General features: G+C 61.3%; 38 protein-coding genes, 13 pseudogenes and 1 riboswitch (2 of these 52 only partly in view). Of the genes and pseudogenes, 23 read left to right on the forward strand and 28 right to left on the reverse strand.

What is annotated here, in order from left to right:
- The 5 genes and pseudogenes from P6U16_RS19220 to P6U16_RS19240 form a co-directional block, all read right to left on the reverse strand.
- A pseudogene (locus P6U16_RS19220) lies at nt 1–602 on the reverse strand (ABC transporter permease) (it extends 213 nt beyond the left edge of the window).
- Nucleotides 592–1542: an ABC transporter permease gene (locus tag P6U16_RS19225; protein WP_277701821.1), complete on the reverse strand. Its 951-nt coding sequence runs from the start codon at nt 1540–1542 to the stop codon at nt 592–594. Before P6U16_RS19225 ends, P6U16_RS19220 begins: the two are co-directional and overlap by 11 nt.
- Nucleotides 1539–2537, reverse strand: coding sequence for an ABC transporter ATP-binding protein (locus tag P6U16_RS19230; RefSeq protein WP_277701822.1), 999 nt, complete (start codon nt 2535–2537; stop codon nt 1539–1541). Before P6U16_RS19230 ends, P6U16_RS19225 begins: the two co-directional genes overlap by 4 nt.
- Before the next feature lie 186 nt (nt 2538–2723).
- A complete protein-coding gene (locus P6U16_RS19235) occupies nt 2724–3884 on the reverse strand; it encodes an ABC transporter substrate-binding protein (RefSeq protein WP_277701823.1) in 1161 nt (386 codons plus the stop codon).
- A gap of 128 nt (nt 3885–4012) precedes the next feature.
- A pseudogene (locus P6U16_RS19240) lies at nt 4013–4920 on the reverse strand (LysR family transcriptional regulator).
- Nucleotides 4921–5080: 160 nt separating this feature from the next.
- Here P6U16_RS19240 and P6U16_RS19245 point away from each other — a divergent pair.
- Complete coding sequence (locus tag P6U16_RS19245; RefSeq protein WP_277701824.1) at nt 5081–6004, forward strand: alpha/beta hydrolase; 924 nt, start codon at nt 5081–5083, stop codon at nt 6002–6004.
- Here P6U16_RS19245 and msrA read toward each other — a convergent pair.
- Nucleotides 6001–6723 carry a peptide-methionine (S)-S-oxide reductase MsrA gene (msrA, locus tag P6U16_RS19250; protein WP_277703909.1) on the reverse strand — a complete coding sequence of 241 codons (723 nt, stop codon included), beginning with the start codon at nt 6721–6723 and terminating at the stop codon, nt 6001–6003. The two genes, P6U16_RS19245 and msrA, sit on opposite strands and share 4 nt — an antisense overlap.
- Nucleotides 6724–6954: 231 nt before the next feature.
- On the opposite strand from msrA, the gene P6U16_RS19255 reads away from it, so the two are divergent.
- Nucleotides 6955–7359, forward strand: a complete 405-nt coding sequence (locus tag P6U16_RS19255) for an ACT domain-containing protein (RefSeq protein WP_277703910.1) — start codon at nt 6955–6957, stop codon at nt 7357–7359.
- Between the two features lie 40 nt (nt 7360–7399).
- On the opposite strand, the pseudogene P6U16_RS19260 reads toward P6U16_RS19255, so the two are convergent.
- Nucleotides 7400–9396, reverse strand: a pseudogene (locus tag P6U16_RS19260) (CocE/NonD family hydrolase).
- A 75-nt stretch (nt 9397–9471) separates the two neighbouring features.
- Between P6U16_RS19260 and P6U16_RS19265 the strand changes: the two are divergent.
- Nucleotides 9472–9810: a hypothetical protein gene (locus P6U16_RS19265; RefSeq protein ID WP_277701825.1), complete on the forward strand. Its 339-nt coding sequence runs from the start codon at nt 9472–9474 to the stop codon at nt 9808–9810.
- Nucleotides 9811–9828: 18 nt separating this feature from the next.
- Here the strand turns inward: P6U16_RS19265 and P6U16_RS19270 are convergent, their stop codons facing one another.
- The 9 genes and pseudogenes from P6U16_RS19270 to P6U16_RS19310 form a co-directional block, all read right to left on the reverse strand.
- The gene (locus tag P6U16_RS19270) at nt 9829–11475 is read right to left on the reverse strand and encodes an ABC transporter ATP-binding protein (RefSeq protein ID WP_277701826.1); all 1647 of its coding nucleotides are present in this window, start codon (nt 11473–11475) and stop codon (nt 9829–9831) included.
- Complete coding sequence (locus P6U16_RS19275; RefSeq protein ID WP_277701827.1) at nt 11468–12295, reverse strand: ABC transporter permease; 828 nt, start codon at nt 12293–12295, stop codon at nt 11468–11470. The genes P6U16_RS19270 and P6U16_RS19275 overlap by 8 nt, the downstream gene beginning before the upstream one ends.
- Nucleotides 12292–13403, reverse strand: a pseudogene (locus P6U16_RS19280) (ABC transporter permease). The gene P6U16_RS19275 and the pseudogene P6U16_RS19280 overlap by 4 nt, the downstream one beginning before the upstream one ends.
- A pseudogene (locus tag P6U16_RS19285) lies at nt 13403–14991 on the reverse strand (ABC transporter substrate-binding protein). The pseudogenes P6U16_RS19280 and P6U16_RS19285 overlap by 1 nt, the downstream one beginning before the upstream one ends.
- Nucleotides 14992–15285: 294 nt before the next feature.
- Complete coding sequence (locus P6U16_RS19290) at nt 15286–16068, reverse strand: carnitinyl-CoA dehydratase (RefSeq protein WP_277701828.1); 783 nt, start codon at nt 16066–16068, stop codon at nt 15286–15288.
- Between the two features lie 5 nt (nt 16069–16073).
- On the reverse strand, nt 16074–18128 hold the full coding sequence (locus P6U16_RS19295; protein ID WP_277701829.1) for an acetate--CoA ligase family protein: 2055 nt from the start codon (nt 18126–18128) through the stop codon (nt 16074–16076).
- A gap of 1 nt (nt 18129) precedes the next feature.
- Nucleotides 18130–19290 carry an acyl-CoA dehydrogenase family protein gene (locus P6U16_RS19300; protein ID WP_277701830.1) on the reverse strand — a complete coding sequence of 387 codons (1161 nt, stop codon included), beginning with the start codon at nt 19288–19290 and terminating at the stop codon, nt 18130–18132.
- A 191-nt stretch (nt 19291–19481) separates the two neighbouring features.
- Nucleotides 19482–20972 carry a carnitine 3-dehydrogenase gene (locus P6U16_RS19305; protein WP_277701831.1) on the reverse strand — a complete coding sequence of 497 codons (1491 nt, stop codon included), beginning with the start codon at nt 20970–20972 and terminating at the stop codon, nt 19482–19484.
- A 185-nt stretch (nt 20973–21157) separates the two neighbouring features.
- The gene (locus tag P6U16_RS19310; RefSeq protein ID WP_277701832.1) at nt 21158–22060 is read right to left on the reverse strand and encodes a 3-keto-5-aminohexanoate cleavage protein; all 903 of its coding nucleotides are present in this window, start codon (nt 22058–22060) and stop codon (nt 21158–21160) included.
- Nucleotides 22061–22168: 108 nt separating this feature from the next.
- Between P6U16_RS19310 and P6U16_RS19315 the strand changes: the two genes are divergently transcribed.
- A complete protein-coding gene (locus P6U16_RS19315) occupies nt 22169–23140 on the forward strand; it encodes a GlxA family transcriptional regulator (RefSeq protein WP_277701833.1) in 972 nt (323 codons plus the stop codon).
- 106 nt (nt 23141–23246) lie between these two features.
- Here the strand turns inward: P6U16_RS19315 and P6U16_RS19320 are convergent, their stop codons facing one another.
- Nucleotides 23247–24425 (reverse strand): LysR family transcriptional regulator, encoded by a 1179-nt coding sequence (locus tag P6U16_RS19320; protein WP_277701834.1) that lies wholly within the window; start codon nt 24423–24425, stop codon nt 23247–23249.
- A 136-nt stretch (nt 24426–24561) separates the two neighbouring features.
- On the opposite strand from P6U16_RS19320, the gene P6U16_RS19325 reads away from it, so the two are divergent.
- The 7 genes and pseudogenes from P6U16_RS19325 to P6U16_RS19355 all read left to right on the forward strand — a co-directional run bounded on the left by P6U16_RS19325 (nt 24562) and on the right by P6U16_RS19355 (nt 33038).
- On the forward strand, nt 24562–26100 hold the full coding sequence (locus P6U16_RS19325; RefSeq protein ID WP_277701835.1) for an aromatic amino acid lyase: 1539 nt from the start codon (nt 24562–24564) through the stop codon (nt 26098–26100).
- A 33-nt stretch (nt 26101–26133) separates the two neighbouring features.
- Nucleotides 26134–27516: an amidohydrolase family protein gene (locus P6U16_RS19330; RefSeq protein ID WP_277701836.1), complete on the forward strand. Its 1383-nt coding sequence runs from the start codon at nt 26134–26136 to the stop codon at nt 27514–27516.
- Nucleotides 27513–28792, forward strand: a pseudogene (locus P6U16_RS19335) (Zn-dependent hydrolase). Before P6U16_RS19330 ends, P6U16_RS19335 begins: the two are co-directional and overlap by 4 nt.
- Nucleotides 28792–29887 (forward strand): annotated as a pseudogene (locus P6U16_RS19340) (DUF917 domain-containing protein). Before P6U16_RS19335 ends, P6U16_RS19340 begins: the two co-directional pseudogenes overlap by 1 nt.
- Before the next feature lie 11 nt (nt 29888–29898).
- Nucleotides 29899–30228, forward strand: a complete 330-nt coding sequence (locus P6U16_RS19345; protein WP_277701837.1) for a TfoX/Sxy family protein — start codon at nt 29899–29901, stop codon at nt 30226–30228.
- A gap of 59 nt (nt 30229–30287) precedes the next feature.
- The gene (locus P6U16_RS19350) at nt 30288–31949 is read left to right on the forward strand and encodes a urocanate hydratase (RefSeq protein ID WP_277701838.1); all 1662 of its coding nucleotides are present in this window, start codon (nt 30288–30290) and stop codon (nt 31947–31949) included.
- Nucleotides 31950–32045: 96 nt separating this feature from the next.
- Entirely contained in the window at nt 32046–33038 is a 993-nt protein-coding gene (locus P6U16_RS19355; RefSeq protein ID WP_277701839.1) for a threo-3-hydroxy-L-aspartate ammonia-lyase, read from the forward strand.
- A 167-nt stretch (nt 33039–33205) separates the two neighbouring features.
- On the opposite strand, the gene P6U16_RS19360 is transcribed toward P6U16_RS19355, so the two are convergent.
- From P6U16_RS19360 to P6U16_RS19385, 6 genes and pseudogenes are all read right to left on the reverse strand, one after another.
- Nucleotides 33206–33679 carry a 6,7-dimethyl-8-ribityllumazine synthase gene (locus P6U16_RS19360; protein ID WP_277703911.1) on the reverse strand — a complete coding sequence of 158 codons (474 nt, stop codon included), beginning with the start codon at nt 33677–33679 and terminating at the stop codon, nt 33206–33208.
- A gap of 91 nt (nt 33680–33770) precedes the next feature.
- A riboswitch (FMN riboswitch) is annotated at nt 33771–33923 on the reverse strand.
- Nucleotides 33924–34040: 117 nt separating this feature from the next.
- Nucleotides 34041–35101: pseudogene (locus P6U16_RS19365) on the reverse strand (ABC transporter ATP-binding protein).
- Nucleotides 35101–35883: an ABC transporter permease gene (locus P6U16_RS19370; protein WP_277701840.1), complete on the reverse strand. Its 783-nt coding sequence runs from the start codon at nt 35881–35883 to the stop codon at nt 35101–35103. Before P6U16_RS19370 ends, P6U16_RS19365 begins: the two are co-directional and overlap by 1 nt.
- The gene (locus P6U16_RS19375; RefSeq protein WP_277701841.1) at nt 35880–36779 is read right to left on the reverse strand and encodes an ABC transporter permease subunit; all 900 of its coding nucleotides are present in this window, start codon (nt 36777–36779) and stop codon (nt 35880–35882) included. Before P6U16_RS19375 ends, P6U16_RS19370 begins: the two co-directional genes overlap by 4 nt.
- A 91-nt stretch (nt 36780–36870) precedes the next feature.
- Entirely contained in the window at nt 36871–37977 is a 1107-nt protein-coding gene (locus P6U16_RS19380) for an ABC transporter substrate-binding protein (RefSeq protein WP_277701842.1), read from the reverse strand.
- A gap of 225 nt (nt 37978–38202) precedes the next feature.
- Nucleotides 38203–39060, reverse strand: a complete 858-nt coding sequence (locus P6U16_RS19385) for a MurR/RpiR family transcriptional regulator (RefSeq protein ID WP_277703912.1) — start codon at nt 39058–39060, stop codon at nt 38203–38205.
- A gap of 189 nt (nt 39061–39249) precedes the next feature.
- Here P6U16_RS19385 and P6U16_RS19390 point away from each other — a divergent pair, with 189 nt between their 5' ends.
- From P6U16_RS19390 to P6U16_RS19435, 10 genes and pseudogenes are all read left to right on the forward strand, one after another.
- Nucleotides 39250–40020 carry an N-formylglutamate amidohydrolase gene (locus P6U16_RS19390; RefSeq protein ID WP_277701843.1) on the forward strand — a complete coding sequence of 257 codons (771 nt, stop codon included), beginning with the start codon at nt 39250–39252 and terminating at the stop codon, nt 40018–40020.
- 104 nt (nt 40021–40124) lie between these two features.
- Nucleotides 40125–41668 (forward strand): annotated as a pseudogene (locus P6U16_RS19395) (amino acid permease).
- A gap of 89 nt (nt 41669–41757) precedes the next feature.
- Nucleotides 41758–43128 carry a glutamine synthetase family protein gene (locus P6U16_RS19400; protein ID WP_277701844.1) on the forward strand — a complete coding sequence of 457 codons (1371 nt, stop codon included), beginning with the start codon at nt 41758–41760 and terminating at the stop codon, nt 43126–43128.
- A gap of 100 nt (nt 43129–43228) precedes the next feature.
- Nucleotides 43229–44607: pseudogene (locus tag P6U16_RS19405) on the forward strand (aldehyde dehydrogenase family protein).
- A gap of 3 nt (nt 44608–44610) precedes the next feature.
- A complete protein-coding gene (locus P6U16_RS19410) occupies nt 44611–45756 on the forward strand; it encodes an iron-containing alcohol dehydrogenase (protein ID WP_277701845.1) in 1146 nt (381 codons plus the stop codon).
- Nucleotides 45757–45864: 108 nt separating this feature from the next.
- Nucleotides 45865–46896 (forward strand): glycosyltransferase family 2 protein, encoded by a 1032-nt coding sequence (locus tag P6U16_RS19415; RefSeq protein ID WP_277701846.1) that lies wholly within the window; start codon nt 45865–45867, stop codon nt 46894–46896.
- Nucleotides 46889–47590 (forward strand): class I SAM-dependent methyltransferase, encoded by a 702-nt coding sequence (locus tag P6U16_RS19420; RefSeq protein ID WP_277701847.1) that lies wholly within the window; start codon nt 46889–46891, stop codon nt 47588–47590. The genes P6U16_RS19415 and P6U16_RS19420 overlap by 8 nt, the downstream gene beginning before the upstream one ends.
- Complete coding sequence (locus tag P6U16_RS19425) at nt 47562–47987, forward strand: GtrA family protein (RefSeq protein ID WP_277701848.1); 426 nt, start codon at nt 47562–47564, stop codon at nt 47985–47987. Before P6U16_RS19420 ends, P6U16_RS19425 begins: the two co-directional genes overlap by 29 nt.
- Nucleotides 47988–48118: 131 nt before the next feature.
- On the forward strand, nt 48119–49531 hold the full coding sequence (locus tag P6U16_RS19430) for a hypothetical protein (protein WP_277701849.1): 1413 nt from the start codon (nt 48119–48121) through the stop codon (nt 49529–49531).
- A gap of 186 nt (nt 49532–49717) precedes the next feature.
- Nucleotides 49718–50410, forward strand: coding sequence for a ParA family protein (locus tag P6U16_RS19435; RefSeq protein ID WP_277701850.1), 693 nt, complete (start codon nt 49718–49720; stop codon nt 50408–50410).
- 47 nt (nt 50411–50457) lie between these two features.
- On the opposite strand, the pseudogene P6U16_RS19440 reads toward P6U16_RS19435, so the two are convergent.
- Together P6U16_RS19440 and P6U16_RS19445 are read right to left on the reverse strand one after the other, a co-directional pair.
- Nucleotides 50458–51745, reverse strand: a pseudogene (locus P6U16_RS19440) (FAD-binding oxidoreductase).
- A 158-nt stretch (nt 51746–51903) separates the two neighbouring features.
- A pseudogene (locus tag P6U16_RS19445) lies at nt 51904–53363 on the reverse strand (L,D-transpeptidase).
- 155 nt (nt 53364–53518) lie between these two features.
- Between P6U16_RS19445 and P6U16_RS19450 the strand changes: the two are divergent.
- Nucleotides 53519–54369, forward strand: a pseudogene (locus tag P6U16_RS19450) (DUF4432 family protein).
- 85 nt (nt 54370–54454) lie between these two features.
- Nucleotides 54455–54793 carry a TIGR01244 family sulfur transferase gene (locus tag P6U16_RS19455; protein ID WP_277701852.1) on the forward strand — a complete coding sequence of 113 codons (339 nt, stop codon included), beginning with the start codon at nt 54455–54457 and terminating at the stop codon, nt 54791–54793.
- 11 nt (nt 54794–54804) lie between these two features.
- Here the strand turns inward: P6U16_RS19455 and P6U16_RS19460 are convergent, their stop codons facing one another.
- The 3 genes from P6U16_RS19460 to P6U16_RS19470 form a co-directional block, all read right to left on the reverse strand.
- Nucleotides 54805–56451 carry a thiamine pyrophosphate-binding protein gene (locus P6U16_RS19460; protein WP_277701853.1) on the reverse strand — a complete coding sequence of 549 codons (1647 nt, stop codon included), beginning with the start codon at nt 56449–56451 and terminating at the stop codon, nt 54805–54807.
- An 87-nt stretch (nt 56452–56538) separates the two neighbouring features.
- On the reverse strand, nt 56539–57495 hold the full coding sequence (locus P6U16_RS19465) for a DMT family transporter (RefSeq protein ID WP_277701854.1): 957 nt from the start codon (nt 57493–57495) through the stop codon (nt 56539–56541).
- Nucleotides 57496–57503: 8 nt separating this feature from the next.
- Nucleotides 57504–57671 carry the 3' portion of an alpha/beta hydrolase gene (locus tag P6U16_RS19470; RefSeq protein ID WP_277701855.1) on the reverse strand. The gene runs 780 nt beyond the window's last position, so only the last 168 of its 948 coding nucleotides appear in the window; the start codon falls outside the window, past its right edge — the gene reads right to left on this strand; its stop codon occupies nt 57504–57506.

Consider the following 57671-nt stretch of genomic DNA (forward strand, 5'->3'; position numbering starts at 1 on the left):
GAAGGCGAGCATACCGCCAGCCAGAAGGGCGGTGCCGATGTTCGGCAGGATGATGTAGCGGAAGGTCTGGAAACCATCGGCGCCGAGATCCATCGAGGCCTCGATCAGCGAGCCGGAGACCCGGCGGAAGCGGGCGACGGCATTGTTGTAGACAACGACGATGCAGAAGGTCGCGTGGCCTAGCACGATGGTCCAGAACGAGAAGGGAATATCCGCCATCGAAAAGGCGGAGCGCAGGGCAATACCGGTGATGATGCCGGGAAGGGCGATCGGCAGGATGACCAGCAGCGAGACCGTCTCGCGGCCGAAGAACCGCGTCTGGCTGACGGCTGCCGCACAGAGCGTTCCGAGCACCAGCGCGATCAGGGTCGCGATGCTGGCAACCTTGACGGACAGCGTCAGTGCCTCCCAGACATCCGGCCGATTCCAGGTGACGGCAAACCATTGCAGGGTGAGGCCGGGCGGCGGGAACTGGTAGCTTTTTCCTCGGTCGTGAAGGCATAGAGGAAGATCAAGAGGATCGGGATATGCAGGAAGGCAAGGCCTGCAGCGGCGGCGATCTTCAGGCCAAGAGGCGCGGAGACGGAGCGGTCAGAGCGCATCGAAGGCCCCCATTCGTTTGGCGGCCCAGAGATAGACGCCCATGATGACGATCGGCACGACGGTGAAGGCGGCAGCGAGCGGGATATTGCCGGCGGTGCCCTGCTGGGCATAGACCGCCTGGCCGATGAAGAGGCGCGATGAGCCGATGATCTGCGGGATGATGTAGTCGCCGAGCGTCAGCGAAAACGTGAAGATCGAGCCGGCGACGATGCCGGGCAGGGCCAGCGGAAACAGCACGTGCCGGAAGGTCTGCGCCGGTGTTCCGCCGAGATCGGACGAGGCTTCGATGAGATTGCCGGGCACGCGTTCGAGCGCTGCCTGGATCGGCAGGATCATGAAGGGCATCCAGACATAGACGAAGACGATGAAGGTGCCGGTATAGCTGACCGAGAGCGAGTTGCCGCCGATGACAGGCAGCGCCAGCCAGGCATCGAGCAGCCAGATGAGATGCAGTTTCTCGAAAACCCAGGTGAAAATACCCTCCTTGGAGAGGATCAACTTCCAGGCATAGATCTTTACAAGATAGCTCGACCAGAGCGGCAGCATGATGCCGAGATAGAAGATCGCCTTCCATTTCCCCTTGGCATAACGCGCCGCATAATAAGCGATCGGGAAGGCGATGATGGCCGAAAACAGGGTCACGACAGCGGCCATCGTCACGGTGCGGACGATGATGTCGAAATTGGCATCCGACAGCAGCTGGCGATAGGTCGCGAAGGTGAATTCGTAATTGATCAGTCCGGAGAAATCATCGATCGCAAAGAAGCTCTGCAGCAGAAGCGCGAGCAGCGAGCCGACATAGATGATGCCGAGCCACAGCAGCGGCGGGCCAAGCAGGATGGCGAGCAGCACAGAGGGGTGCTTCCAGAGGAAGTCGGACAGCCGACCAAGCAAGCCGGCCCGTTTCGGAAGGATGGATGTTTCGGCGGTGAACGTCATGCCGCCTCCATCGCATGCACATCGCCGCGCTCGAAGGACAGGGTTACGGTCGCGCCGATTTCCGGAACGGCAAGCGATGCCGGGTTAGCAACGATGATCTTTTCACCGGCGCAATCGACGCTGACCCGGTTGACGGCGCCAAGGAAACTGCGGGCGATAACGGTGCCGGACAGGCTCATCCGGTCCGCACCGGCGGCGCCGATTGTGACCGCCTCGGGGCGCAGGCTTGCTGCACCGGCGGTAATTCCGAGCTGCGCGCAGGTAGCGCTCGACAGGACATTTGACGACCCGACGAAATCGGCGACAAAACGCGTCTGCGGCCGTTTGTAGATATCCTCCGGCGTTCCGAGCTGCTGAATCTTGCCATCGTTGAACACCGCGATGCGGTCGGCCATCGACAGGGCCTCGCCCTGGTCATGGGTGACGAAGACGAAGGTGATGCCGAGCGATTTCTGCAGGGTCTTCAGTTCTTCCTGCATCTGCTCGCGCAGCTTGAGGTCGAGCGCGCCGAGCGGCTCGTCGAGCAAAAGCACCTTGGGCTTGTTGACCAGCGCGCGGGCAAGGGCCACGCGCTGGCGCTGGCCGCCGGAAAGCTGGCCCGGCCGGCGCTGGCCGTAACCCGGCAGTTTGACCATCGACAGCGCGTCCTCGGCTGCCTTGCGCCGCTCCTCGCGGCCGACACCCTTGACCATCAGGCCATAGGCGACATTGTCGAGGATGGAGAGATGCGGAAACAGGGCATAGTCCTGAAACACCGTATTGACGCTGCGGCGATAGGGCGGCACGCCTTCGGCTGTCTCGCCGAAAATCTCGATATGCCCGCCGGTCGGCTGCTCGAAGCCGGCCATCAGCCGCAGGCAGGTCGTCTTGCCCGAGCCGGAGGGACCGAGCATGGCGAAGAACTCACCCTCCGTCACGGCAAGATCGACCGCATCGACGGCTTTGACCGCACCGAAATGGCGCGACACGTTTTCAAACAGGACGGCGGCGGTCATGGGGACTCCGTGGGCATGCGACATCGCCTCCTTCATGAGGGAGCGATCAAGGTTATTGTAATCTCCCCTTGTGGGGGAGATGTCCCGGAGGGACAGAGGGGGTAATTCCGAGGTTGGGGCTAGTTACCCTCTGTCAGCAAAGCTGACATCTCCCCCACAAGGGGGAGATCAGATCCGAGCTCCCGCTCAACGCCCGCCGATAACGCCGATATAGTCGGAGACCCAGCGGTGGTAGGGCACGCATTCGCCCTGGCTTTCGCATTTGGAAACCGGCGTCTTCCAGAACTTGATCTTCTCGAAGTCGTTGTAGCCGCTGGCGGCGCAGCCTTCGTCGGTCAGGAGTTCATTGCCCTTGCAGGCGGCCGGAACGGAAGGAACCGTGCCGAACCAGGCCGAGACGTCGCCCTGAACCTTCGGCGAGAGCGAATGCTCCATCCACATATAGGCGCAGTTAGGGTGCTCGCTCTCAGTGGCTAGCATGGTCGTGTCCGCCCAGCCGGTCGCGCCTTCTTCCGGGAAGACCGAGGCGATCGGTTGCTTGTCGGCCTTCAGAAGGTTGACCTGGAAGGGCCAGGAACCGGAGGCGACGACGCCTTCGTTCTTGAAGTCGTCGATCTGTATCATGGCGTCGTGCCAGTAGCGGCCGGCGAGCGTGCGCTGGACGCGCAGCACGTCGAGCGCCGCCTTGAACTGGTCTTCGTTGAGTTCGTAAGGGTCCTTGATGCCAAGTTCCGGCTTGTGGAACATCAGGTAATTGGCAGCATCCGCCACATGGATCGGCCCGTCATAGGCCTGGATGCGGCCCTTGTTGGACTTGCCGTCCGGCAACGTCATTTCCTCGAAGACGACTTTCCAGCTCTTCGGCGCCTCGCCCTTGAAGGCCTCAGTGTTGTACATCAAGACGTTCGGCCCCCAGACATAGGGTGTGCCATAATGCGTGCCGTTGACGGTATGCCATTTGGCGTTCTGCAGGCGCTCGTCGATCGTCGACCAGCTCGGGATCAGCGCCGTGTTGATCGGCTGCACGCGCTTGCCGGCGACGAGGCGCAGCGAAGCATCGCCCGAAGCCGTCACGAGGTCGAAGCCGCCTTCGTTCATCAGCGCGACCATTTCGTCGGAGGTCGCCGCGGTCTTGACGCTGACCTTGCAGCCGGTCTTTTCTTCAAAGCCCGTGACCCAGTCGTAGTTCTTGTCCGTCTCGCCGCGCTCGATATAGCCGGCCCAGGCAACGATCGAGAGTTCGCCTTCGCCGGCACCCAGTTCCTTCAGCGGCTCCTGCGCAAAGGCATGGGTCGCAAAGGCGAGCGAAAGGGTGAGCGCCGTGCAGGATTTCAGAATCTGCTTCATCGTGAAGTCTCCCGGTTTGAGGTCCGCATTTTTACGGTTTTGTTCCCGGATGAAAGGTGCCGCTATTTTGCCGCTTTCGCAAATTCATTAATCAGAATGGCGCTATCGGTTTTTCCGATATCGGATGTTCAGCGTGTCCGTCCGCTCCGGAGCGCTTCCGCGACGCCGATGAAATCCTTGGCCGATTGCGGAAGGCCCGAGCCCTTGCGCCAGACCATGCCGACCTGGACCACGGGCAGCGCGCCCGAGACGTCCCGGCTTTCGATGCGGTCGCCTTCAAGAGACCAGGGGCGATAGACGAGATCCGGCAGGAGCGCGATGCCAGCGCCGGTGGCGACGAGGCTGCGGACCGCTTCCACAGATCGCGTGCGGAAAGCGACATGCGGCCTTGCACCGAGTGCCGTCAGGAGCTTGCCGGTGTTCTCCTCGATTTCGTCCACCGTCAACATGATCAGTGGTTCCTTGGCGATATCGGCGACCGAGATGATGTCTGCGGAGACCAAGGGATGGCCGAGCGGCAGCCAGAGGCGGTAGGGGAGGTCTCGATGATTTCCGCCTGCAGCGCCATGCGGTCGCGCAGGTTGGAAATCACCATGACCGCGACATCGAGTTCGCCGCCGACAAGCAGATGCTCGAGATAGGAGCCGTTGTCCTCGATGGCGCTGACCTCGACGCCCGGGCAGGCGCGCCGGTAGCGGGCGAGCAGGTCGGAAAGCACATAGCCCGCGACGAGCGACGTGACACCGAGATTGAGCGTGCCGCTGCGGGTCTCGCGCTCCTGCGAGAACGAGCGCCGCGCGTCCGAGACATCGGCGAGGATCTTCGTCGCGTGGCGCAGGAACTGGTGGCCGTTATGGGTGATGTGCAGTCCGCGCGGATGGCGCTCGAACAGTTCGACGCCAAGATCGCTTTCCAGCTCCTTCACCGCCTCGGTGATCGACGACTGCGAGATCGACAGGTTCTGTGCCGCGCGCGTGACGGAGCCTTGTTCGGCAACGGCGATGAAATACTGGAGCTGTCGGAGCGTGAAGGCCATGGTGGCAGTTAACATGCGGGAAGGGGGCGTGGCAAGATGTGCCGGCGCCAGCCGCGTGCTCAGTCGAGATTGATCACCGTTTCATCCTTTCTGTCGATTTCCAGACATCTTTCGGCTAGCGATCTTGCTAGCAGAGACGAAACACCACAGGCAGGCGACGATGACGCAGTATAAACCTTCCCCCATGCCCACCGAACCGGGCATCCTTGCCTTCCACAAACGCTGTGAGGATTTTTATCCTGCCGACGCTGTCGACGCCCCGATTGCCCAGCAACGCCAGTGGTATGACGCGCTCTGCGCCGAATTCGATGCGCCTTCGCCGGAAGGGTTGACGCGACAGGACGAGATGGTCGTTGGCCGCATTCCGGTCCGTCGCTACCGGCCTGCCAACATCACCACGCAGACCCGTATCTTCTATATCCATGGCGGCGGCTTCGTTGTCGGCTCTCTCGATAGCCATGATGCGATCTGTGCCGAGCTTGCGCATGCGGCCAGGGCCGAGCTGGTTTCCATTGATTACCGGCTTTCACCGGAGCATGTTTGGCCCGCCGCCTTCGACGATTGTTTCGAGGTTTTGACGTGGTTGTTGTCGGATGGCCGCCCTCTGGTGGTGGTTGGCGATAGCGCAGGCGGCAATCTGACAGCGGGGATCGTCTTGAAAGCCCGGGAGAAGGGTGTGTCCGGGATTGTCGGGCAGGTGCTGATCTATCCGGGGCTTGGTGGTGATCTTGTCTCGGGTTCATACCGCGAAATGGCACAGGCACCGGGCCTGTCGACAGCCGATGTCGGATATTACCGTGAGGTTCTGCGTGCGCCGGAAGACGATGCGTTCGCGTATCCGCTGAAGGCTGGTGACCTCAAGGGCTTGCCGGCCGCCTATATCACGGCGGCGCATTTCGATCCGCTGCGGGACGATGCGCGGCTTTATGCGGCGCGGCTGATCACGGCGGGTGTCGATGTCACGTTTCGCGAAGAGCCGCAGATGATCCATGCCTGGCTGCGCGCGCGTCATATGAGCGAAGGCGCACGCCGCGGTTTCGATCATCTCTGCCGTGGTGTCTCGGGGCTTGTCGGCTCGCTTTAACCCTTCGCCTTCGATACCAGCACTGGCGTGCTGGCGAATGCGGCCGGAAACAGGGCCTTCAGGTTGTCGATCTTCGGCATGTCGTTATAGACGATATAGGGATGGGTCGGGTAGAGCGTCAGGAAATCCTGATGATAGTCCTCGGCCGGGTAAAACTCCGAAAGCGACGACACCTTCGTCACCACCGGCTCGCCGAAGATCTTGGTCTTGTCGAGTTCGGCAATATAGGTCTGGGCTATCTTTGCCTGCTCTTCGTCGGTGGTAAAGATCTCCGAGCGGTACTGGGGGCCGTGATCCGGGCCCTGATAGTTCAGCTGGGTCGGATTGTGGGCGACAGAGAAGAACACTTGCAGCAATTGTCCGTAGGTGACTTCCTTCGGATTATAGGTGATTTCGACCGCTTCGGCATGGCCGCTCCGCCCGCCGCTGACGGCTTCATACGTCGCTGTTTCCTTGTCGCCGCCGGAATAGCCGGACACCGCGTTCTTCACGCCCTTCACATGCTGGAAGACGCCTTGCACGCCCCAGAAGCAGCCACCGGCAAAGACCGCTTTCTCGGTATCGGCACCAGCGGTCTCGTCGATCGACGGCGGCGGGATGACGAAGGCCGGTTCCGCGGCAACGGCGGTTTTTACGGAGCCTGAAAACAGCCCCACAGCAACCGCTGCGGCGGCAATCGCGCCAAAGACCGCACGTCTGGACGATGGCATCTCGAACATGGTCTTCATGGTCCTATCTCTCCCGGAATTTCGTTTTTTCATGATGGGTCTGACTTTTCGCCCGCCGCCGATCTTGCGTCAGGCGATCATCGGAAATCCTTGCGCAAGTCGCTGCTTGCGGTCAATTCTCAAGTGTGTGTCTCACGCCGAAGTGACAGCGGGCAGCCTGGCTTGCACGCAGGCGTGATGTTGCTAGGCCAGTTGAAGATACCGATATGGGCCGTGGCGATGATGACAACAGGGATCACCGATCTTTCCAGGCTCCTGCGCGAGATGCGCCCAGGCCTCCATCCCGCAACATTCGTCTATTCCACCATCGCCCTTGATCACCCGGCAGCGTCGCTTGCCATGTCAGCGCAAGGTTTCTTTCGCGAGGAAGAGGGGTTGACCCTCATTCTCGAAAGGCAGGCGGCTGACACAGCCGGGCTTTCCTATGGCCCGGTCATGCGGATGATCACGCTGAACGTGCATTCGGCGCTGGAGGCCGTCGGACTCACGGCCGCGATCGCTGCGGCTTTGACGCATGCAGGGATCAGCGCCAATGTCGTCGCAGCCTATTATCACGATCATGTCTTCGTTCCCGAGGCCGATGCAGAGCGGGCCTTGCAGGTGCTTCAGCAACTGACGCAGGCCTGAGCGCCTGAAGCCCACGGCCCACGCGGCATCGAATCCCCGGCTACATGAAGTCCCGCGCGATCGCCTTGCCAAAGGTCTTTTCGAAGATCTGGGTTTCCCTTCGAACGCCCTAACCTGGGCCGAGATTACCCATTCGGTCTGCGTGCAGGCGATCGAAGCGACGCAGACGGTGCGCACGAACCAGCCGGGGCGGGCCATGTCGCAGGTCCAGGTGGAAACCCCGGTCATCGACAGTGGATCATTGGTCGCGATCGACCAGATCTCGTCGCGCAGCTGGCGTGTCGAAAGCCCGGTGTCGGGATGTTCGAACAGGCCGGTGTCCTCGTAGATCCGGTAGTTTGTCTTGCCGTTGATGAGGTCGCGCTCCACGCTCCTTCGGGTTTCCGATGGGGCATGCTCGATATAGGTCGGCAGCGGATCGGGGTTTTCCGGCTCCGGCACGATAATGGCATTATGCTCGCCCAGCATGGGCAGGTCGAGCGCAAGGCTCCCCGTGTCGATGGTGAGGCCCGGATCGGTCGGCGCCGGCAGGATCGTCGGCCAATAGGCGGTCGACAGCGAGATGCGGATGCGGTGGCCGATGCCGAAGCGGTAGCCGCAGGCGTCAAGCACCAGCCTGACGGTCGTCTTTTCGCCCTTGACCATGGCCTTCGGCTCTGCATTGCCGTCGCGGTGGGCAAGGTTGAGCACCCCGTAGGTGACGCGGGTCGCGGAGCCATCGGGGTGAACATCGACGAGGCGAACCGCCAGGTTTGCCCAATCTGCATCGCAGGCGACATCCAGCGTCAGCACCGGTTGTCCCAGAGCATCGAAGGCTTCCGTGAGCGGTGCGGTCTGGAAGGTCAGCGAACCGGCATCGTCGACACGCTGGTCGCCGGCCATTTCCGCGTCGGGCTTCAACGTGAACCATTCGCCGGAGGCCGTGCCGGTGTCGAGCGGTGATTTCAAGTGGACGTGGCGCACCGCATTGGCCTGGCCTTTGCCGAATTCGAGCGTGCCTGTTGGGCCGATGTGCATCGGCTGCATCTGCGGTGCGGTCCAGCGCTCCTTGGCGATCCAGAAGCCCGGATCGGTGTCGCGGCGCAAGGCTGGTTTGGGTCCATCGAGAATATAGGCGCGCATCTGCGGCATGGCTTCGACGCCGGTGTCCTCGCCTTTGAGCCAGTGGTTCCACCAGGCGATTGCCTCACCGTGGAAATCGGCGCGGGGTTTTGGCCAGGCGAAGTGCGGATATTTGTGCACCCAGGGGCCGATCATCGCCTTGGCCTTGTCGCCCAGCACCTCGACCGCGAGCATCGGCGTATTGCGGTATCCGTCAGCCCAGCCGGCTATCACCATCGCGGGAACGGGGAAGCCTTCGAAGTCCTCGCAGATCGAGCCATGTTTCCAGAAATCGTCGCGGCGCTGGTGTTGCAGCCATTCCTCCAGGAAGAACGGTTCGTTCTCCAGCCGCTCCAGCCACGTCTCGCGCCAGCGGTCGCCGACAAGCGCCGGATCGGGAGAGCGGGACTGATAGGCGAGCATGGTTGCCGCCCAGGAGAGTTGTGCGGAAAGATGCGTGCCGTTTTTGTAGTGAATGTCGTCATTGTAGCGATCGACGGTCGAGGCGATCGAGATGACGGCCTTCAGCGCCGGCGGTTTGAGGGCTGCCACCTGCAGGCAGTTGAACCCGCCCCAGGAGATGCCCATCATGCCGACCGAGCCGTTCGACCAGGGCTGGGCGGCGATCCAGGCAATCAGTTCGCAGGCATTTGCCAGTTCGAGCGGCGTGTATTCGCCATCGATGACGCCATCGGATTCGCCCGAACCGCGAATATCGACGCGAACACCGGCGATGCCGGCTGCGGCAAACACCGGATAGGTGGATTCGTCACGCGGGCTGGTGCCATCCCGTTTTCGATAAGGCAGGAATTCGAAGACTGCGGGAACCGGGCTGGTCTCTGCCCCCTCCGGCATCCAGATGCGCGCCGCAAGCCGCGTTCCATCCTCAAGGACGATCCATTGGTTTTCGATGACGGTGAAATTGCCTGTGGTCATGAACGTGTCTTTTCTGCATGCTGTGTGGTCAGGAGCGGCTGATCAATGGCCGCTTCTGGCTCGGGAGGATGTGTGATGATGGCAAGAACCTGTCTCGCCATAAGTCTGATATTGCTGGCTCAGCCGGTTATGGCCTTTGCCGAAACGGCAACGCCCTTGCCGTCCTGCGCGCTGTCCGGTGCCAGCAGCGTGATGATCGGCGGCTTGCCTGCCTTGCGGCTGTCGGATGTGGCCAATTGCCCGCCGGAACTCTACACGATCGTGCCGAGCATCTTCATCGAAGGCCAACCCGTCGTGCATTTCCGCTCCGGCAGTGGCGCGAAGGGTGACTGCACAGCCCGTGCCGATCCGTCCGTCACCATGGAAGGCGGCGCGGCACCCCGTCTCGGCGATGTGGCCTGTATGACGAAGTGAGCTTGAAAGACCCACGCCTCAATTCCCGGCGCTCTCCATCCTCCGCGTTTTTAGCACTTTCTCCAGCCAGCCAATTTCCATCTCCGGAACCGACTTCAAGAGCAGGTCGGTATAGTCATCGAAGGGCGGTGACAGCACTTTGGACTTCGGGCCGAAGCGCACGAGCCGGCCGCGGTGCATGACGGCAACGCTGTCGGCGATGGCACGGACGATGGCGATGTCGTGGGTGATAAAGACATAGGAAACAGCAGTTTCCTCCTGCAGCTTCAGAAGCAGATTCAGGATGCCCTCGGCCACCAGCGGATCGAGCGCCGAAGTCGGCTCGTCGCAGAGGATAAGCTCCGGCTTGGCCGCCAAGGCACGCGCGATCGCGACGCGCTGCTTCTGACCACCGGAGAGTTCGGCCGGATAGCGATCAAGGAAGCCCGCGCCCATTTCGATCTGGTCGAGCAGGTCCTTGACGCGCTCGGTCTTCTGCGCACCGTGCAGGCCGAAATAGAAGGAGATAGGCCGGCCTATGATGTCGCGCACCGTCTGGCGCGGGTTCATCGCGGTGTCCGCCATCTGGTAGATCATCTGCACCCGGCGCAACTCGTCCTTGCTGCGCGATTTCAGCGCTTTCGGCAATTCCTTGCCTTCGAAGCTGATCGTGCCTTCCGATGGTGGCAGAAGCCCGGTGATTACGCGTGCCAGTGTCGATTTTCCGGAACCTGACTCGCCGACGATCGCCAGCGTCTGGCCTTTCGGCAGATGCAGGGAGACATTGTCGAGAACCTTGAACCCGTTGCCGTAGCCGGCGCTGATATTATCGATCTTGAGCAGCGTGTTGCTCTGGTCGGCTGCTTCCTCGCGCTTGGTCTGGCGGACGTTGACCAGGGCGCGTGTATATTCCTCGTTCGGGGCTTCGATGATCTGTCTCGTCGTGCCATATTCGATGGTCTTGCCATGGCGCAGGACCATGATGTCGTCGGAAATCTGGGCGACGACGGCAAGGTCATGGGTGATGTAGAGCGCGGCCGTGTTCGTTTCCTCGATCGCATGTTTGATCGCGGCCAAAACGTCGATCTGCGTCGTGACGTCGAGCGCCGTTGTCGGTTCGTCGAAGACGATCAGCTCCGGGTTGGGGCAGAGCGCCATCGCGGTCATGGCACGCTGCAGCTGGCCGCCGGAGACCTGGTGCGGATAACGCTCGCCGAAGGTTTGCGGGTTTGGCAGGCCGAGCACGGTGAACAGGTAGAGCGCCCGTTTCGTTGCCTCCTCGCGCGACATGATACCGTGGCGCAGCGATGCCTCGATGACCTGTTCGCCGAGCCTGTGGGCGGGGTTGAAGGCGGCCGCTGCCGATTGCGCGACGTAGCAGACCTTGCAGCCCCGGATCGTCCGGATGCCGTTGCGGCCAAGGGTTAGAATGTCCTTGCCGTTGAGCAGCACCTGACCGCCGGTGATCGACGCCCCGCCGCGACCATAGGCGAGCGCAGAGAGGCCAATGGTCGATTTTCCGGCGCCGGATTCGCCGATCAGCCCGAGCACCTTGCCCTTTTCGAGATCGAACGAGACATTTTCAACCAGCGTCACGGTTTTGGGCGGCTCGCCCGGGGGATAGCTGGTGGCCTCGATCTTGAGATTGCGGACGGACAGGAGATTGGTGTTTTCGGGCTCAGGCATCGCCGCGGCCTCCCTTCAGGCTGGAGGTGCGTTTCATCAACCAGTCGACGACGAGGTTGACGCAGATGGCAAGCGTTGCGATCGCACCACCCGGAATAAGCGCTGCGGAAATGCCGAAGATGATGCCGTCCTTGTTGTCCTTGACCATGCCGCCCCAATCTGCGGCCGGCGGCTGAATGCCGAGGCCGAGGAAGGAGAGGGTGGAGAGGAACAGGATCGAGAAGGCAAACCGCAGGCCGAACTCAGCCAAAAGCGGAGAGAGCGTATTGGGCAGGATCTCGCGGAAGATGATCCAGCCCGTGCCTTCGCCGCGTAGCCTTGCCGCCTCGACGAACTCCATGACAGCCACATCGAGCGCCACGGCGCGGCCGATGCGGAAGACGCGGGTGCTGTCGAGAACCGCCATGACAAGGATCAGGATCCAGAGTTGTTGCGGCAGGACGGCGAGCACGACGAGCGCGAAGATCAGCGTCGGGATCGCCATCATCAAGTCGTTGAAGCGCGAGAATAACTGATCGAGAAACCCGCCGGTGACGGCCGCCGTGAACGACAGCAGCATGCCGAGCGAGAAGGAGAGGAAGGTCGCCGCCAGCGCCACGAAGATGGTGGTGCGTGCACCGAAGATCAATCGCGAGAGGAGGTCGCGACCGAGATTGTCGGTGCCGAGCAGGAAATCTCCACCCATCGGCAGCCAGATGTCGCCGACGACCTCGCGCTCGCCGAAGGGGGCGATCCAAGGCGCGAAAATGGCGCAGAACAACGCAATCAGGATACCGGCAATGCCGATCCAGGCGCTTATCGGAATGGTGCTCACTCTCATCGCGGATGCCTCAGACGGGGATTGGCGAGAATGGCGAGAAGATCAGCCGCCATGTTGAGGAAGATGTAGAAGGCGGCGAAGATCAGCCCGCAGGCCTGAACGACCGGCATGTCGCGCACCGTGACGGCATCGACCATGTACTGGCCCATGCCCGGATAGACGAAGACGACTTCGACGACGACGACGCCGACGACGAGATAGGCGAGGTTGAGCGCAATGACGTTGATGACCGGGGCCATTGCGTTCGGCGCCGCATGCTTGGCGATGATGCGAAAGGCGCTCAGGCCTTTCAGTTCTGCGGTCTCGACATAGGCCGACGACATGACGTTGAGAATGGCGGCGCGCGTCATGCGCATCATGTGGGCAAGCACGACGAGGACCAGCGTTGCGACCGGAAGGGCGATGGCAGACAGCCGTTCGCCGAAGCCCATGCTGTCATAGACGGTGGAGGGAAAGGTCGCGACGCCAAGCTGGACCGCGAAGAACATGATCAGCAGATACCCTACGAAGAACTCCGGCAGCGAGATGGCCGCCAGCGAAACCACGTTGATGATCCGGTCCGGCAGCCGGTTTCGATACTGGACGGCGAGCATGCCGAGCGCCACGGCGAGCGGAACGGAGATGATGGCGGCGAAAAAGCGAGGAACAGCGAATTGCCCAATCGCTTGCCGATCTGTTCGCTGACCGAGTTGCGACTTGCCCAGGAGGTGCCGAAATCGCCCTGGACGGCGCCACCGAGCCAGCTGAAATAACGCTCGGTCATCGGCCGGTCGAGACCGAGATCCTTGCGGATGTTTTCGACTGCCTGCGGCGTCGCCGACTGGCCGAGATAGGTGGTTGCGAAGTCGCCGGGCAGGGCCTCGACACCGCCGAAGATCATCAGCGAGACGGCAAAGAGCAGGCCGACGCTGAGGCCGAGGCGTTGCAAAATCAACGCCGCCAGTGGGCGGCGAAGGCTGAATCGACGCCAGACAGAACCGGTCACCGGGCCGGCTGTCATGGAGGGTGGTGCTGTTCCGGAAACGGCAATGGACTGCGGGAGGCTTTCGCCACCCGCAGTCGCTGCCGTTGTCTGCGCCGGACCGGTGTCAGGTCCCAGCGCCGTCATCAGGCGTCGAGCCAGACGCGCGTCGCGACATAGCCGTTCGACATATCGTTGCCGATATCGTGCACGTAGCCCTTCACCGCCTTGGTCGAGGCATTCACGAAGTCGTTGAACATCGGCAGGATCAGGCCGCCTTCATCGCGAACCGTCATCGCCATGGTGCGGTACATTTCCTTGCGCTTGGCTTCGTCCAGTTCGGAGCGGGCCTCGAGCAGGATCTTGTCGAAGTCGGGACGCAGGAAGCGCGTGTCGTTCCAGTCGGCGCTCGACAGGTAGGCTGTCGAATACATCTGGTCCTGCGTCGGGCGACCGCCCCAGTAGGACGTTGAGAAGGGCTGGACGTTCCAGACATTCGACCAGTAGCCGTCGCCCGGTTCGCGCTTCACTTCAACCTCGATACCGGCCTTCTTGGCGCTGTCCTGGTAAAGGACGGCGGCATCGACGGCGCCCGGGAAGGCGACGTCGGAGGTGCGTAGCAGGACCGGGCCGCTATGACCGGACTTCTTGTAATGGAAGGCTGCCTTGTCCGGATCGTAGGCCCGCTGTTCGATGCCTTCCGGGAAGAGGGCATAGGTTTCGTTGATCGGGAAGTCGTTGCCGACCTTGCCATAGCCGCCGAGAATGGTCTTCACCATGTTCTCGCGATCCATCGCATACTTCAATGCCAGGCGCAGGTCGTTGTTGTCGAACGGCGCCGTGTTGCAGTGCATGATGAAGACGTAGTGGCCGCGACCGGATGTCGACAGGATTTCGACGTTCGGCGCGCGCTTCAAAGGTTGACCGTCTTCGGGTCGACGCGGTTGATGTAGTGCACCTGGCCGGAAGAAAGTGCGGCGATGCGCGCCGTGGCATCGTTCATGTTGATGATTTCGATCGAGTCGACGAAGCCGCGATCCGTGCGCCAGTCGTCAGCGTTCTTCTCCAGCGTTGCGCGCACGCCGGGCTCGAAGCTCGAAAGCTTGTAGGGGCCCGTGCCGATGCCTGCGCCCGGATTGTCATAGCCGCCGCCCGGCTGGATGACGAGGTGGTAGTCGGTGAGCAGGAGCGGCAGGTCGGCATTGCCTTCGGTCAGGACGAGAACGAGGTCTTCGCCGTCAGCCTTGATTTCCTTGATCGACTTCATGACGCCGAGCGCGCCGGATTCGGACTTTTCGTCCGTGTGGCGCTGCAGGGTCTTGACGACGTCGTCGATCGTCAGGTCCTTGCCGTCGTGGAACTTGACGCCCTTGCGGATCTTGAAGGTCCAGGTCGCAGCGTCGGCCGACGGTGCCCAGGACTCGGCAAGCGCCGGAACCGGCAGTCCGGTCAGGGGCTCGGATTCGACAAGCATGTCGCCCCAGCAACGACCGATGCAGAACATGACCTGCGACAGGAATTTCGCCGGATCGTTTGAATCGGTGGCGGAGCCTCCTTCGAGACCAAGCTTGAGCGCGCCGCCGCGCTTGGGCTCCTGCGCCTGCGCGCTGGTCGCAAACAGAGTGCCTGCGGTCGAAAGTGCTACGCCGGCCGCCATTGCGCGGCCCATGAATTCGCGGCGGTTCATCTTGCCGAGCATGACCTGCCTGGCGAGGTAGTTCGTGTAATCGCTCATTCCCCTGTTCCCTTTGTTTCGACGGCGTCTGCCGTTCGTTGTTTATTGTCCGTTAAATCACGGCCTTTGGCTTAGAATGCCTGTCTTGCCGTTGGTATTCCAATCAATTGTGCAAACGGTGGAACCCTTGGCTTTCCCGTCTTTTCCCCGATCTTCCGTTAGGAAGAAAACCGAGGATTTTCCGTATGCTAGTGTCGAATGCCGGTCTTGTATTCATGTAAAAAATCGACCGAGATCATAAATCTGGCTTATGCAAGTTCGCGGCTTTCCCCGGCCGCAAGACCTTCCTTCCCTCTATCTTCCTTTCCACACAGGATCGCGTTTTTCCGCAAATGCACGAGCGCCTTCCAGCTGGTCCTCGCTCGAATAGAGGATATCCACGGTCTTGAATTGCCGCTTGGTGATCTTGTTCATCGTCGTCTGGAAGTCTTCGCCTTCAGCAGCACGGACCACTTCCTTGATCGCCGCATAGACGAGCGGTGGGCCGCTTTCGAGCAGGCGGGCTAGTTCCCAAGCACGCTCCATCAGCTTGCCTGCCGATATGATTTCGTTGACGAAGCCCCAGCGGTTTGCCTCCGTCGCATCCAGCCAACGGCCGGTGAACAGCATGTCCATGGCGATGTGATAGGGGATGCGCTTGGGCAGCTTGATCGAGGCGGCATCGGCGACCGTGCCGGAACGGATTTCCGGCAGCGCGAAGGTTGCGTGCTCGGCGGCCAGGATCATGTCGGCGGACAGCGCGATTTCCAGTCCGCCGCCGCAGCAGATGCCGTTAATGGCGGCGATCACAGGCTTGTTGAGGTCACGCAGTTCCTGCAGGCCGCCGAAGCCACCAATGCCGTAGTCGCCGTCGACCGCATCGCCGCCGGCCGCCGCCTTCAGGTCCCATCCCGGACAGAAGAATTTTTCGCCCGCACCGGTGATAATGGCGACACGCAATGTCTCGTCGTCGCGAAAGTCGGCAAAGATCTCGCCCATGATCCTAGATGTCACCAGGTCGATGGCATTCGCCTTCGGTCGGTCGATGGTGACCTCGAGAATGCCACCTTCGCGGCGGGTGCGGAGTGGTCCGGTCATAGGCTTCATTTCCTCCGACGGATCAGGGCATCGACAGCCAAGGTTCCAGAACCTTGCGGCAAAACCATGATAGGATTGATATCGAGTTCGATCAGCTTTGCGGCGTCCGATGCGACATAGGATGCGACAGCAGCGACAGCGGCCACGAGCGCTTCGACATCGCCTTTCGGGCTGCCGCGATAGCCGTCGAGCAGTTTCTTGATTTTCAAGCCGGATATGGCCTCGCGTATGGCATCTTCCGATGTCGGAAGCGTCAAAACGATGGAATCATCGAGCAATTCGACCAGAATTCCCCCGGCGCCGATGGTCAGCACAGGCCCCGCGACCGGATCGCGCAGCGCGCCGACGATGATTTCCGCGACCGCTTTTCCGATCATTTTTTCGACGAGATAACCGGAAGCAACGGCGGCCATGCCTTCTGCCGCTTCAAGAACCGCGTCCCGGCTGGCGAGATTGAGTTTTACGGCGCCTGCCTCGGTCTTGTGCGCGACGCCCAGGCCCTTGAGGACGACCGGGAAACCAAGCGTTTCGGCAGCGTCAGCAGCGTCAGCCGCCGTAGCGGCCGTGCGCCCATCCGGCACAGAGAGGCCAAAGCCGGCCAGCATCTGCTTTGCCTCATGCTCCGAGAGCGTAACGATCTCGCCGTCGTCGGCTGCTGTTTTCAGGAGCGGTTCCGGGGCGGGTTTTGCCCAGGCCTTGCCGATGGTGGCCGAGCTTTCGGCCGCCGCCAGGGCTTCGTCGATGCCGTAAAAGGGCACAACGCCATCAATCATCAGCGAGAGTGCCGTCGCCTCCGGCATGTTTTCGCCCAGGCTGGCAACGATGCCGGCAACGGCGCCGGTCGCACGCGAGGCGGCGATCACGGCGTCGCAGGTGGTCACCCAGTCGGTGGCATCGCAGCGATCCTGCCGGGGAAAGTCGAGAATGATGAGGTTCAGCGCGTAATCGCCCTTCATCATGGCCGTGAATGCGGTCGTCTGCTTGTCGCGATTGCCCCAGACGAAGGTATGGTAGTCAAGCGGGTTGGCGATCGTCACCATCTCGCCGAGGCTTTCGCGCAGCGGCTGGCGCTGCTCGTCCTTGAGCGCCCGGAACACGGTCTTGCGCTTGACGCCGGCATCGGCCATCAGCGACGCCTCGCCGCCGGAACAGCTCATGGAGGAGATATCGAAGGTCGCAAGCGGCGGGTGCAGATGCAGCAGTTTCAGCGTCTCGAGCAGTTCCGGCAGCGTGTTCACACGTCCGATGCCGAGCCGTTCGAGCAGCGCCGAGGAGACGGCGTCATTGCCGGCCAGCGAAGCCGTGTGCGAGACGGTCGCCAGTTGTGCTGCTTCCGACTTGCCGACCTTCAAGGTCACGACCGGCTTTTTCAGGTCGCGTGCGCGCGTCGCCAGCCGCTCCAGTGCCTCGATGCTGTCGAAACCCTCTATGTGCAGGCCGACAGCGGTCACGCGGGGGTCTTCGAGTGCGGCGATGGCGAGTTCTGAAAGGCCTGTTTGGGCCTGGTTTCCGGCCGTCATGATATAGGCGAGCGGCAGCCCGCGCATCTGCATCGAGACGTTGCAGGCGATGTTGGACGACTGGGTGAGGACCGCGACGCCGCGCTCGACGCGCTGCATTCCATGCTGGTCCGGCCAGAGCAGGGCGCCGTCGAGCATGTTGATGAAGCCGTAGCAATTGGGACCGACGATTGCCATGTCGCCGGCCGCCGCAACCAGCGCGTCCTGCAGGTCGCTGCCATCGGAGAGTTCGCTCACAGCCTCGCGGAAACCCGATGCGTAGCAGACGGCGCCGCCTGCCTTGCGGGCCGACAGGTTACGGATGATCTCGATGGTCAGCGCCCGGTTGACACCGACAAAGGAGGCATCCGGCGAGCCGGGAAGCTCGGCGACGGAATGATAGCACTTGCGCCCGAGGATCTCGTCGTTCTTCGGATCGACCGGCCAGATCTCGCCGGTGAACCCCATTTTGTCGCACTGCTCGATGACCCGCCGCGCTTCCTTGCCGCCGAAGACGGCGATGGATCTGGGGCGGATGAGGCGGGAGAGGTCGCGGGTCATTCTAGGCCCCCAGCGGCCGCAAGAGATCGCGGCTGATGATGTGGCGCTGGATTTCCGACGTGCCGTCCCAGATGCGCTCGACGCGGGCGTCGCGCCAGAAGCGGGCAAGCGGCAGGTCGTCCATCAGCCCCATGCCGCCATAGATCTGGATTGCTTCGTCGGTGACGCGGGCGAGCATTTCGGATGCGTAGAGCTTGGCCGAGGCGATCTCGCGGTTGGCCGGCAGTTTCTGGTCGAGCCGCCAGGCGGCGGCCAGCGTCAGATAATCGGCGGCATCGATCTCGGTGATCATGTCGGCAAGCTTGAACGACACGCCCTGGTTGGCACCTATCGGCTTGCCGAACTGCTTGCGCTCGGCGGCATAGGGAAGCGCATAATCGAATACCCGTCGGGCGCGACCGACACAGGTGGCGGCAACGGTGATGCGAGTCGCGTAGAGCCAGTCATTGGCGATGTCGAAGCCCTTGTGCACTTCGCCGAGAATGGCCGAGGAGGGCAGGCGGCAATCGTCGAAACTGAGGATGCAGTTCTTGTAGCCACGATGGGACACACTGTCATAGCCGTTGCGGATTTCGAAGCCCGGCGTGCCGCGATCGACGAGGAAACAGGTGATCTTCTTCTTCGGGCCGCGCGGTGTCTCTTCCTCGCTGGTGGCGATGAAGACGATGACGAAATCGGCGATGTTGGCATGCGAAATGAAATGCTTGGTGCCGTTGACGATCCAGTCGTCGCCGTCTGGCTTGGCAAAACACTTCATGCCGCGCACGTCGGAGCCGGCATCCGGCTCGGTCATGGCGAGCGCATCGAACTTCTCGCCCTTGACGGCGGGGATCAGGTATTTCTCGCGCTGCTCGTCATTGCAGGCCATCAGGATGCCAGAAGGGCGACCGAAGAAGACGGTGAGGCCCATGGAGCCGCGGCCAAGCTCGCGTTCGACCAGCGTGAACGTCTGGTGATCAAGCCCGGCGCCGCCGACCTCTTCGGGCATGTTGCAGGCAAAGAAGCCGAGATCCTTGCACTTTCGCGTGATCTCCTGGCCGAGCTCCTTCGGCACGATGCCGGTGCGCTCGACCTCGTTTTCATGCGGATAGATTTCGGTCTCGACGAAGCCGCGCACGGTCTCGACGATCATCTGCTGTTCTTCGGTCAGTGCGAAATCCATCTTACATTCCTCCATATCGTTCCGTGGGTGCGCCTTTGGCGTTACCCCTCTGTCCCTTTCGGGACATCTCCCCCTCAAGGGGGAGATTGTTCTCTAGCTTCGTGCCCCAAAAGCTGGCGGCTGATCTCCCCCTTGAGGGGGAGATGTCGGCGTAGCCGACTGAGGGGGTAGGCGTCCACGAACTCTGTCGATTACCGCTTCTGCCCCACGCTCCGCCCTACACCCTCGGGCTTCAGCAATCCCGCATACGCCTCCGCAATCGCCGTCACCTTGGCAATCACCTCCGGCAGGGCTGGCACGGCCTTGCTCGCCTTACTGTCCACATGCAGCAGCATCTGCTCCGCCGTCGCCACCGGCTCGTTGCTTGCCGCATTGTAGATCGTCGAGAAAATGTGCAGGCGTTTTTCGTCGTAGGACAGAATCTGGCAGGTCGAGTACAGCGCGTTACCGAGCTTGGCTTCGCCCAAGTTCCGGATATGAGTCTCGACCGTGTAGTAGCTGTGGCCCTTCTTGACGTAGTCGAGATCGACGCCGATCAGGCGCAGGAGGCCATCCGAGGTGTCGCCGAAGACCTGCAGGTAGCGGTGCTCCGTCATATGGCCGTTGTAGTCGACCCAGGCGGCGTTGACCTTGGTGTCGAGGATGCGGATCGGCTCGGCATTGCCCAGATCGGTCTGCGGCTTTTCAGCGTTTGCCCACAGGCTCTGCTCGAAATCGGCTAGCAGCTTGCCGGCACCCCAGCCCTTGCCGCCATCGCCGCTCTTCAGCGCGTGCATGATGCCGACGAGGTTTTCGTCGCGGATGCGCTCCAGATCGCGGATACCGCGCGCGCCGGACTGGGCGTCGGACTGGGCGGCGATCTTGTCGACAAGTTCGTCATCGAGATCAACCACGTCCATCAGCTTGGTCCAGGGCCAGGAGAGGCAGGGGCCGAACTGGGCGAGGAAGTGGCGCATGCCGGCTTCGCCGCCGGCGATGCGGTAGGTCTCGAACATGCCCATCTGCGCCCAGCGCATGCCGAAGGAATAACGGATCACGTCATCGAGCGTCTCGGTGTCGCAGATATCGTCCTTGATCAGCCACAGGCCTTCGCGCCAGACGGCTTCAAGGAGGCGGTCGCCGACGAAGGCCTCGATCTCCTTGTTGATGATCACGCCCTTCATGCCGATCGGCGCGAGCTTGGCCTTGGCCTCTTCCAGCGTGGATTTCGCCGTCTTTTCGCCGCCGACGAGTTCGGCGAGCGGAAGGAGGTAGACCGGATTGTAGGGATGGGCGACGAACATGCGCTCGGGATGCTTCATGTCGCGCTGCAGGTCCGTCGGCATGATGCCTGATGTGGACGAGCCGATCAGAGCCTTCGGGTCGGCTGCCGCATCGATCTGGGTGATGACGTTGCGCTTCAGGTCGACCCGCTCGGGCACGCTTTCCTGAATCCAGTCAGCGCCTTGCACGGCCTCTTCAACGCTCTTGACGAAGGTGAGCTTGCCCTTCGGCGGCAGCGGCGCCATGGTCAGCATGGCATAGGCGCGCTCGGCATTCGCCAGCACCTCGCCGACGATGCGGGTCGCTTCGGGGTGCGGATCGAACATATTGACGTCGATGCCGGCCAGCAGGAAACGCGCCGCCCAGGCCCCGCCGATGACGCCGCCGCCGATGCAGGCCGCCTTGGTGATTTTGGTCATGATCGTTCACCCTTAAGTTTTGTAAGACCCCGCCCCAAACCCCTCCCCACAAGGGGAGGGGCTTAACCTGCCGCTCCGATGTCAATCCATCTCGACATCTCAGCTTGCAGTGCGCTCGACGGGGAGCGCGGGCAGTGCTAAGCGTTAAGCCCTCCCCCTTGTGGGGAGGGTGGGGAGGGGTTTTCTCAGCGCTTCACCAGCTTCAGCTTCTCACGCACCGCAGCCGGTCCGATGATCCTGGCACCCATGCCCTCAATGACGCCGACTGCTTTTTCGACAAGCTGTGCATTGGTGGCGAGCTGGCCTTTGCCGACATAGAGATTGTCCTCCAGCCCGACGCGGACATTGCCGCCGGCAAGCACGGCCGCTGCCGGATAGGCGAGCGCGTTGCGGCCGATGGAGAAGGCGGAGAAGGTCCAGTTGGCCGGCACGTTGTTGACCATCGCCATGAAGGTATTGAGGTCATCAGGTGCGCCCCACGGAATGCCCATGCAGAGCTGGATGAGAACCGGATCCTCGATCAGGCCTTCCTCGACCAGTTGCTTGGCGAACCAGAGATGGCCGGTGTCGAAGGCTTCGATTTCCGGGCGAACGCCGAGTTCGGTCATCATCTTGGCCATGGCGCGCAGCATCGACGGGGTGTTGGTCATCACGTAGTCGCCGAGCGAAAAGTTCATCGTGCCGCAGTCGAGCGTGCAGATTTCCGGCAGGCATTCTGCCACATGCGAAACGCGCTCCGTGGCGCCGGCCATATCGGTGCCGTTGGGGTTGAGCGGCAGCGGGCTCTCGACGTTTCCGAAAATCATGTCGCCGCCCATGCCGGCCGTGAGGTTGAGCACGACATCGACATCCGCCGAGCGGATGAGGTCGGTGACTTCCTTGTAGAGATCGTTGCGGCGGCTGGGGGCGCCGGTATCGGGATCGCGCACATGGCAGTGTACGATGGCCGCACCGGCCTTGGCGGCGTCGATGGCCGAGGCGGCAATCTCTTTCGGCGACCGCGGCACGTGCGGCGATTTGCCGGCGGTGTCGCCGGAGCCGGTGACGGCACAGGTGATGAAAACGTCGCGATTCATGCTGAGCGGCATGGATGTCTCCCTTGTTCTTGGGGTACATTACGAGCCAAGATCCGATCGGCTGCTTTGCATTTTCAGTTTTATACTATACATTTTCGGCATTCAGATGGAGAGTTTGACTTGCTTGTACCGCGCGAAGACACCCAGCATCTCGACGTGCTGCTGCTGCCGGAGACAAACCTCATCCTTGTCGCCTCCGTGGTCGAGCCGCTCAGGGCCGCAAATCGGATCGCCGGGCGCACGCTCTACACCTGGACTTTCTTCAGCCCGGACGGCCAACCGATCGAGACGAAGAGCGGCATTCCAATCCCGGTTAGCGGCGCCTTCAAGCCGCAGAAGGAGACCGATCCGCTGTTCGTCCTGTCGAGTTATAACTGGCGGGTCCATACGAGCGCGCATTTGCGTATGCAGCTTTCGCAGACGGCGCGGCATCGGAGCCTGATGGCGGGGATAGAGGCGGGGGCGTGGATTTTGGCCGAGACCAGCCTGCTCGACAATGTTTCGGCGACGAACCATTGGGAAGATTTCGAAGATTTCGCCGCTGCCTATCCGCAGATCACCATGGTGCGCGAGCGTTTCGTCATCGACGGCAAGCGCATCACCACGGGTGGTTCCCTGCCGACGCTCGACCTGATGCTCGAACTGATCCGCCGCCAGCACAGCTATTCGCTGGCGCTCGAAGTCTCGCGCCTGTTCATCTACGAGCAGGAGCGCACCCGCGGCGACCTCCTGCAAGTGCCCGCCATCGGCAATATGCGCATCCTCGATGCGCGGGTGGGGGCTGCCGTCAAGCTGATGGAGGAAACCGTCGAGGCTCCGCTGACGCTGGCAAAACTGGCGCGTCGCATCGGTGTCGGCGCCCGCCACCTGCAGGATCTTTTCCGCGAAACGATGGGTGTTGCTCCGCATCAACATTATCTGGCGCTGCGGCTGAACGCGGCACGGCGCAAGGTCATCGAGACGCGCGCGGATTTTGCCGAGATCGCCGCCATCACCGGCTTCAATTCGTCCTCGGCCTTTTCCCGCAGCTACCGCGCCCATTACCGCGAGAGCCCGAGCGAGACGCGCAAGAGGCTGAAGCTGAAACTCTGATTCAAGCGCTTCAGGTGCTGATTCAACTGTCGGCGATTTTTGATCTCGGATCAACGGCTTATGGACGGTCCCGCAGGAGGAGATTCAGGTTTTCTCAGCTCTGACCTCAGTTGCCGCGCGCCCGGATCATGCCCAGCATAGCCTCGCCGACCTGGCGCGAAAGCGCGTTTTTCTGCCAGACAAGTGAGAGCGATTGCACATAGTTGGCCTCGAGCCTGACCATGGCCGGCGGGCTCTGGATGCGGGCGATCGAGCTTTCCGGCAGGACGGAGAGATAACCGTGATTCATGACCATGTTTATGATGACGGGGATCGAATCGACTTCGACCATCGTCATGCGGTTGCGCTCCGCCTCGCTCAGCGTCCGCTCCAGAAAGCGTGCCGCCTGCTGGCGAAGGCCGCTCTTCAGGCTCGGAACCGCCATGGGGTTCGACATCAACAGGCGACGAACGTTGCCGCCGCATTCGGCAAAGATCGCATGCGAACCAGCCAGCGCCAGCGCCGTTTGCGAGATCAGCCGCCCCTCGAAATCGCCGGGGAAGTCGGCAAGGTCCAGCAGCACGGCATCGAAGCGGCGGCTCTTCAATCCGGCGATCAGTTCGTCGGCCGTGGTGCTGGACACGAACAGCGGCTGGCGCGGGCGTGTGCGGTGCCACTCCGCCGTCAATGCCGCCAGCATGTGGGCGATTTCGCTTTCCGGTCCAAGCGGCATGACGGAACCCAGCCGCCACGTCGCCGCCGCGCGGCGGAAACGGTCTCCGGAGGACTGCGACAGCCGGCTCCAGATGTCGATCAGGTCTTCGGCGATCGGAATGGCTGCAAGACCTTCGGGTGTACAGGTGATGCCAGAGGCGGAACGCAGCAGCAGCGGGAAGCCGAGCGCACGTTCCAGATCGGCCAGCTGGCGGGTCAGTTGCGGCTGGCCGAGGCCAAGCTGTTTTGCCGTACTGCGAATACTGCCATTGCGGGCGCAGGCGACAAACCGCTGCAAGATCGTCAGGCCGATCGACGGGACCGTGGCTTTGGGAGCAGGCTGGCCGGCGACATTGGTCAGCGCCTTCGCGGCCAGGCTCACGGCTGCAAAGTCTTCAAATCGGCGGCGGGCTTCGAGCGTGGGAACGAGATTGCCGCCTTCGCTACGCACCAGCGGCACAGAAATCGCCGCCTCCAAACGCTTCAGGGCTGCGCTGACGCTGGTCACCGGGCGGCCGGTGCGTCGTGCCGCCTTGCGGATGCCGCGCTCCTCCAGCACGGCATGCACGATCGTCAGGGTCGCTATGTCCATTGGTATCTGCAGCTCATGAATAATCCAGATGGTCAGGCAAACGATGTTCGGATTATGGCATCTTGTGTTCTGTCTTTGGGATATATCACAATCGACCGGAAAGCGAATAGCATGCCGGCAACGGGGTAACGACGGCATGCTGACTTCTGCAAAAACCACTGTCCTGACGGGGCGGCCGCTCGATTTTGCGACGCTGCAAAAGATTGGCGTCGGAACCTTCGTGCCAGTGGTTGCAGACAATGCCTTTGAAAAGGTCGAGGCCGCCCATCGGGTGATCGCCGACAGGATCGCTATGGGACTGCCGGTCTACGGCGCCAATACCGGCGTCGGCTCGATGAAAGACCGGCTCTGGACGGCGGGCGATCTCGCCGAGTTCAACAGTGCCCTGGTCAAGGCCCATCATTTCGGCACAGGCGAATTCTTCCGCCAGCCGATCGTGCGCAAGGCGATCGCGATCCGGATCAACACGGCACTTGGCGGCCATACGGGCTGCAGTGTCGACCTGGTCAAGGCCTTTCTGGCGCTGCTCGAACACGGGGTGGTGCCGGCCGTGCATCGCCATGGGTCTATCGGCTGTGCCGATATCGGCCTGATGGGGCAGGTGGCCTCCGTCCTGACCGGTGCCGGAGAGGCCTTCTTAGCAGGCGAATTGATGTCGGCGGAGGAGGCGCTGTCGCGCGCCGGTCTTCAGCCTTTCGTCATGCAGCCGCGCGATGCGCTGGCGGCGCTGAGCGTCAATGCGATTGCCTACGCCGCCGCATCCGACGTCTTGCGCGAAGCCGCATCCGCAGTCCGCGTGCTGATGGTGACCGGATTGATGTCGTCGCTGGCGCTCGGCGCGTCGGCCGATCCCTGGCGGGTGGCGGCGACCCTCGGCACGCGCGGCGATGCGCTGGTCGGCTCGTGGCTTTATGGCCAGTCCGGTGTGGTCGACTGGCCGCTGCCGACCGCAATCCACGATCCCTTGAGTTTGCGCATGACGGCGCAGGTCTTTGGCGCTTCGGTCGATACGCTGCTGGTCGCCGCCGAGCGCCTGGTCGATGCGACCTATTTGTCCGACGACAATCCGGTCGTGATGGGCGGGCAGGTCCATGCCTCCGGCGCCTCGCTGCCGCTGACGACGACGCTTTATATTGAGACGGCGCAGATCGGCTTTTCGCACGTGGCGCGCAACGTGCTCAACCGCTGCATCCTTCTGTCCAACGGTGTGCGGCGAAACCTGCCGATCAATCTCGTGGCACCCGGCGAGGTCGCCAGCGGACTTGGGCCGCTGCTGAAGCTGGTGGTCGAGCTTTACATGCGCGTGCAGTCGATGGCGGTGCCGCTCTCGGCGCAGTCGATCGTCGTTGCCGGCGGGCTGGAGGAGGAGGCGACTTTCCTGCCGCTGATCGTTGAGCGCATGGAAACGCAGGTCCGCGATCTGCGCCAGATGGCGGCAATCGAGGCGCTGCTCTCGGCGCAGGCGATCGATCTTCTCGGCGATGTGCCCGACGGGGTGACGCGGATTGCCTATGACGGCGTGCGGGCACTCAGTCCGATTTATCTGAAGGACCGGCCGCTTTCCAGCGAGATCGAGGCTTTGCATCGGGCGTTTGCCTCGAATGAACTGCTGAAAGCTTTTGTCGCGGCGGCACCGATGCCAGAATTCGATGATTTTTTTGCCCTGTCCATCTGATCGTTCACTGGTCCGGAAATTGAAGGAACTGCCATGTCCGATTTCGATCTGGTCCTCAAAGGCACCGTCGTTCTTCCCGACAGTATCGTCGAGGCCGGCCATGTGGCGGTGCGCGACGGCAAAGTGGTTCATGTCGGGCAGGGCGCCATGCCGGCCGCGCGGGAACGCCATGATCTCGGCAAGGCGCTGATCCTGCCGGGTGCGATCGATGCGCAGGTGCATTCGCTTTCCCAGAAGGATCAGGAGGATTTCATCTGGTCGACGGGCTCGGCTGCGGCCGGCGGCGTCACCACGATTGTCGACATGCCCTATGACGAGGGCGATCTCGTCTGCTCGGCGGACGCCGTGAAACGCAAGATCGATCATGCCGGAAAACAGGCCCGTGTCGATTTTGCGCTCTATGGCACGATTGATCCTGAAGAAGGGCCGGCGCGTATTCCCGAGATGGTCGAGGCAGGTGTCGCCGCCTTCAAGTTCTCGACCTTCGGCACCGACCCGAAGCGCTTTCCGCGGATTCCGGCCGCGCTCCTCGAAGCCTGCTTTGCCGCCATCGCGCCGACCGGTTTGACTGCGGGTGTGCACAACGAGGACGACGAGGCGGTGCGCGCGGCGATCGAGAAGGTGAGGGCTGCCGGCATTACCGATTACCGGGCGCACGGCCTGTCGCGGCCGGCGTTGACCGAACTTCTGGCGACCAACCAGATCTATGAAACGGGTGCCGCCACCGGCTGCCCGGCGCATGTGGTGCATTGCTCGCTCGGCCGCGGCTACGAGATCGCCAGCGCCTATCGGGCGCAGGGTTTTCGCGCGACGATCGAATGCTGCATCCACTATCTTGTTCTCGACGAGGAAAACGATGTCGCGCGCCTTGGCGGCAAGGCCAAGATCAATCCGCCGATCCGCTCACGTGCCGAGGTCGAAAAGCTCTGGCGCCATGTCGCCGACGGCAATGTGACGCTGGTCTCGACCGACCACGTCTCCTGGTCGGAAAACCGCAAGACCAATCCGGACATGCTCGCCAATGCCTCCGGCGTGCCCGGACTCGAAGTCATGGTGCCGCTGTTCGTCAAGGGCGCGCTGGAGCGCGGCATCCCGCTCACCCGCGCGGCCGAACTGATGAGCCTCAACCCGGCACGGCATTTCCGGTTGGAGCATGCGAAAGGCGCACTGGAGGCAGGCAAGGACGCGGACATCACCGTTTTAACTCCGGAACCCTACACCTATGACGCCGCAGCAAGTGGTCACAACGTCGTCGGCTGGTCGCCCTATAACGGCATTCTTCTGCCTTGGCGGGTGTCGGCCACCTATCTGCGCGGGCGGCTGGCCTTTGACGGCACGTCGGTCCTGTCTGAGCCAGGAACAGGGTCCTTCGTCCGGCCCTTGCCAACCCTGCCTGTGATGAGAGGCGTGGCATGAAAGCGCGGGAAAGCAATCTGCCTGTTGATGCGAAGCGGATCGCCGACACGATAAAGGGGCTGGCGCGGATCACTGAGCCGGACCGGCCCTACACCCGCCGCGCCTTTACGCCGCTGTTTCTAGACGGCCGCGCCTTTCTCGAACAGCAGTTCAAGGCAGCCGGGCTCGAAACCCGCATCGATGCGGCCGGCAATCTGATCGGCCGGCGCAAAGGCCGCAGATCCGGGCTCGGCACGATCATGCTCGGCTCGCATTCCGACACCGTGCCGGAAGGCGGGCGTTTCGATGGCATCGCCGGGGTTGCAAGCGCGCTCGAGGTCGCCCGTTCGCTCTCCGATGCTGGTGTTCACCTCGACCACGATCTGGAAATCGTCGATTTTCTGGCCGAGGAGGTGTCGATCTTCGGCGTCTCCTGCATCGGCAGCCGCGGCATGGTCGGCCTGTTGCCGGATGGCTGGCTGAGCCGGGCGCAAGGCGACCTCACGCTGCGCCAGGGCATTGTCGAGGTTGGCGGCGATTCCTCGCGACTGGCGAGCCAGAAGCGCTCGGACATCCGCGCCTTTCTCGAACTGCATATCGAGCAGGGGTCGGTACTTGAGAAAGAGAAATGCGATATCGGCGTCGTCACCGCCATTGCCGGGATCACGCGCATCGAGATCCTCGTCGAAGGCCAGGCCGATCATGCCGGAACGACGCCGATGGGCGGTCGCCGGGATGCGCTGGTGGCGGCCTCGCGGCTGGTGGTCGCCATCGAGAAACTAGCCATCGAGCTTTCAAAGGGTGAGGGGCATTTCACCGCGACGGTGGGCGAGTTTTCGATCGAGCCGAACGCTGCCAATGTCGTCCCTCGCGGGCGCGGCTTTTGATCGATGCCCGTGCGGAACTGCGGCCCGACATGGATCGCTTCATCGCGGAAATCTCCGAACTGGTCGAGTGGATGGCGCAGGCAACCGGGATCGTCATCGCGGAACCGAAGATCATCTCGGACAATCAGCCGACGCCGGGCGATCCGCTGATCCTGCGGCTCTTCGATGCTGCCTGCAAGGCGACCGGCGCCAGCCATCGCTGCATGGCATCGGGCGCCGGCCACGACACGGCCTGGATGGCACGGATTTCTCGGGCCGCGATGATCTTCGTTGCCTGCCGCGAAGGCCGGTCGCATACGCCGGACGAGTGGGCCGAGAACGATGACATCGCGCTCGGCGCGGCCGTGCTGCTTCATACAGTGGTTGAACTGGACGCCGAACTTCAGAAGCCGATTCAGGAGACGATGTAATGGGCCGGATTTTAAAGGAGAAAGACGTCGAGGCTGCGGTCAAGGGTGGGTCCGTTTACGCCGCCGGCGGCGGTGGCTGGGCCGATCATGGCCGCATGCTGGGCTATGCCGCCGTCTCGATCGGCAAGCCGGAACTGGTCTCGATCGACGAGCTCTCGGATGACGACTGGGTGGCGACGGCGGCCGCCATCGGCGCCCCGGCGTCCACGACCCCTGGGAAATGCGCGGCGTCGATTACGTCAAGGCGGTGGAGTTGCTGCAGGAAGCGCTGGGCGAGAAACTAACGGCGCTGATGGTCGGCCAGAACGGCAAGTCCTCGACGCTGAACGGCTGGCTGCCCTCCGCCATTCTCGGCACAAAGGTTCTGGACGCCGTCGGCGACATGCGGGCGCACCCGACCGGCGACATGGGGTCGATCGGCATGGCCGGATCGCCCGAGCAGATGATCCAGACGGCCGTTGGCGGCAATCGCGACGAGAACCGCTACATCGAACTGGTCGTGCGCGGCGCGACCGCAAAAGTGTCGCCGATCCTGCGCACGGCCTCCGATATGTCCGGCGGTTTTATCGCCTCCTGCCGCAATCCCTTGCGTGCCTCTTACGTGCGAAACAATGCGGCGCTCGGTGGCATATCGCTGGCCCTGACTCTGGGGGAGGCGATCATCGCGGCGGAAGGCAAGGGCGGCAGCGCCATCATCGACACGATTGCGAAAACCACCGGGGGCACGATCCTGGCCGAAGGCATCATCACCGACAAATCCGTCGTCTATACCAGAGAAGCCTTCGATATCGGCACGGTGACTCTCGGGAAGGGCGATGACGCCACGGTACTCCACATCATGAACGAATACATGGCGGTCGAGGATGCCGGCGGCACGCGGCTTGCGACCTTCCCTGATGTCATCACCACGCTGTCATCGGAGGGGAGCCTTTGAGCGTCGGGCAATTGCAGGTCGGCATGATGATTTTCGTTCTGCATGTGCCGAAGACGGTGATTCCGCTAGCCTCCAGCGTGCTTGATCCGAGCGTCTATCCGTCGGTGGAAAAGGCGATGGGGATTGAGTTGGCGCGGTATGCGCTGTCTGGCCGGACATAGGGGAGTGCGCCATGTCGCGTGATTCTGGTCTTGAGGAATTGATCGGACAAGAACTTGCTGGGCGAGACGGGGTTTCCCAGAAGCCAATGTTTGGAGGCTTTGCCTTTCTCCTTAATGGTAATCTTCTGTGCGCCGCGCGCAACGACGGCATGCTGGTGCGGCTTGGCAAGGGCAATGACGGCTGGGCACTAGCACTTGAGGGCATCGAACTCATGGTGATGGGCGAACGTCGCATGAATGGCTGGGTGCGTGCAGGCGTGGCTGCTTACGGAGATGACGCATTGCGTCGAAGACTGATCAGAGCGGCGATCAAATTCGTCGAGAGCCTGCCTGCGAAGTGAAATCGGCACGCCCTTAGCCGCGAGATGAATGTCGATGACAGTATTTGAAGGAACCGAGCATGCCCAAACCGAACCCCCGTCATCCGAACTTTCCCATCCCCGGTGGCCCCGAACTGCGCGCCAAAGGCTGGCGGCAGGAGGCGTTGTTGCGGCTCCTGGAAAACGTGCTGTCGGTCGGCGAGGACCCGGAGAACCTGATCGTCTATGCCGCACTCGGCAAGGCCGCGCGCAACTGGGCGTCGCACAGGGCGATTGTCAAGACGCTGATGGAGATGGACGAGGACCAGACGCTGGTGATCCAGTCGGGCAAGCCGGTCGCGCTGCTCAAGACCCATGCCAAGGCGCCGCTGGTGATCATGGCCAACTGCAACATTGTCGGCCAATGGGCGAAGGCCGAGGTGTTTTATGAACTGGAGAGGCAGGGACTGATCTGCTGGGGCGGGCTGACGGCGGGTGCCTGGCAATATATCGGCAGCCAAGGTGTCATCCAGGGCACCTATGAAATCTTCATGCGCATCGCCGAAAACCGTTTCGGCGGCGATCTCGCCGGTCGCTTCGTCCTGACGGCCGGTCTCGGCGGCATGGGCGGCGCGCAGCCGCTGGCCGGGCGCATGGCGGGCGCGGCGATCCTCTGCATCGATATCGATGCGGAGCGGGCGGAAAAGCGCAAGGCCATCGGCTATCTCGAACATGTCGCACCCGATCTCGATACGGCGCTGGCCATGATCGATCAGGCCGTGGAGGAAAAACGCGCTACATCGATCGGCCTCGTCGGCAATGCTGCCGCGCTGTATCCGGAAATTGCCCGGCGCGGCATCGTGCCCGATATCGTCACCGACCAGACCTCGGCGCATGATCTGGTCTACGGCTACGTGCCGAAGGGCATGAGCATCGAGGAGGTCAAGCGGCTGCGGGTCGATGGGCAGGGGCAATTGATGGCGGCCAGTCGCGCCTCTATCGTCGATCACGTCAAGGCCATGCTGGAATTCCAGGCCAAGGGTGCGGAAGTCTTCGACAACGGCAATCTCATCCGCACCCAGGCGCGGGACGGCGGCGTTGCCAATGCCTTCGATATCCCGATTTTCACCGAGGCTTATCTCCGGCCGCTGTTTGCCCGTGCCATCGGTCCGTTCCGCTGGATGGCGCTGTCGGGCGAGGAAAGCGATATTGCCCGCATCGACGATCTGCTTCTGAACATGTTTTCCGACAATAAGATCGTCACCAACTGGATAAGGCTGGCGCGGGCGCATGTGCCGTTCGAGGGGCTGCCGGCGCGTATCGCTTGGCTTGGCCATGGCGAGCGCACGCAGCTGGCCGTCGCCGTCAATTCACTGGTAGCAACGGGCGAACTGAAAGGTCCGATCGCCTTTTCCCGCGATCATCTCGATGCCGGCGCCATGGCGCATCCGAACATCATGACCGAGCGCATGAAGGACGGCTCCGATGCGATCGCCGACTGGCCGCTGCTCGACGCCATGCTGCTCTGCTCCTCCATGGCCGACCTCGTCGTCGTCCATTCCGGCGGCGGCGGTTATGCCGGCTACATGACCAGCTGCGGCGTGACTGTGATCGCTGATGGCACGGAAGAGGGTGCAGAGCGGCTGAGCCACGCGCTGACCAACGACACGTCGCTCGGCGTCATCCGCTACGCCGATGCGGGCTATGAGGAGTCGGTCGATGAGATCGAGAGGAAGGGGATTGGGTATGTGGCGCTTGATTGAAGCGTAACGGTGACAATTGTTCTCTTGCGCCAGATCTCTCAAGCGCGTGAATTGCGATCAGGCGATTCAAGTCGCGACACGATGTCGGAGGCCAGATTGACAGTAGTTTCCACCTTATCACCCGCCCTGCGTTTACCGACATTTGATGACGTCAGGACAGCGCAGAACCGAATTTCCGGAGTGGCGCATGTCACGCCGGTTTTGACGTCGAAGACCGCCGATGCGATGGCGGGCGCCAGGCTCTTTTTCAAGGCGGAAAATCTGCAGCGGAGCGGAGCTTTCAAGTTTCGCGGCGCCTACAATTCCGTCTCGGCGCTGGAGCCCGACATTCGTCGCACTGGTGTTGTGGCCTTTTCTTCCGGCAACCACGGGCAGGCGCTCGCCTATGCGGCTCAGCTCTTCGGCGTTTCCGCAGTCATCGTCATGCCGCAGGATACGCCCGCGATGAAAGTGGCAGCGACCAGAGGTTATGGCGCTGAGATCGTTTTTTACGATCGCTATACCGAGGACCGCGAGGCGATCACCCGGCGGATTGCTGCAGAACGGCATGCCACGATTATTCCACCCTATGATCATGCGGACGTCATTGCCGGGCAGGGCACGGCGGCGCTGGAACTGATCGAAGAGGTCGGCGAGATCGATTATCTCGTCGCTCCGCTCGGCGGTGGCGGCTTGCTGGCCGGTTGCGCGCTCAGCGCCAAGGCTCTGTCGCCGGGCTGCAAGATTATTGGTGTCGAGCCGGAGGCAGGCGACGACGGCCGGCAATCATTGCGCAAGGGTGAGATCGTGCGCATTCCCGTGCCGAAGTCCATTGCTGACGGTGCGCTGACCACCTATCTCGGACAACATAATTTTCCGATCCTGAAACGCGATGTCCACGACATCGTCACGGTGAGCGATACGCAACTGATCGACACCATGCGCTTCTTTGCCGAGCGTATGAAGATCATCGTCGAACCGACGGGTTGCCTTGCCGCCGCGGCCGTTCTGCACGGCGCTGTTGCGTGCGCCGGCAAAAGGGTGGGTATCATTCTCAGCGGCGGAAACGTCGATCTGAAGACTTTCAACGCTCTTTTCAACGGGTGTTAAACTGGCGGATGCCGTGTGGAATGCACGGCGGAACCTACAGTCAAAGATAGGCATCGGCATGCAGGCGCTGGCCAGCCCCAAACATTTTGCCGATGCCCGGGGTGCCCTGAGTTGTCAGGGCGCTGCGCAGCACATACCCGGTCCGCTTGTATTCGTCCGTGCCCGGATTATGCCGCCACGAGCGCCAGTTGCGCGCGTGCTTGCAGGATCTGCGAGCAGGCGTTCGCCGCCTCGATGCCCTTCAGCACGAAGTGCTCGCGGAAGAAGCGGATGTGCACCTCGGTTTCCTGGAAGTGATGCGGGGTGAGTACGGTCGAAAGCACAGGCACACCGGTGTCGAGTTGCACGCGCATCATCGCATCAAGCACGGTGCCGGCGACGAAGTCGTGGCGATAGATGCCGCCATCAACGATGAAGGCGGAACCGATAATGGCGGAGAAGCGGCCGGTCTTTGCAAGCGTCTGCGCATGAAGCGGGATTTCGAGCGCGCCGGGCACATCGAAGATCTCGATGTCGGAGGTGTTTCCGCCGAGCTTTTTCCAGTGGGCGACGAAGGCGTTGACGCATTGATCGACGATATCGGCGTGCCAGCGCGCGCGGATGATGGCGATTTTCTGGGTCGGGTGGGAGGCAATTGTCATGTCGGTCTGGCCTTTCAAGGTTGCCATTTTTCAATGATCCCCTTGGGCGAACACGCAGGCACACTCTCCCCGGCAAGGGGACAGGTTATCTGCTTGCTCTCTTTCATCCGGACTTTAACCGTCGGCTCCGGATTTCGACCGGATCTGCTGACCTCTTCACGGTGAGATGAAGAGCGCTCGCGGGCTTCGGGGATTTCTCCCCGCTACCGCCGGTGGGGAGTTTCACCCCGCCCTGAGAACGTGCAGCATGAACTATAGAGATGCAGCGCTCAGCGTCAAAGGTCGCGGACGACATGCCAAACGAAAAACGCGACAGTTCCATCCTGTCGCGTTCTTCCTATAGGGCATATTTTTCCAACTGTCAGTCGCGGACGATCAACAGGTCGCTCGCCGTGAAGCGCAGGGTGACCGTTTCACCGACTGACGGTGGCGTGAGGCCCGGGCTGTTGAACATGTCGAATGAAATGACGGCGGGGCCGACCTTCATGCGCGTGCGGATGACGGAGCCGAGGAAGTTGCTGGTGATGACCTCTCCGACAAGGGCAGTGTCGCCTTTCGCACCTTCCGCGATCGAGCCGGCTTCGGGGCGAAGCGCCAGCGAAATCGTGTCGCCGACCTTTGACGCCCCGAGGGGTTCCTTGAGCGTGATGCCCTGGTCGCCGATGGAAATGCGGTTGGAGGCCGGATCGACGACCTTGGCTTCGATGAGGTTCAACGTGCCGACAAAGGAGGCAACAAAGCGCGTCGAGGGCCGGTTGTAGATGTCGAAAGGAGTGCCAATCTGGTCGGCGCGGCCGCCATTCATGACAACGATGCGATCCGAGATCGACAGCGCCTCTTCCTGGTCATGGGTGACGAAGACGGTGGTGATGCCGAGTTGCTGCTGGATCATGCGGATTTCTTCACGCAGCGAGACGCGGATCTTGGCGTCGAGCGCGGAGAGCGGCTCGTCCAAAAGCAATACCTGCGGTTTGGGTGCCAACGCTCGGGCCAGTGCCACGCGCTGCTGCTGGCCGCCGGAAAGCTGGAACGGGTAACGGCTACCGAGATCCGGCAGGCCGATCAGTTTCAGCATTTCAGCGACGCGGTTGTCGGCAACCGAGCCGGTGATGCCCTTGACCTTCAGGCCGAAGCCGACATTCTGGGCGACGGTCAGATTGGGGAACAGCGCATAGGCCTGGAAGACCATGCCGATGTTGCGCTGGTTCGGACGCTTGGAGACGACGTCCTTGCCGTCGATCAGGATCGCGCCCGAGGATGAGGTCTCAAACCCCGCGACCATGCGCAGCACCGTCGTCTTGCCGCATCCCGAGGGCCGAGCAGCGAGATGAACTCGCCTTTCTCGATCGCGAGATTGAAGTCTTTCACAACCCGGTTCTGTCCGAAGACCTTTTCCAGATTCTTGATGTCGAGAAAAGCCATTAGCGTTGTGCTCTCGTATGTTTGGAGAAACGGGTAACCAGCTGGATCAGGCCCATGCAGGCCCATGTGATACCGAAGGCGATGACGGCGAGCGCCGCAGGCTCATAAGCCCGGTTGGCGCCGAGAAGCTGCATGTAGGGTCCGAAGGCCGGACGGTTGAGCAGGGCGGCCATCGTGAATTCTCCGATGACGATCGCAAAGGTCAGGAAGGCGCCCGAAAGCACGGCGACCAGAACATTGGGCAGGATGATGCGCGACAGGATGGTGATCCAGCCGGCGCCGAGACTTTGCGCCGCCTCGGTCAGCGTCGTCACATCGATGGTGCGCAATCCCGTATCGACCGCACGGTACATGTAGGGCAAAGCCAGCGTCGCATAACCGAACATCAACAGGATATTGGTGCCCGTGGTCGTGCCTGTCAGCGGCAGCCAGCTCGACGTGTTGTAGAGGCGGATGTAGCCGAAGACGATGACGATTGCCGGGATGACCAGCGGCAGCAGTGTGACGAACTCGATATAGGGTCGGAGGCCCGGCATCTTGAGACGGACCCAATAGGCGGTGGGGACAATCAAGAGGATTCCGAAAAGGATGGTGAACAGCGCCATCATCACCGAGAAACCGAAGGTCTCCTGGAACTTCGGATCCGCCAACACCCGCGCATAGGCGTCGAAGGAATATTCGCCGCGCCGCATTTTCAGCGAGAAGTTGGTCATGCCGATGAGCGGCAGGAAGAAATAGAGCAAGCCGAAAATCAGCGCGCCCCAGGCCCAGATGCGCTTCATTTCAGCCACCTTTCACTGCGTGCACGCAGCCAGATATAAATTGCATTGGCGATGCCGGTGATGACGATCATGCCGAAGGCAAGCGCATAGCCGAGATGAGGGTCGCCCAGAACGTCGCCGCGGATCTGCGCAAACAGCAGGATGGGCACGATATTCAGTGAAGATCCGGTCAGCGCGATCGCGGTGGCGACGGCGCCGAAGGCATTGGCAAACAGCAGCGCAAGCGTGCCGAGCAGCGAGGGAAACAGGATCGGAAAGGCGACCATCCGCCAATATTGCGGACCGGTTGCGCCGAGGATTTCGGCCGCCTCGCGCCATTCGCGCTTCAAGCCGTCGAGCGCTGGCGTGATGATCAGCACCATCAGCGGAATCTGGAAGAACAGGTAGGTTAGCGTCAGGCCCCAGAAGGACAGGAGATTGAAACCCAACAGACGCAGATCAAGGCCGAGTTGCGTTTTCAGGAAGACCGTGAGGAGCCCGACCGGGCCGAGCGTCGCGAGGAAGGCGAAGGCCAGCGGCACGCCGGCGAAATTGGAGGCAACGCCCGAAAAGGTCAGGAGCGGTCCACGGATCCATTGCGGCAAGCCGCCAAGCACGACCGCGGACGAAACACCAAAGCCGATGATGCAGCCCAGAATGGCCGATGCCAGGCTGATCTTGATGGAGATCCAGTAGGCCGCCATGATCGAGGGCGTGAAGAGGCCGCGAATGTTGTCGAGCGTCAGCGTTCCATCGGGAGTCTGGAAGGCGCCCAGCACGATCTTCATCGTCGGCATGATCAGGAAAAGCGTGACGAAAACGGCAAAGGGCAGGACGCCCAGCCACTGCACGGGAAATCTTCGCCGCGAGGGCACCGGCACGGTCGCCGCCGGGATACTGGTTTTGTCGGATTGCATCCTGTGGTTTCTCCGGCCGGGATACGGCGTGGCCTGTTCAAGCGAAACCCGTCCCGGCCGTAAGGGCCGGGACGGGTGCATTCAAGGACGATTACTGAACGTTTGCGCCCACGACCTTGTCCCAGCCGCCGGTGACGGCAGCCTTGTTGGCATCGACTTCTTCGAGAGTCGGGAAGTATGCCTTTTCATAGGAGGCTGCCGGCGGCAGCTTGTCGAGCAGGTCCTGCGGGATCTTGCCAGCCTTCGACATGGCGTTGAAGCGGGCCGGGTGGCAATAGCCCTTCAGCCAGCCAAGCTGACCTTCGTCGGAATAGAGATATTCCATCCACAGCTTGGCAGCGTTCGGGTGCGGCGCATAGGCGGAGATCGCCTGAACGTAGACGCCGGCGAGAACGCCCTTTTCCGGAACGATGACTTCAACCGGCGGGTTGCCGGCCAGCGTGTCCTTGGCGGCAAGCGCGTTATAGTCCCACATGACCACGATCGGGGTCGCGCCCTGTGCCAGCGTACCGGACTTGCCGATGACCGGAACGAAGTTGCCGGCCTTATTGAGTTCGCCGAAATACTTCAGGCCGGCTTCGCCAGCATCCTTGCCGGAAGCAGCACCCGAAGCGAGACCAGCGGCGAGAACACCCAGGATGGCCTGGTTCGAAGCGCGCGGATCACCGGCGAGAGCAACCTGTCCGGCATATTCCGGCTTCAGAAGATCAGCCCAATCCTTCGGGGTGTTGGCAACCAGGTCCTTGTTCACGAGCAGCGACATGACGCCGTAATAGTCGCCATACCAGTGGCCGTCGGCATCCTTGATCGTGTCGGGAATTTCATCCCAGGTGGAAACCTTGTAGGGCTGGGTCAGGCCTTCGGCCTTAGAGGAGGGGCCGAACGACAGGCCGACGTCGATCACGTCGGGAGCCTGCGGGCCCTTGTTGTCCTTGTTGGCCTTGATGGCTTCGATTTCGTCGGCCGAGCCAGCATCGGGGTTCAGTTCGTTGACGGTGATTTCCGGATACTTGGCCTTGAAGCCGGCGATGACGCCGCCATAACCGCACCAGTCATGCGGAAGCGCGATCGTCGTAAGCGTGCCTTCGGCCTTTGCTGCGGCGATCAGTTCGGCGCTTGGCTCGGCGGAAGCCATGGCCGTCGAAGCGACGATCATGGCGGTGGAAAGCGAAAGCAGGCGGCGCATATGTGTAAGCACTGGTCTTCTCCTTTGGTTATTTCAGTCAGTTTCGATGAAGCTGATACTGGGGTCCGATGAAGCTTATGTGACAGGCTTTGGTCTTGCCGCGACGAGATCGTCGCTCCTGGAACATATTCATTTCATTCTGTAAATTGCGGTCCACAAGGCTGCGAACCTCCTCGTTTTTCCCTTTTTGGGGCCGACAGGCGTTTCGCTTGTCCTCCCGGTCTTGCCGTACTCCTCCTAAAGCGGCTTTCGAAAAAGTCGGGTTGAATCGAACAGGGCTTCCAGCGTCTTCATCCTGTCGCGGGTTTCGTCCCAGATCGAGCTTTGAACCGCTTCGATCAGGGCTTCCACTGCAAACAGGATAACGACCGAGCTGTCCCAGGCCGATGGTGCTTCGATCTGGATCCGGAAGATGCGGCGCGCGGATTTGGCGACCGGCGAACTCCATTGATCCGTGAAAAGGATGATTTCGACGCCACGATCCCGGGCGATCTTCGCGAGGGTTTCCATTTCCTGTTCGTAGCGGCGGATGTCGAAGATGATCAGCACGTCACCCGGCTTCATATCCAGCACGTAGTGCGGCCAGGAACTGGAATTGGCGGCAATCTGCGTGACGCCGGAACGGATGACCTGAAGATGGGTGAAGAAGTAGTCGGCCAAGGCCCCGGTAATGCGCCCGCCAACCAGATAGATGCTGCGCTTGCGATCGGCGATCAGCGCAGCGGCCCCGTCGAATTCCTGGGTTTCGATCTGCGCCAGCGTTGCCCGCATATTGTTCATGATGGCATCGGCGAAGCGGTTGAGAATATGCGTTCCCGGAGCATTCGCTGCCCAGCGGTCGTGTTTGCTGATCGGATTGGAAATCGTCGCTTCCAATTCCTGGTGCAGGCGAGACTGGAAATCCGGGAAACCGCGAAACCCCAGTTTCTGGACCATGCGCGCAACCGTCGGCGTCGAGACACGGGCATTCTCGGCAACAGTCGTGATGCTGCCGAGCCCGGACACCGGATAGTTGTCGAGAAGCGTCTCAGCCAGCTGTTTCTCCGCGCGGGTCAGCGAGGTGAAACGTGCACTGATTACATCCGACACCGTCATGGAGGTGGCGACGTTGGTCAAATTTATTCCCCTGAAGCCGATCTACGCCAGCTTTGTGACAGATTAAACATCGCTGTCACAATTCGAGTCAATCAGTTTTTTGAAGAGATCGTTTCAGATTTCGATTGACAGTGCGCGATTAGTGAAGAATTCTTTTCACTAATGTAACCTTAATGCAGTGGTGCGGGTGTGGCGGGGCTTTTGACAGATGCGGACGGCAGCCCGGTTGCAACAGACAATCCGGACGGCACGAGCCCTTTTCTTTTCGTATGCGAACATGCGTCACGGCGACTGCCGCAGCGCATGGGGACGCTGGGTTTGACGCAGGAGGCGCTTGAAAGCCACATTGCCTGGGATCCGGGCGCTCTGGCGGTATCCGCGTTGATGTCGAAGCAACTGGATGCAGCCCTTTTCCACCAGCGCTTTTCGCGTCTGGTCTATGACTGCAACAGGCCGCCCGAGGCGGACGCTGCGATGCCCGCGGTCAGCGAAATCTTCAACATTCCCGGCAATGCCGGATTGTCGAGTGAGGACCGCCTGGCGCGCACGCAAGCCATCTACTACCCCTTCCGGGAAGGGTTGGCCGACCTCATCGCGGCCCGCGTTCGGAAAGGGCAGCCGACTGTCCTTGTGACGATGCACAGCTTTACGCCGGTCTATCACGGCAAGCCGCGTTCGGTGGAGGTCGGCATCCTGCATGACGCGGACGCAAGGCTCGCCGATGCCATGCTGGCCGCGGCGGTGGCCGACGGAGCCGCCTTCGATACCCGTCGCAATGAGCCCTATGGGCCGGCTGACGGCGTCACGCACACGCTGATTGAGCATGGCCTGAAGAATGGCCTGCTCAACGTAATGATCGAGATCCGCAATGATCTCGTTTCGGATGAAACCGGTCAAAGGGTCATGGCCGGTTATCTGGCAGGGCTGCTGGGCGAAGGCCTCGCATCGCTGCCGCAATAAAAGACCTGGGGAGCGGCTTGTCCGCGGAGAACTGGCCCATGGTCGTCCATGGGGTTTGGGCGTCTGGCAATACCGCCGGAGGTCAGTTGTTACAGGGGAAAAACATGTCAGATTATACCGATCTGGACAAGAAGCAGGATATGCACGTCCTGCATTCCATGGGTTATGCTCAGGAACTTGAACGAAGGATGAGCTCCTTCTCGAACTTCGCGATTTCGTTTTCAATCATCTGCATCATGTCCGGGGGATCAATTCGCTCGCCCAGGCGACGTCCGGCGCCGGCGGTATCGCGATCGGGATCGGCTGGCCGCTCGGCTGCCTGATGTCGGGCTTCTTTGCGCTGGCACTTGCACAGATTTCGTCCGCCTATCCGACGGCCGGCGGCCTTTATCACTGGGGTTCCATCCTCGGCAACAGGTTTACCGGCTGGCTTTCGGCCTGGCTGAACCTGCTCGGTCTCATCACGGTTCTCGGCGCCATCAACGTTGGTACCTACTACTTCTTCTTTGGTGCATTCGGGGCCTATTTCGGCATGGAAGACACGCTTCTGGTCCGCGTCACCTTCGTTGCGGCGATCACTGCGGTCATGGCGCTGATCAATCACATGGGGATCGGCCTTACCGCAAAGCTGACGGATATGTCGGGCTACCTCATTCTGGCAGCCGCCATCGGCCTGACGATCGTTTGCCTGGCGAGCGCGCCATCCTACGAAATCAGCCGTCTTTTCACCCTGACCAACTATTCGGGTGAGGCCGGCGGCAATGTCTGGCCTGCTGTGTCGAGTGGCTGGGTGTTTGCACTTGGTCTTCTCCTGCCGATCTACACGATCACTGGTTACGACGCCTCGGCCCATACCTCGGAAGAAACGGTCAAGGCGCAGATTTCCGTGCCGCGGGGCATGGTATCATCCGTTCTCTGGGCCTCGATCTTCGGCTACATCATGCTGTGCTCCTTCGTGCTCATGATCCCGAACATGGACGACGCGGCAAAGCAGGGCTGGAACGTGTTTTTCTGGGCCATGGACACCCAGGTCAACAGCACGATCAAGATGGTGCTCTACGTTGCCATCGTCATCTCGCAGTTCCTCTGCGGCCTGGCGACGGTCACATCCGTTTCGCGCATGATCTTTGCGTTCTCGCGTGACAAGGGATTGCCGGGCTCCAGCATGCTTGCAAAAGTCAGCCCGAAGTTCCGCACCCCGGTTGCCGCGATCTGGGCCGGCTCGATCCTGTCGGTTCTGTTTGTCTGGGGAACCTCGAAAATCACCATCGGCGAGGCTTCGGCCTATGCGATCGTGGTCTCCTGCACCGTCATCTTCCTATTCCTGTCTTTCGCCCTTCCGATCGGTCTCGGTCTTCTGGCGCATGGGACACCGAAGTGGAACAAGATGGGTCCGTGGGATCTTGGCGCTGCCCGCTTCAAACTGGTTGCAGTGCTCGCCCTCATCTCGATGGTCGTGATGTTCGTTATCGGCGTACAGCCGCCGAACGACTGGGCGCTCTATATCACCGTGGGCTTCCTGATCCTGACCGGTGTTGTCTGGATAGTCTTCGAAAACAAGCGCTTCAAGGGACCGCCGATCGGTGCCGAAGTCGCTCGCCGTCAGTCGGAAATTGCCGCGGCGGAGAAGGCGGTCGGCGAGATCTGATTGCCATTGTTTAATCGCGGACCGGCGGCAACCCCGTCGGTCCGTCCGGAACATCAGACGGCGCCGGGCGCCCAACACTGGATGAAGACATGAGCGCGAGCTATTCGTTTGAGGACTTGAAGAAGGATGTCGCCGAAGGCCGCATCGATACGGTTCTGGCCTGCCAGATCGACATGCAGGGACGCCTGATGGGCAAGCGCTTCCATGCGCAGTTCTTCGTCGACAGTGCCTGGGAAGAGACCCATAGCTGCAACTATCTGCTGGCCACAGACCTCGAAATGGAAACCGTGCCGGGCTACAAATCGACGAGCTGGGAATCCGGTTATGGCGACTACACGATGAAGCCGGATCTTTCGACGCTTCGCCGCATTCCCTGGCTCGAAGGTACGGCGCTGGTGCTCTGCGACCTTCTGGACCACCACACCCACAAGGAAGTGCCGCATTCGCCGCGCGCCATCCTGAAGAAGCAGGTCGCCAGGCTGGAGGCCATGGGTCTCAAGGCCTTCATGGCGACCGAACTCGAATTCTTCCTCTTCGACCAGTCCTATGACGATGCCCGGACAAGCGGCTATCGCGACCTGCGGCTGGCGAGCGGATACAATGAAGACTACCACATCTTCCAGACCACCAAGGAAGAGGATGTCATGCGGGCGATCCGCAACGGCCTTCAGGGCGCCGGTATCCCGGTGGAAAACACCAAGGGTGAGGCCTGGGCCGGTCAGGAAGAGGTCAATGTGCGCTATGCCGACGCGCTGACCATGGCCGACCGCCACGTCATTATCAAGAACGGCTGCAAGGAAATCGCCTGGAGCAAGGGCAAGGCGATCACCTTCCTCGCCAAGTGGAACCAACAGGCTGCCGGCTCCTCGTCGCATATTCACCAGTCGCTGTGGAGCGCCGACGGCCAGACGCCGAAATTCTTCGACAAGGATGCCGAATTCGGCATGTCCGAGCTGATGCGGCACTATGTGGCCGGCCTTCTCGCCCATGCCGGCGAGATCACCTATTTCCTTGCTCCCTACATCAACTCCTACAAGCGCTTCGTCGCCGGCACCTTCGCCCCGACAAAGGCGATCTGGTCGAAGGACAACCGCACCGCCGGATACCGTCTTTGCGGTGAGGGCAGCAAGGGCATCCGCATCGAATGCCGTGTCGGCGGGTCGGATCTGAACCCCTATCTCGCCATGGCAGCGCTGATCGCTGCCGGCATTGCCGGGATCGAGGGAAAGATGGAGCTCGAAGCGCCGTTCGTCGGCGATGCCTATGCCGGCAAGAACATCCGCGAAATCCCGCGTACTTTGCGTGATGCCACCGCCGCCTTGAATGGTTCGAAAATGCTGCTCGATGCCTTCGGCGAGGATGTGATCGAGCACTACACCCGCGCTGCCGAATGGGAGCAGGAAGAATACGACCGCAGGATCACCGACTGGGAAGTCGCGCGCGGTTTCGAGCGGGCGTGACGTCATATTTCGGGTGCAGTCGCACCGTATCAGCCACGGACAGGGTTCGACCCTTCCGTGGCGAAACTATTCTCAAAGACGACAAGACAGGAAGATGATCATGACCATGATCCAGTGCATTTCCCCGATCGATGGATCGGTTTATGCGGAACGTCCGGCGATGGAGGGGGCGGCAGCGTCGGCTGCCGTTGCCCGTGCACGCGCTGCGCAGAAGGATTGGGCCAAGCGCCCGATCGAGGACCGCGTCAAGCTCGTTCTCGCCGGTGTCGCGCGCCTCAACGAGATGGTCGATGAGGTCGTGCCGGAACTGGCCTGGCAGATGGGTCGACCGATCCGTTACGGCGGCGAATTCCGCGGCTTCAACGAGCGCTCGAACTATGTCGCGGCGATTGCGGCGGATGCTCTGGCGCCCATTATTGTCGAGGACAGTGCAAGCTTCGAGCGCCGCATCGAGCGCGTCGCCCATGGTGTCGTCTTCGTCATCGCGCCGTGGAACTATCCCTATATGACGGCGATCAATACCGTTGCCCCGGCGCTGATGGCCGGCAACACCGTGATCATCAAACATGCCAGCCAGACGATCCTGGTTGGCGAGCGCATGGTGCGCGCCTTTGTCGAGGCGGGTGTTCCGGAGGACGTGTTCCAGAATATCTTCCTCGATCACGCGACAACCTCCTCGCTGATCGCCGCCAAGAGTTTTGACTTCGTCAACTTCACCGGTTCCGTCGAAGGCGGCCGTTCGATCGAGCGGGCAGCAGCCGGCACGTTCACCGGGCTTGGCCTCGAACTCGGGGGCAAGGATCCGGGTTATGTCATGGAAGACGCGGATCTGGATGCGGCCGTCGATACGCTGATGGATGGCGCCATGTTCAATTCCGGACAGTGCTGCTGCGGGATCGAGCGCATCTATGTGAATGAAAATCTCTATGACGATTTCGTAGAGAAGGCCGTTGCGTTCGCGTCTGCCTACAAGCTCGGCAATCCGCTGGAGCAGGAAACCTCACTCGGCCCGATGGCGCACAAGCGCTTCGCCGCCGAAGTGCGGGCACAGACGGCCGAGGCTGTCGCCAAGGGGCGAAAGCGCTGGTCGATCCGAAGCTTTTCCCGGCCGATGATGGCGGCGCCTATCTTGGCCCCCAGGTTCTGGTGGATGTCGATCACTCGATGAAGGTGATGACGGAAGAAAGCTTCGGCCCGGTCGTCGGCATCATGAAGGTGAAGAGCGATGCCGAAGCGCTCGCGCTGATGAACGACTGCAAATACGGCCTGACGACGTCGCTCTGGACCAAGGATGCCGAGCGCGCGGCCCGGATCGGCAACGATCTGGAGACGGGCACCGTCTTCATGAACCGCGCCGACTATCTCGATCCGGCCCTTTGCTGGACCGGCGTCAAGGAAACCGGCCGGGGCGGTTCGCTGTCGGTCATCGGCTTCCAGAACCTGACCCGCCCAAAATCCTACCACCTGAAGAAAGCCTGAAACATGAGCATCACAGCCAACTGGAGCTACCCGACATCCATCAAGTTCGGGGCAGGGCGCATCAAGGAACTCGCCGAACACTGCAAGGCGCTCGGCATCAAGAACCCGCTGCTGATCACTGACCGTGGTCTGGCCCCGATGCCGATCACGCAGAATGCGCTCGATATCCTCGACGCCGCCGGTCTCGGCCGCGCGCTGTTCGCCGATGTCGATTCAAACCCGACGGACGTCAATCTCGATGCCGGCGTCAAGGCCTTCAAGGCGGGCGGCCATGACGGCGTCATCGCTTTTGGCGGCGGCTCGGGCCTCGACCTTGGCAAGTGCGTCGCTTTCATGGCCGGGCAAAGCCGCCCGGTCTGGGATTTCGAGGATGTCGGCGATTGGTGGACCCGCGCCAGCGTCGAGGGCATCGCCCCGATCATCGCGGTTCCCACCACCGCTGGCACCGGCTCGGAAGTCGGCCGCGCCTCGGTCATCACCAATTCGCAGACCCATACGAAGAAGGTGATCTTCCATCCGAAATTCCTGCCGGCGATCACCATCTGCGATCCGGAACTCACCGTCGGCATGCCGAAGGTGATCACCGCCGGTACCGGCATGGATGCGTTTGCCCATTGCCTGGAAGCCTATTCCTCGCCGTTCTACCATCCCATGTCGGCCGGTATCGCACTGGAAGGCCTGCGCCTCGTCAAGGAATACCTGCCGCGCGCCTACAAGGACGGCACGGATATCGAGGCGCGTGCCCATATGATGTCGGCAGCCGCGATGGGTGCCGTTGCCTTCCAGAAGGGCCTCGGTGCGATCCACTCGCTGTCGCATCCGGTCGGCGCGATCTACAACACCCATCACGGCATGACCAATGCCGTCGTCATGCCGCCGGTGCTGCGCTTTAACCTGCCGGCGATCGAGAGCAAGATCGGCATGGCCGCTGCCTATCTCGGCATTTCCGGCGGTTTCGATGGCTTCTACGATTATGTGCTGAAACTGCGCGAAGACCTCGGCGTGCCGGACAAGCTGTCGGCACTCGGCGTCGGCACAGACCGTATCGACGAGATGGCTGCCATGGCGATCGTCGACCCGACGGCCGGCGGCAATCCGGTTGAGCTGACGCTCGATGCTGCAAAGAGCCTGTTCAGGGACTGCATCTGATACGGCTCGGCGAAAATATCCTCGGCAGGTTCCACGGGAGCCTGCCGACGGAGACACCGGTTTTTAATCAATATCGGATACACCCCTTGTGAAAAGGGAGTGTGACAGGTGTCAAAAAAGCGGGACATTTCGACAGAACCGACGCTGGCTCTCTCGGTTGTCATTCCTTGCTATAATGAACGCGATGGCATGGGCGAACTGCATCGTCGCGTCACCGCTGCCTGCGAGGCGCAGGTCGACAATTCCTTCGAAATCGTTCTGGTCATTGACGGCGCCACCGATGGGACGCGGGAAGCGGCGTTCAGCCTTGCCCACATGGATCGCCGCATCGTCGTCATCGATCTGTCCCGCAATTTCGGCCATCAGATTGCTTTGACGGCCGGACTGGAATTCTGCCGCGGCGAACGCATCCTCGTTCTCGATGCCGATCTTCAGGACCCACCGGAACTGCTCGGCCCGATGATGGCGCGCATGGACGAGGGCTTCGACGTCGTCTATGGCCAGCGGCTGAAACGCGAAGGCGAAGGCTGGTTCAAGAAATCGACAGCGGCACTGTTCTATCGGTTGATGCGCAAGATGGTCGATATCGATCTTGCCGCTGATACCGGCGATTTCCGCCTGATGAACCGCCGCACGCTTGAGCATTTGAACGCCATGCCGGAACAGTACCGGTTCATTCGCGGCATGGTGAACTGGATCGGCCTAAAGCAGACGGCATACTACTACCAGCGCCACGCCCGCTTTGCCGGCACCACGCACTATCCTTTACGCAAGATGGTGCTGCTGGCGATCGACGCCATGACCAGCTTTTCCATCGTGCCGCTGCGGCTTGCCTCCCATCTCGGCCTGCTGTTCGGCTTCATCGGCCTGCTAACGCTGGGTTATACCATCGTCTCCTGGCTGAGCGGCAATGTCCTGCCGGGCTGGACGAGCATCGCCGCCATTGTGCTGGTGCTCGGCAGCGTGCAATTGCTGATGCTCGGGATTTTCGGTGAATATCTCGGGCGAATGTATATGGAGACCAAACGCCGACCGCTCTATGTCGTCAACGAGATCGTCGCTTCAGAGCGAAGCGCGAAAAGCGAAGCTTCGCCTGTTCATCGTCTTCAGGAGATGTTGAAGGAGCAAAATCGTGCTTGAGGCGGAATTCGACAAGTTTGCCGGCGAATATGAGCAGGCGCATGCGGCCAGCATCCGCCTGAGCGGCGAAACGCCGGATTTCTTCGCGCGTTACAAGATTGCCGACGTTGCCGCCGAACTGGCCCGTCGCGGAGAAAAACCAGCGCGCATCCTTGATTTCGGTGCAGGCGTGGGAAATTCGCTCGGGCCGATGCGGGCGGCGTTTCCGCAAAGTGACATCGTCCTTCTCGATCCGTCCGCACAATCGCTGGAGATTGCAAAGGCACGCTTTCCGGGCCAGGCGTCCTTCCAGCCCTTCGACGGACAGTCGATCCCCTATGACGACAACCAGTTCGACCTGATTTTCACGGCCTGCGTCTTCCATCATATTCCTGAGGAGATGCACATCGATCTCCTGCGCGAAATCGGCCGTGTCCTGAAGCCGGGCGGCAGCTTCTTTCTGTTCGAACACAATCCGTGGAACCCGCTGACCCTACATGCGGTGCGCAACTGCTCGTTCGATGAAAATGCCGTGCTCATCAACGCCCCGCAGATGAAGCAGCGCTTGGCGATCGCCGGTCTTTCACGGACGAAGACGGTGTACCGGATCTTCTTCCCGCATTTTCTTGCCAGACTGCGGCCGCTGGAGCGCTACCTTTCCGGCATTCCGATGGGAGCGCAGTATTTTGTCCACGCGGTTAAACCGACTGTTTGATATCGGCCGGCTGCTCCGCTTCGCGGCCGTCGGCGTGCTGAATACGGCTCTCGGATATACCGTCATCCTGACCGGGCTTTGGCTCGGCTATGGCGATATCCTCTCCAATCTGCTTGGTTATGCCACAGGGCTGGTTCTCGGTTTCGTGCTCAACAGCCGCTGGACGTTTTCGAATACAAGTCGCATCTGTGCCGGAACTGTTCTTCGGTATGTGTTGAGTTTCGTCTTTGCTTATGGCGCCAATCTGCTCATCGTGCTGGCGGCCCTGTCCTTCGGGATGAAGGGCAATCCGTGGGTGCATCTGCTTGGTATCGTCGTCTATTCGGTTCTTTTCTATCTAGCGTCGGCGCATGTCGTCTTTCGCACCGATCGGAAACAGACCCCCGAGAAAACCTGAACTGAAAGCCTGCCATGTCCGCGACCGAGGCAACTGCAAAACGTCAAGACGACACACAAGCGCAAACACCGGAAGGCGTTGATCCGAGGAAGGATGAGGCCCAGCGAATCAGGTTTGTTCTGTGTCTGGCCGTGGGCTTTTTTGTCACCCTGTTTCTCTGCCTCTACGCCAGAACATTGCTGCAGGATCCGGACAATTGGTGGCAGGTCAAGGTGGGTCTCGATCTCCTCGCGTCGCGAACCATTCCGACGGTCGATACCTATTCCCATACATTTGCCGGACAGCCTTGGATCGCCAAGGAATGGTTGGCGCAGGTTATTCTCGGAGCCGGATATTCGATCTTCGGCTGGAGCGGCGTTGCCTTCATCACGGTCACGGCCGTGGCTGCGGCGATGTTTTTGCTGGCCTGGAGCCTCAGTGCATCGCTGAAGCCGACCATTGCGATTGCCGTGACCCTCGCGATCACCATCGCTGTCGGCCCGGTCTACAATGCGCGGCCACTGATTTTCAGTTTTCCGATCATCGTCCTGTGGACAGCGCTTCTTTTCCAGGCGGCACGGGAAACGCGGTCGCCGCCTTTCTGGGCGCTCAGTCTGATTCTTCTCTGGGCCAACCTTCATGCCACCTTTACCTTCGGCTTTGTGATCGCGGCCTTCGCCGGTCTCGACTGCCTGTCGCGTGTTTGGTTCAGGCAGCCGAAACTGATTGCCAAATGGGTGCTTTTCGGCCTGCTCTGCGTTCTGGTGGCGATGATCAATCCCTACGGCTTCAAGGCCATCCTTGCGACCTTCACGGTTGCTTCTGGCAATGAAGCCGTATCCTTCATCGATGAGTGGATGCCGTTTAACGCGAGATCCGATGTCGGGGCAGAGGTGGCTCTGCTCATCGTCGTCGCTGCCATCCTCATCTCGGGCCTGCGTGTGCGCTGGACCTATGCAGCATTCTTCGTTTTCACCCTGCACCTGTTCCTGTCCTACAGCCGTTTCCAGTATCTTTGGCTGCTCCTCGTCCCCGTCGTTCTGGCGGTCGATGTCGCTGTACAGTTTCCGGTCCTGTCTCGACAAAAGTGGCTGATGGAACCGCGCGAACGGCTCGAGAAGGCACTATCCGCCTATGCTGGACGGATCAGCGCGGTGCTCGTTGCGTGCTGGGTGGCCACCGCTGTAGTTTTTATCAGTTATTCGACCGTGGCGCCGGCGGCAAAGAACTTCGTGTCCGGCGCTTTGGCCTATGCCAGGCAGCAGGGGCTGACCGGCAATGTTTTCAACGCCTATGACTTTGGCGGTTCCCTGATTTTCCACGGGATCAAGACCTATATCGACGGTCGCACCGATCAGCTTTTCCTCGGAGGCTTTACCCAGGCGACCATCGACATGGGGACGTCGGCGGGTAAGCCGATCCTTGAGGCGCAGCTTGAGAGATACGATATCCGCTGGGCGCTGTTGACAGTGAAGGACAACCGTATTCCGTTCTTTCAGGAACTGCCTGGCTGGCGGCAGGTCTATGACGATGAGTTTTCAGTGATTTACGTCAAGAAAGACTGACGTTCCATCACCCTAAAACACCCGACAAATATATCCGGAATGTCTAATATAGTTAAGTCTCGCTAGGCGCGCATTTAGAATTCATTAACCATGTTCTGTGAGTTTTGGTTAACCGGAGCGCGATGGGGCTTTGCGCTTTACGGGAGCCATGCCGGGGCTCGGGACCAGAATAAGACAGGGACAGACATGCCAGTCATTACATTCGCAAATACCAAGGGCGGCGCAGGCAAGACGACGGCTGCACTTATTCTCGCAACGGAACTGGCGCGCAAGGGTGCGCGCGTCACCATTCTGGACGCGGATCCGCAGCACTGGATTTCTCACTGGAAGGATATTTCCGGTTCAGTTCACAATATCGAAGTGATTTCCTATGTCAGCATGGCCTCGATCCAGGGCCATATCCGCGAGAACCGTCACAATACGGATTATTTCATCGTCGATCTCGCCGGTGCGCGCAATACGCTGATGGCAACGGCGATCGGCCTTTCCGACCATGTTCTGATCCCGATCCAGGGCTGTGCCATGGATGCCAAAGGCGGGGCGCAGGTTCTCGAACTTTTGGGTCAGCTGGAAAAGAGTGCCGGCATTCGCATCCCGCATTCGGTGGTTCTCACCCGCGTCAATTCGCTGGTCACCACCCGCGCGCTGCAGGTCGTCAAGGAACTTCTTGCCGAACGCCGTGTCACGGTTCTCGATACGCCGATCATCGAGCGTTCCGCCTTTCGTGATATTTTCGACTGTGGTGGTACGCTGCAGACGATGGATGCCGGCCGCGTCAGCAATCTCGACAAGGCTCGCGAAAATGCCCGCACTTTCGCCGACGAGGTTCGCCGGTTGGTTCCGCTGCGCATGACGGGCGCTATCCGCCGCGCGGCCTGACGACAAACGGACCGGGCCGTGTGCGGAAAAAGCACGCGGCCTTTTCGTCAGAAACGCCGGTCGATGAAATGCTTCGCCTGAGCGCCGACGTGGTAGAAGGCGGATTTGACGTTCCGCCACGGATCTGGCGTCAATGAAGACTCGGCTAGCGGCAAAGCCGCTTCTTCCCCATGACATGATTGGCGAGCGCCCGGCCGAATACGGTTCCAGGTGCAATGCCGCGGCCGTTATAGCCGCTGACCGAAACGACGCTCGGCGCCAACCGGTGCATCTTCGGCAAATTGTTGGTCGTCATACCGATCTGGCCGTCCCACCAGTATTCGAAGCGGAAGTCGCCGAGATAGGGAAAGAGCTTCTTCAGCGAACGCTTGGCAAAGGCCCGGTGCGTTCCTTCCGCCAGTGCATCGAGCCGACCGATGCTGCCGAAGATCAGCCGGTTCTGCTGGTCCATGCGGAAAGACGTCATCACCAGTCCGGTATCCCAGCATCCCTGGCGTTCGGGAAGGATTGTCCCGGCAACGCTGTCGGGCAGCGGATTGGTCGCGAACTGGAAATAGGGCAGGATCGTCAGTTCCCGCGTATGGGCTTTCCACGGCGTCTTTGCCACGAGGCCGCCATAGGCGTTGGTCGCCAGGATGACGTTGCGGGCGGTGATCGTGCCGCCACCCAGCGTCAGTTTCCAGAGGTCGCCCTTGCGTTCGGCTGCCAGGAGAGGTGTTTCCGTGTAGATTTTGCGCCAGCGGCCATCGCAGCGCGGGCCAGACCCCGAGCGTAGGCAAGCGGCTGGATCGTGCCGGCACGGCGATCGAGAAGAGCGCCGGAAAATCCTTCGGCGCCTGAGATCGTGCGGGCCTGCGGTGCGGCCAGAATTTCCACCGGCGCACCGCGCTTCTTCCACTGCGCTTCGCGGTTCCTGATGTCTTTCAAGCCTTCATCGCCGATTGCCATATGCAGCGTGCCGTTGCGCACGGCTTCGCACGAAATGTCATGCTTGGCGACGAGATCGAAAACCAGCGCGGGGCCGTTGCCCAGTTCGCTCAAAAGCCGGTCACCGGCCTCCTTGCCGAGCGTTGCGACCAGATCGTCCGGTTTCGTCCACATACCGGCATTGACCAGCCCGACATTGCGGCCGGAGCCGCCAAAGCCGATCATGCGCGCTTCGGCGACCGCCACGGACGCGCCTTTTTCCGCGAGATGCAGCGCTGCCGAAAGGCCGGTGAAGCCGCCGCCGATCACGGCGACATCGACCGTCACGTCGCCAACGAGCGGACGGGTGTCAGGGGCCGAAGGCGCGGTTGCGTGCCAGAGATTGGGAAGGGGACGTTCCGCTGCCATGCGAGGCATTCCTTGTGCTATCGGTCCTGAATATACGAGACTGATAGACCATCGCCGCAAAGATTTTTAATGACAATAGCTGATGACGTCATGACCACCGGAATCGCCTGGCGCATGCGGTGGTCATCGCTAAAATCAAGCTGGCGTTACAATCCGGCTCAGTCGAGGAACTCGACCGTCGTTCCGACGCTGACCATCTTGCCGAGTTCGCGCGCGTCCCAGTTGGTAAGACGCACGCAGCCATGGCTCTGGGTCTTGCCGATCTTGGACGGTTCCGGCGTGCCGTGGATGCCGTAGGTCGGCTTCGACAGAGCAATCCACATGGTGCCGACCGGTCCGTTCGGCCCCGGCTGCAGTGTCAGCACCTTGTCGTTTTCACCCTGCTTGAAGTTGATCTTCGGGTTGTAGGTATAGCCCGGATCAAAAGCGATGCGATCAACTTGCACGGTGCCGGACGGAGACGGCGTGTCGGAAGAACCGATGCTCGCGGGATAGGCGGCGATCAGCGTTCCGGCATCGTCATAGGCAAGGACCTGCTTGCGGAACTTGTCGGCCACGATGCGCGCTACTTTTCCGGTCTTTGCCTCGCCCGGATTGATGACCTTGATGGTCGAACCCGGCACGGTGAAATCGACGCCGGGGTTCAGCTCGCGCAGGTAGTTTTCATCCATATGAAATTTCTCGGCCAGCATTTCCGCTGTCGAGGTATAAGAGAGATGCGGCAGAGCCGCCTTGTGGGCGTAGTCTTCCGGGATGGAGGCCACATAGGGACCCGCTGCGTCGGCGGCCGAGATCGTGTAGCTGGTAATCGGCAGTCCGCCGTTCAGCCGCAGCCGCTCGAGAATATCTTCCGTGTTGTTCGGGTCGAGCGTTTCACCGGTTGACTGCTGCCAGGTCTCGATCGCCTTGGTGACGTTCGAGCCCATCTTGCCGTCGATGACGCCGGGCGAAAAACCTTCGCGGTCGAGGAACACCTGCAAGGCGGTGATTTCCGCACTGGATTTCTTGGTAATGGCAATCGCCGGCGGCATCGTCGTCTGACGCTGCGGCGTGCTTTCTTCCAAAGGCGGAAGGGCCGCCATGTCATTCTCATCCGCCGGGGCCGGCAGGTTGGACGGCAATTCCTGTCGCTCCACGTCCTGCGGGGTCACTTCGCGGAAATCCGGGATCGAGCCGGTCACGTCGCCGGGTTGCGAAAAACCGGTATCACCGTTTGGATCATAGGCTTCGTTGTCAAAACCCTGATTGGAATAGACATCGACATTGGCCTGGCGGCGGGCCACGCTGTTGTCCGAGCGTCCACTGCGCATGACGATGGCAACGACATTGCCCCAGGTGTCTACCAGCACGGTGCGACCCCTGCGGTCCCGCATGGTCTGCAACTCGCCTGCTTCCGGAACGTAATCCAGAATGTCGCCCTGCGGCGTCACCAGAACCGCATCTGCGGGCAGGCTACCGAAACTATCCTGCGCCTTTACCGGGGACGCGCCAAGCGTCGAGGCGCTCAAAGCGGCAAAAAGGGCAAAGCGGGTCTTGAAAGCGAGCGTCACGGCGAACCTGTTTCTCTAGCGATAAGTTTCGGGGCGTACAGAGCAATTTGGACGGTAATATGAAACATCTGAATTCATGATGAACAAATCGCTAAAAGTCATTTAATTCGGTCACTTGGTAGCTTCAAGCGGATGATGGCCGGAATTGTTTGGGTTAACCTTCGAAACAAGGCCGCTGATTCCACCCGGAATGCCGGCGGGAGGCAAGCGGAGAGGTGAGAGCATGCCGATCAGGATTTCCAGCGTGGACGAGGGCGCATTCCAGATTCTCCTCGATCGGCAATCCGCGCTCGATATCGGCGCTTTTGCCGTTGATGGGGCGGATATTTCGCCGGGGATCGCTATACCCTCTGACGGAGACCCGCGCATCGATCATGCGCTCCAAGGATTTTTCTTTACCTGCGGTCCGGATCATATCCGCCATCCCGAGCCCATTGATGGCGATCCGGATGGCCGACTGTTTCCGCTGCACGGCTCGCTCTGCGGCACGCCGGTCAGCCGCACAGAAATGGCTGATACGGACGATGTGCCCAACTGCTTTGCCGAAACCCGTGTAACACTCGCCGACGGCGGAGAAGCGCTTTTCGAGCGCCGCTGGGCGATCAGTGGTGACGCCTCGGAAGTGACGCTGTTCGATCGCGTGACGAACATCGGGCAGACGGCCTTTGCGCCCATGCTGATGTATCACATGAATATCGGCGGCTGGCTCTGCGGAGCCGAGACAATGATTTCTGGCGATATGTTTCCGGACGGCCCGCGTCATTGGCTTTTCGGGGAGGGGAGAGCGCCCATTTCTGCTTGTCGGCTAGCGAGACCGCCACCGATGGCTGGGCGCAAATGAGGCTGGGACCGTTCGAGGCGCTCGGCGGTCGTTCGCTGCAGGTCCGCTTTCGCACGGATACGTTGCTCTTCCTGCAGATGTGGCGGTGCCAGAGGGGTACGGCCGATGTCATCAGCATCGAACCGGTGTCGCACCGCATCGCCAAACGGCCGGAGCTTGCGGCGGCCGGGGAATTGCCACTGCTGCAGCCCGGCGCGACCGTGGACTACGCGCTTGCCTTTCAGGTCGGCTAGTTGCTGCTTTGCGATTGACGCCCGGTGGCGCTGCGGCCTAAACCATGGGCCTTGTTTCTAGGGCAAATTTCGGGAAGGCTTCGCCATGGACATTCGCCAGATCAACGATGAGTATTCAGTCACCGGACAGATCGAGGTCGAGGAACTCGACGAGATCAAGGCGATGGGCTTCAAATCGCTCGTCTGCCACCGCCCGGACCACGAATCGCCCGACCAGCCGATGTTTGCGGACGTTGCGGCGCGGGCGGCCGAGCTTGGTCTCGACATCCGCCATATTCCGGTCGGACCGATGGGCGTAACCGGGGACGCGGTCAAGCAGATGGTCGATGTGCTCGACGAATTCCCCAAGCCAATGCTCGGCTTCTGCCGCTCGGGCGCCCGCTCGACCGCCATCTACCAGCAGAGCCAGCACATCCGCAGTTAGGCTCGGGTCGTTCAGCCGTTGCGGATCTGCGTCAGGGTCCGCGCCGGCGTGATGGCCTCCGGATCGAGGCGGATTTCGATAATCGACGGCTTGCCGCTGGCCCTTGCCCGCTCGAAAGCGGCCGCAAACTGATCGGTGCGCTCGACGGTCTCGCCATGGCCGCCATAGGCGCGGGCGAGATCGGCAAAGTCCGGATTGGTGAGATCCGTCGCGCTGACGCGGCCGGGGTATTCCCGCTCCTGATGCATGCGGATCGTGCCGTAGATGCCGTTGTTGATGACCAGCACGATGATCGGCAGATCGTAGCGCACGGCGGTCGCGAACTCCTGCCCGTGCATCAGGAAGCAGCCGTCGCCGGCAAAGCAGATCACCTCGCGTTGCGGGAACAGCCGCTTAGCGGCGACCGCTGCCGGCAGGCCGTAGCCCATGGAGCCGGATGTCGGCGCCGCCTGCGAGGCGAACCGCCGAAACCTATGGAAGCGGTGCAGCCAGGTCGCATAATTGCCGGCGCCATTGCTGAAGATCGTGTCGGCGGCCACGTTTGCCTCGATCCATATCATGATGGGCCCCATCTGGACATCGCCTGGCCCGGTCTCCGGCGGTGTCGACCAGGTGAGATAGGCCTCGTGCATCGCTGCGGTGCGTGCCTGCCATGCCGGCTGTCTTGCCGGTACCAGATCATCCAGCGCGGCCACGAAATCCTGCGGGCTCGCGGCAATCGCAAGATCCGGGCGATAGACGCGCCCAAGTTCGCCTGGGTCCGGATGCACATGAACCAGCGTCTGGCGCGGATAGGGAACCTCCATCAGCGTATAGCCTGACGATGGCATTTCCGAAAACCGCCCGCCGATCAAGAGAATGAGATCCGCGTCGCGGATTTCCTTCGCCAGCGCCGGATTGATGCCGATACCGACATCGCCAGCATAGTTTGGATGCAGATGGTCAAACAGCATCTGGCGGCGGAAGGAGCAGCCGACCGGCAGATGCCAGCGCTCGGCAAAGCTCTGGAACGCGGCAACGCTGCCCTCCGTCCAGCGTGTTCCGCCGAGAATGGCGATCGGCCGCTCGGCCTTGGCGAGCATTGCCTCGAGAGCTGCAATCTGGCTCGTGCCGGGGTGGCTTTCCACTGGTATATAAGCTTTCGCCGCCGGAGCCTCCGTATGCTGGCGCAGCATGTCTTCCGGCAGAGTCAGCACCACGGGGCCCGGACGACCCGATGTGGCAATGGCAAAGGCGCGGGTGACGAATTCCGGAATGCGGGCGGGGTCATCGATCTCGCCGACCCACTTGGCGATTTCGGTGAAGGCACGGCGATATTCGATTTCCTGGAACGCCTCGCGTTCGCGGGCATCGCGCTGGACCTGACCGATGAACAGGATCATCGGTATCGAATCCTGCCGGGAAATATGCAGGCCGGCCGAGGCGTTCATAGCACCCGGACCGCGGGTCACCATGCAGATGCCGGGTTCGCCGGTTAGCCGCCCCCAGGCATCCGCCATCATCGCGGCGCCGCCTTCCTGGCGGCAGACGATCACGTCGATATCCGTATCATAGAGCGCATTGAGTACCGCCAGATAGCTTTCGCCCGGCACGCAGGCGATGCGTTTCACCCCGTTGGCCTTCAGCGCCTCGACAATCAATTCTCCGCCCGTCTTCATGTCCGCTCCTCCCAAAGCATTCAGTCTGGTATATTATCGTTTCTCGGTATTTCAGGTCCGTCTTGTGCGCCTCATCCTGGGAAATTTTTAAATCGCTGGGGATATCGGCGCGACTCCGGCGCTCTTGTTGATCTGTCGTTCCCGCCAGATGATGTAGAGCCCGGAGGTGAGGATGATGGCGATGCCGAGCCATTTCAGGGCATCGGGCAGATCGCCGAAGACCCACCATCCGAAAATCGTCGCCGAGACGATTTCGAGATATTGCAGCGGTGCCAGTGTCGAGGCCGGCGCGGCGCGGTAGGCATAGACGCCCAGAATACCAGCGATGGTCGCCGTCACACCGACACCGAGCAGATAGAGCGACGCGGCCATATCGGGCACGACAGCGTCGAATATGTCCGAGCCGGTGCCTTGCCCGATCCACAACAGCACGCCGCAGAACAGGGCACCCCATATGCCGGCATGGAACTGCATCGACCACGGATCCTCATGTCTTGCGACCATCCGGGTCACCAGCAGGAATACTGCAAGACTGAAGGCGGAAACGATCGGAAGCAGTGCTATGAGGCCGACTTCCTGCATGCTCGGCTGAATGACCAGCATCGCCCCGAAGAAACCGACGGCGCAGGCCGTGTAGCGGCGCCAGCCGATCGTCTCCTTGAGGAAGATGCTGCCGAGTATGGTGAGGATGATCGGCTCAACGAAGAAGATGGCGATGGCGTCCGCCACCTCCATCTTCTTCAGCGTCGTGATGAAGGACAACATGGTGACGACGAGAAGAGCGCCGCGTAGCGCATGCAGGCCGGTCTTTTTCCAGGTCAGATCCAGCAGCGTGCCGCGCACCGCGACAATGGGCAGGATGAACACCACCTGCAGCAGAAAACGCACGGCGGTAATTTCAGCGGACGGCACGGTGGCAATGGCCAGCTTGGCGAAAATGTCGATCACCGGCGAGATCAGAACCGCGATGACCATCAGCAGGAGCCCGAAGGAAACGTCGTTTCCTCTGGCGATCAAGGCGTTGTTCGAAGATGTGCCTGTCATGCGTGGTCTCAAGCCCCTGGCGTCTGATGCTGCGCGACAACGCGGTCGCACCATGATGCGAAGTCCGTCATTGCCGCATCGCGACCAACCTCGTTCAATGTTTCGTGGCGCATTCCCGGATAGATGGTGGTGGTGACATCCAAGAGGCCGCTGGCGCTCATGCGGCTGGCCAGCCA

Source organism: Rhizobium sp. 32-5/1, assembly GCF_029537235.1.
In the GTDB taxonomy this organism is placed as follows: Bacteria; Pseudomonadota; Alphaproteobacteria; order Rhizobiales; family Rhizobiaceae; genus Pararhizobium.

Bases quoted from the DNA above. Each gene is read 5' to 3' on its own strand.
- P6U16_RS19225 (WP_277701821.1), bottom strand. From the start codon at position 1,542: ATGACGTTCACCGCCGAAACATCCATCCTTCCGAAACGGGCCGGCTTG.
- P6U16_RS19230 (WP_277701822.1), bottom strand. From the start codon at position 2,537: ATGACCGCCGCCGTCCTGTTTGAAAACGTGTCGCGCCATTTCGGTGCG.
- P6U16_RS19235 (WP_277701823.1), bottom strand. From the start codon at position 3,884: ATGAAGCAGATTCTGAAATCCTGCACGGCGCTCACCCTTTCGCTCGCC.
- P6U16_RS19245 (WP_277701824.1), top strand. From the start codon at position 5,081: ATGACGCAGTATAAACCTTCCCCCATGCCCACCGAACCGGGCATCCTT.
- msrA (WP_277703909.1), bottom strand. From the start codon at position 6,723: ATGTTCGAGATGCCATCGTCCAGACGTGCGGTCTTTGGCGCGATTGCC.
- P6U16_RS19255 (WP_277703910.1), top strand. From the start codon at position 6,955: ATGACAACAGGGATCACCGATCTTTCCAGGCTCCTGCGCGAGATGCGC.
- P6U16_RS19265 (WP_277701825.1), top strand. From the start codon at position 9,472: ATGATGGCAAGAACCTGTCTCGCCATAAGTCTGATATTGCTGGCTCAG.
- P6U16_RS19270 (WP_277701826.1), bottom strand. From the start codon at position 11,475: ATGCCTGAGCCCGAAAACACCAATCTCCTGTCCGTCCGCAATCTCAAG.
- P6U16_RS19275 (WP_277701827.1), bottom strand. From the start codon at position 12,295: ATGAGAGTGAGCACCATTCCGATAAGCGCCTGGATCGGCATTGCCGGT.
- P6U16_RS19290 (WP_277701828.1), bottom strand. From the start codon at position 16,068: ATGACCGGACCACTCCGCACCCGCCGCGAAGGTGGCATTCTCGAGGTC.
- P6U16_RS19295 (WP_277701829.1), bottom strand. From the start codon at position 18,128: ATGACCCGCGACCTCTCCCGCCTCATCCGCCCCAGATCCATCGCCGTC.
- P6U16_RS19300 (WP_277701830.1), bottom strand. From the start codon at position 19,290: ATGGATTTCGCACTGACCGAAGAACAGCAGATGATCGTCGAGACCGTG.
- P6U16_RS19305 (WP_277701831.1), bottom strand. From the start codon at position 20,972: ATGACCAAAATCACCAAGGCGGCCTGCATCGGCGGCGGCGTCATCGGC.
- P6U16_RS19310 (WP_277701832.1), bottom strand. From the start codon at position 22,060: ATGCCGCTCAGCATGAATCGCGACGTTTTCATCACCTGTGCCGTCACC.
- P6U16_RS19320 (WP_277701834.1), bottom strand. From the start codon at position 24,425: ATGGACATAGCGACCCTGACGATCGTGCATGCCGTGCTGGAGGAGCGC.
- P6U16_RS19325 (WP_277701835.1), top strand. From the start codon at position 24,562: ATGCTGACTTCTGCAAAAACCACTGTCCTGACGGGGCGGCCGCTCGAT.
- P6U16_RS19330 (WP_277701836.1), top strand. From the start codon at position 26,134: ATGTCCGATTTCGATCTGGTCCTCAAAGGCACCGTCGTTCTTCCCGAC.
- P6U16_RS19345 (WP_277701837.1), top strand. From the start codon at position 29,899: ATGTCGCGTGATTCTGGTCTTGAGGAATTGATCGGACAAGAACTTGCT.
- P6U16_RS19350 (WP_277701838.1), top strand. From the start codon at position 30,288: ATGCCCAAACCGAACCCCCGTCATCCGAACTTTCCCATCCCCGGTGGC.
- P6U16_RS19360 (WP_277703911.1), bottom strand. From the start codon at position 33,679: ATGACAATTGCCTCCCACCCGACCCAGAAAATCGCCATCATCCGCGCG.
- P6U16_RS19370 (WP_277701840.1), bottom strand. From the start codon at position 35,883: ATGAAGCGCATCTGGGCCTGGGGCGCGCTGATTTTCGGCTTGCTCTAT.
- P6U16_RS19375 (WP_277701841.1), bottom strand. From the start codon at position 36,779: ATGCAATCCGACAAAACCAGTATCCCGGCGGCGACCGTGCCGGTGCCC.
- P6U16_RS19385 (WP_277703912.1), bottom strand. From the start codon at position 39,060: ATGACGGTGTCGGATGTAATCAGTGCACGTTTCACCTCGCTGACCCGC.
- P6U16_RS19400 (WP_277701844.1), top strand. From the start codon at position 41,758: ATGAGCGCGAGCTATTCGTTTGAGGACTTGAAGAAGGATGTCGCCGAA.
- P6U16_RS19410 (WP_277701845.1), top strand. From the start codon at position 44,611: ATGAGCATCACAGCCAACTGGAGCTACCCGACATCCATCAAGTTCGGG.
- P6U16_RS19435 (WP_277701850.1), top strand. From the start codon at position 49,718: ATGCCAGTCATTACATTCGCAAATACCAAGGGCGGCGCAGGCAAGACG.
- P6U16_RS19455 (WP_277701852.1), top strand. From the start codon at position 54,455: ATGGACATTCGCCAGATCAACGATGAGTATTCAGTCACCGGACAGATC.
- P6U16_RS19460 (WP_277701853.1), bottom strand. From the start codon at position 56,451: ATGAAGACGGGCGGAGAATTGATTGTCGAGGCGCTGAAGGCCAACGGG.
- P6U16_RS19465 (WP_277701854.1), bottom strand. From the start codon at position 57,495: ATGACAGGCACATCTTCGAACAACGCCTTGATCGCCAGAGGAAACGAC.